At 58.9% G+C, this 51,305-nt stretch carries 46 protein-coding genes, 3 tRNA genes and 1 pseudogene; 25 read left to right on the top strand and 25 right to left on the bottom strand.

The annotated features are described in order from the left end of the window. Window positions 1-122: 122 nt before the first annotated feature. From CFN46_RS16570 to ffh, 10 genes are all read right to left on the bottom strand, one after another. Window positions 123-1,976 carry a DHH family phosphoesterase gene (locus tag CFN46_RS16570; protein ID WP_088744182.1) on the bottom strand — a complete coding sequence of 618 codons (1,854 nt, stop codon included), beginning with the start codon at window positions 1,974-1,976 and terminating at the stop codon, window positions 123-125. Between the two features lie 112 nt (window positions 1,977-2,088). Then, entirely contained in the window at window positions 2,089-3,480 is a 1,392-nt protein-coding gene (gene thrC / locus CFN46_RS16575; RefSeq protein WP_024953051.1) for a threonine synthase, read from the bottom strand. A gap of 111 nt (window positions 3,481-3,591) precedes the next feature. Beyond that, the gene (locus tag CFN46_RS16580; RefSeq protein ID WP_088744183.1) at window positions 3,592-4,908 is read right to left on the bottom strand and encodes a homoserine dehydrogenase; all 1,317 of its coding nucleotides are present in this window, start codon (window positions 4,906-4,908) and stop codon (window positions 3,592-3,594) included. A 180-nt stretch (window positions 4,909-5,088) separates the two neighbouring features. Continuing rightward, window positions 5,089-5,859 (bottom strand): DsbC family protein, encoded by a 771-nt coding sequence (locus CFN46_RS16585; RefSeq protein WP_024953049.1) that lies wholly within the window; start codon window positions 5,857-5,859, stop codon window positions 5,089-5,091. 39 nt (window positions 5,860-5,898) lie between these two features. Next, a complete protein-coding gene (gene xerD, locus CFN46_RS16590) occupies window positions 5,899-6,807 on the bottom strand; it encodes a site-specific tyrosine recombinase XerD (protein ID WP_088744184.1) in 909 nt (302 codons plus the stop codon). A gap of 236 nt (window positions 6,808-7,043) precedes the next feature. Then, window positions 7,044-7,400 (bottom strand): 50S ribosomal protein L19, encoded by a 357-nt coding sequence (gene rplS, locus CFN46_RS16595; RefSeq protein ID WP_024953047.1) that lies wholly within the window; start codon window positions 7,398-7,400, stop codon window positions 7,044-7,046. A 196-nt stretch (window positions 7,401-7,596) separates the two neighbouring features. Continuing rightward, window positions 7,597-8,349, bottom strand: a complete 753-nt coding sequence (gene trmD / locus CFN46_RS16600; protein WP_088744185.1) for a tRNA (guanosine(37)-N1)-methyltransferase TrmD — start codon at window positions 8,347-8,349, stop codon at window positions 7,597-7,599. Between the two features lie 25 nt (window positions 8,350-8,374). Further along, window positions 8,375-8,941 carry a ribosome maturation factor RimM gene (gene rimM, locus CFN46_RS16605; RefSeq protein WP_024953045.1) on the bottom strand — a complete coding sequence of 189 codons (567 nt, stop codon included), beginning with the start codon at window positions 8,939-8,941 and terminating at the stop codon, window positions 8,375-8,377. A gap of 8 nt (window positions 8,942-8,949) precedes the next feature. After that, window positions 8,950-9,201 carry a 30S ribosomal protein S16 gene (gene rpsP, locus CFN46_RS16610; protein ID WP_024953044.1) on the bottom strand — a complete coding sequence of 84 codons (252 nt, stop codon included), beginning with the start codon at window positions 9,199-9,201 and terminating at the stop codon, window positions 8,950-8,952. Between the two features lie 201 nt (window positions 9,202-9,402). Next, window positions 9,403-10,839, bottom strand: a complete 1,437-nt coding sequence (gene ffh / locus CFN46_RS16615; protein WP_024953043.1) for a signal recognition particle protein — start codon at window positions 10,837-10,839, stop codon at window positions 9,403-9,405. A gap of 330 nt (window positions 10,840-11,169) precedes the next feature. Between ffh and CFN46_RS16620 the strand changes: the two genes are divergently transcribed. Next, the gene (locus CFN46_RS16620; protein WP_024953042.1) at window positions 11,170-11,967 is read left to right on the top strand and encodes an inner membrane protein YpjD; all 798 of its coding nucleotides are present in this window, start codon (window positions 11,170-11,172) and stop codon (window positions 11,965-11,967) included. A 111-nt stretch (window positions 11,968-12,078) separates the two neighbouring features. Beyond that, entirely contained in the window at window positions 12,079-13,356 is a 1,278-nt protein-coding gene (locus CFN46_RS16625) for an HlyC/CorC family transporter (protein ID WP_024953041.1), read from the top strand. A gap of 260 nt (window positions 13,357-13,616) precedes the next feature. Here CFN46_RS16625 and CFN46_RS16630 read toward each other — a convergent pair whose 3' ends face one another. Both CFN46_RS16630 and CFN46_RS16635 read right to left on the bottom strand, forming a co-directional pair. Continuing rightward, window positions 13,617-15,509, bottom strand: coding sequence for an MFS transporter (locus CFN46_RS16630; protein ID WP_024953040.1), 1,893 nt, complete (start codon window positions 15,507-15,509; stop codon window positions 13,617-13,619). After that, complete coding sequence (locus CFN46_RS16635; RefSeq protein ID WP_024953039.1) at window positions 15,506-16,150, bottom strand: TetR/AcrR family transcriptional regulator; 645 nt, start codon at window positions 16,148-16,150, stop codon at window positions 15,506-15,508. Before CFN46_RS16635 ends, CFN46_RS16630 begins: the two co-directional genes overlap by 4 nt. A gap of 294 nt (window positions 16,151-16,444) precedes the next feature. Here CFN46_RS16635 and CFN46_RS16640 point away from each other — a divergent pair, with 294 nt between their 5' ends. Both CFN46_RS16640 and CFN46_RS16645 read left to right on the top strand, forming a co-directional pair. Next, window positions 16,445-17,155 (top strand): SOS response-associated peptidase, encoded by a 711-nt coding sequence (locus tag CFN46_RS16640; protein WP_024953038.1) that lies wholly within the window; start codon window positions 16,445-16,447, stop codon window positions 17,153-17,155. Window positions 17,156-17,255: 100 nt separating this feature from the next. Continuing rightward, entirely contained in the window at window positions 17,256-20,228 is a 2,973-nt protein-coding gene (locus tag CFN46_RS16645; RefSeq protein WP_176426515.1) for an insulinase family protein, read from the top strand. Window positions 20,229-20,342: 114 nt separating this feature from the next. On the opposite strand, the gene sbcB is transcribed toward CFN46_RS16645, so the two are convergent. From sbcB to minC, 4 genes are all read right to left on the bottom strand, one after another. Beyond that, window positions 20,343-21,818 (bottom strand): exodeoxyribonuclease I, encoded by a 1,476-nt coding sequence (sbcB, locus tag CFN46_RS16650; RefSeq protein WP_024953036.1) that lies wholly within the window; start codon window positions 21,816-21,818, stop codon window positions 20,343-20,345. A gap of 112 nt (window positions 21,819-21,930) precedes the next feature. Continuing rightward, window positions 21,931-22,194 carry a cell division topological specificity factor MinE gene (gene minE / locus CFN46_RS16655; RefSeq protein WP_024953035.1) on the bottom strand — a complete coding sequence of 88 codons (264 nt, stop codon included), beginning with the start codon at window positions 22,192-22,194 and terminating at the stop codon, window positions 21,931-21,933. Next, complete coding sequence (gene minD, locus CFN46_RS16660) at window positions 22,191-23,009, bottom strand: septum site-determining protein MinD (protein WP_024953034.1); 819 nt, start codon at window positions 23,007-23,009, stop codon at window positions 22,191-22,193. The genes minE and minD overlap by 4 nt, the downstream gene beginning before the upstream one ends. A 189-nt stretch (window positions 23,010-23,198) precedes the next feature. Next, window positions 23,199-23,948, bottom strand: a complete 750-nt coding sequence (gene minC / locus CFN46_RS16665) for a septum site-determining protein MinC (protein ID WP_024953033.1) — start codon at window positions 23,946-23,948, stop codon at window positions 23,199-23,201. 515 nt (window positions 23,949-24,463) lie between these two features. On the opposite strand from minC, the gene CFN46_RS16670 reads away from it, so the two are divergent. After that, window positions 24,464-27,277 (top strand): DUF349 domain-containing protein, encoded by a 2,814-nt coding sequence (locus tag CFN46_RS16670; protein WP_024953032.1) that lies wholly within the window; start codon window positions 24,464-24,466, stop codon window positions 27,275-27,277. Window positions 27,278-27,516: 239 nt separating this feature from the next. Here the strand turns inward: CFN46_RS16670 and phbB are convergent, their stop codons facing one another. Then, window positions 27,517-28,263, bottom strand: coding sequence for an acetoacetyl-CoA reductase (gene phbB, locus CFN46_RS16675; protein ID WP_024953031.1), 747 nt, complete (start codon window positions 28,261-28,263; stop codon window positions 27,517-27,519). Window positions 28,264-28,638: 375 nt separating this feature from the next. Here phbB and CFN46_RS16680 point away from each other — a divergent pair. The 5 genes from CFN46_RS16680 to CFN46_RS16700 all read left to right on the top strand — a co-directional run bounded on the left by CFN46_RS16680 (window position 28,639) and on the right by CFN46_RS16700 (window position 30,645). Continuing rightward, window positions 28,639-28,715 (top strand) — tRNA-Met (locus tag CFN46_RS16680). A gap of 43 nt (window positions 28,716-28,758) precedes the next feature. Further along, a tRNA-Met gene (locus CFN46_RS16685) sits at window positions 28,759-28,835 on the top strand. Window positions 28,836-28,880: 45 nt separating this feature from the next. Next, window positions 28,881-28,957 (top strand) — tRNA-Met (locus CFN46_RS16690). A gap of 120 nt (window positions 28,958-29,077) precedes the next feature. Next, a complete protein-coding gene (locus CFN46_RS16695) occupies window positions 29,078-29,557 on the top strand; it encodes an EVE domain-containing protein (RefSeq protein ID WP_088744187.1) in 480 nt (159 codons plus the stop codon). A gap of 122 nt (window positions 29,558-29,679) precedes the next feature. After that, window positions 29,680-30,645 (top strand): tetratricopeptide repeat protein, encoded by a 966-nt coding sequence (locus CFN46_RS16700; RefSeq protein ID WP_088744188.1) that lies wholly within the window; start codon window positions 29,680-29,682, stop codon window positions 30,643-30,645. 153 nt (window positions 30,646-30,798) lie between these two features. Here the strand turns inward: CFN46_RS16700 and CFN46_RS16705 are convergent, their stop codons facing one another. Together CFN46_RS16705 and CFN46_RS16710 are read right to left on the bottom strand one after the other, a co-directional pair. Continuing rightward, entirely contained in the window at window positions 30,799-31,032 is a 234-nt protein-coding gene (locus CFN46_RS16705; protein WP_024952861.1) for a hypothetical protein, read from the bottom strand. A gap of 128 nt (window positions 31,033-31,160) precedes the next feature. Continuing rightward, entirely contained in the window at window positions 31,161-32,321 is a 1,161-nt protein-coding gene (locus CFN46_RS16710) for a MalY/PatB family protein (RefSeq protein ID WP_088744189.1), read from the bottom strand. A 115-nt stretch (window positions 32,322-32,436) separates the two neighbouring features. Here CFN46_RS16710 and CFN46_RS16715 point away from each other — a divergent pair, with 115 nt between their 5' ends. Then, window positions 32,437-32,862, top strand: coding sequence for a hypothetical protein (locus CFN46_RS16715; protein WP_088744190.1), 426 nt, complete (start codon window positions 32,437-32,439; stop codon window positions 32,860-32,862). Window positions 32,863-33,388: 526 nt separating this feature from the next. Beyond that, window positions 33,389-33,826: a universal stress protein gene (locus CFN46_RS16720; protein WP_024952862.1), complete on the top strand. Its 438-nt coding sequence runs from the start codon at window positions 33,389-33,391 to the stop codon at window positions 33,824-33,826. Here CFN46_RS16720 and CFN46_RS17610 read toward each other — a convergent pair. Continuing rightward, window positions 33,823-33,963 carry a hypothetical protein gene (locus CFN46_RS17610; protein ID WP_176426516.1) on the bottom strand — a complete coding sequence of 47 codons (141 nt, stop codon included), beginning with the start codon at window positions 33,961-33,963 and terminating at the stop codon, window positions 33,823-33,825. The two genes, CFN46_RS16720 and CFN46_RS17610, sit on opposite strands and share 4 nt — an antisense overlap. Between CFN46_RS17610 and CFN46_RS16730 the strand changes: the two genes are divergently transcribed. From CFN46_RS16730 to CFN46_RS16760, 7 genes and pseudogenes are all read left to right on the top strand, one after another. Continuing rightward, complete coding sequence (locus CFN46_RS16730; RefSeq protein WP_024952863.1) at window positions 33,962-35,512, top strand: sodium:alanine symporter family protein; 1,551 nt, start codon at window positions 33,962-33,964, stop codon at window positions 35,510-35,512. The genes CFN46_RS17610 and CFN46_RS16730 overlap by 2 nt on opposite strands. Window positions 35,513-35,738: 226 nt before the next feature. Further along, window positions 35,739-36,758, top strand: coding sequence for a zinc-dependent alcohol dehydrogenase family protein (locus tag CFN46_RS16735; protein ID WP_211242469.1), 1,020 nt, complete (start codon window positions 35,739-35,741; stop codon window positions 36,756-36,758). A gap of 11 nt (window positions 36,759-36,769) precedes the next feature. After that, window positions 36,770-37,588, top strand: a complete 819-nt coding sequence (locus CFN46_RS16740) for a hypothetical protein (protein WP_024952865.1) — start codon at window positions 36,770-36,772, stop codon at window positions 37,586-37,588. Window positions 37,589-37,651: 63 nt separating this feature from the next. Next, a pseudogene (locus CFN46_RS16745) lies at window positions 37,652-38,053 on the top strand (acyl-CoA thioesterase); the annotation flags it as partial. An 83-nt stretch (window positions 38,054-38,136) separates the two neighbouring features. Continuing rightward, complete coding sequence (gene ybaK / locus CFN46_RS16750; RefSeq protein WP_088744194.1) at window positions 38,137-38,616, top strand: Cys-tRNA(Pro) deacylase; 480 nt, start codon at window positions 38,137-38,139, stop codon at window positions 38,614-38,616. A 63-nt stretch (window positions 38,617-38,679) separates the two neighbouring features. Next, on the top strand, window positions 38,680-39,009 hold the full coding sequence (locus CFN46_RS16755) for a hypothetical protein (RefSeq protein WP_024952868.1): 330 nt from the start codon (window positions 38,680-38,682) through the stop codon (window positions 39,007-39,009). Next, complete coding sequence (locus CFN46_RS16760) at window positions 38,987-39,514, top strand: DUF501 domain-containing protein (protein WP_024952869.1); 528 nt, start codon at window positions 38,987-38,989, stop codon at window positions 39,512-39,514. Before CFN46_RS16755 ends, CFN46_RS16760 begins: the two co-directional genes overlap by 23 nt. 84 nt (window positions 39,515-39,598) lie before the next feature. Here CFN46_RS16760 and CFN46_RS16765 read toward each other — a convergent pair whose 3' ends face one another. Further along, on the bottom strand, window positions 39,599-40,939 hold the full coding sequence (locus CFN46_RS16765) for a sodium-dependent transporter (RefSeq protein ID WP_024953313.1): 1,341 nt from the start codon (window positions 40,937-40,939) through the stop codon (window positions 39,599-39,601). A 282-nt stretch (window positions 40,940-41,221) separates the two neighbouring features. Between CFN46_RS16765 and CFN46_RS16770 the strand changes: the two genes are divergently transcribed. Next, the gene (locus CFN46_RS16770) at window positions 41,222-41,782 is read left to right on the top strand and encodes a TIGR00730 family Rossman fold protein (RefSeq protein ID WP_024953314.1); all 561 of its coding nucleotides are present in this window, start codon (window positions 41,222-41,224) and stop codon (window positions 41,780-41,782) included. Between the two features lie 16 nt (window positions 41,783-41,798). On the opposite strand, the gene CFN46_RS16775 is transcribed toward CFN46_RS16770, so the two are convergent. Beyond that, on the bottom strand, window positions 41,799-43,601 hold the full coding sequence (locus tag CFN46_RS16775) for a lysophospholipid acyltransferase family protein (protein ID WP_088744195.1): 1,803 nt from the start codon (window positions 43,599-43,601) through the stop codon (window positions 41,799-41,801). A 212-nt stretch (window positions 43,602-43,813) separates the two neighbouring features. On the opposite strand from CFN46_RS16775, the gene CFN46_RS16780 reads away from it, so the two are divergent. After that, window positions 43,814-44,782 (top strand): NAD(P)H-quinone oxidoreductase, encoded by a 969-nt coding sequence (locus CFN46_RS16780; protein WP_024953316.1) that lies wholly within the window; start codon window positions 43,814-43,816, stop codon window positions 44,780-44,782. Window positions 44,783-44,908: 126 nt separating this feature from the next. Here CFN46_RS16780 and CFN46_RS16785 read toward each other — a convergent pair whose 3' ends face one another. Together CFN46_RS16785 and CFN46_RS16790 are read right to left on the bottom strand one after the other, a co-directional pair. Next, the gene (locus tag CFN46_RS16785; RefSeq protein ID WP_088744196.1) at window positions 44,909-45,412 is read right to left on the bottom strand and encodes a hypothetical protein; all 504 of its coding nucleotides are present in this window, start codon (window positions 45,410-45,412) and stop codon (window positions 44,909-44,911) included. 202 nt (window positions 45,413-45,614) lie between these two features. Further along, a complete protein-coding gene (locus CFN46_RS16790; RefSeq protein ID WP_024953318.1) occupies window positions 45,615-46,100 on the bottom strand; it encodes a tetratricopeptide repeat protein in 486 nt (161 codons plus the stop codon). A 290-nt stretch (window positions 46,101-46,390) separates the two neighbouring features. On the opposite strand from CFN46_RS16790, the gene CFN46_RS16795 reads away from it, so the two are divergent. The 3 genes from CFN46_RS16795 to yaaA all read left to right on the top strand — a co-directional run bounded on the left by CFN46_RS16795 (window position 46,391) and on the right by yaaA (window position 48,890). Continuing rightward, entirely contained in the window at window positions 46,391-47,422 is a 1,032-nt protein-coding gene (locus CFN46_RS16795) for an NADP(H)-dependent aldo-keto reductase (RefSeq protein WP_024953319.1), read from the top strand. A gap of 98 nt (window positions 47,423-47,520) precedes the next feature. Continuing rightward, entirely contained in the window at window positions 47,521-47,973 is a 453-nt protein-coding gene (locus tag CFN46_RS16800) for a DMT family transporter (protein WP_024953320.1), read from the top strand. A gap of 128 nt (window positions 47,974-48,101) precedes the next feature. Continuing rightward, window positions 48,102-48,890 carry a peroxide stress protein YaaA gene (gene yaaA / locus CFN46_RS16805; protein WP_024953321.1) on the top strand — a complete coding sequence of 263 codons (789 nt, stop codon included), beginning with the start codon at window positions 48,102-48,104 and terminating at the stop codon, window positions 48,888-48,890. Between the two features lie 48 nt (window positions 48,891-48,938). Here the strand turns inward: yaaA and CFN46_RS16810 are convergent, their stop codons facing one another. Then, window positions 48,939-49,544, bottom strand: coding sequence for an isochorismatase family protein (locus CFN46_RS16810; RefSeq protein ID WP_246116627.1), 606 nt, complete (start codon window positions 49,542-49,544; stop codon window positions 48,939-48,941). A gap of 74 nt (window positions 49,545-49,618) precedes the next feature. Between CFN46_RS16810 and CFN46_RS16815 the strand changes: the two genes are divergently transcribed. Beyond that, a complete protein-coding gene (locus tag CFN46_RS16815; protein ID WP_024953323.1) occupies window positions 49,619-50,500 on the top strand; it encodes a Tim44 domain-containing protein in 882 nt (293 codons plus the stop codon). The last annotated feature ends 805 nt before the right edge of the window (window positions 50,501-51,305 follow it).

Here is a 51,305-nt window from a genome sequence, read left to right on the forward strand (position 1 = left end):
ACCTGCACACCTCTTTCACCGCTGGTAACGCCATGCGTCCCCGGCAGCGGATGCGTACTTTACGCACCGGACCGGTTCAGCGCAAGGCCTTTTGGGAAGAAATGTCATCTAGAGCTCATACATCACACCGGCAGAGCATATTCCAGCATAAGCTGGAGGGACTCTCGGCCCCGCCACCGGTTACGTGACAGCTTATAAGCACAGTGCAGGACATCCCCCAAACCAAAGGCAGGCGCCTCACCAGGTGTCAGCGCTCTGAACCAGATAGCTTTTATGCGCACTCGCCCCAGCGAAAGCTCCATAGAAAGGTGGGTACCGTCGGCCCCTACGGGACGCAAGCTTTCTATCATGAAGCGCCCCTCGAAAAGCGGTGCCTCAAACTCGCGGCCAAAGGGGGCGAGGCGCTCGATCTCATCCAGCGTCTCCAGGCTCAACTGCCCTTCATTGAGCCCACCATCGCTGAGTATCAGCGGATTGAGCGGAAGATCACCCAGTTGCTCGGCAGCCGCTTGCTGAATGGCATCAGTAAAGATACTCCTCTCGACCAGGGGCAGCCCTACCCCTGCAGCCCCCTTATGCCCACCGAAGCGCGGCAAGCCCTGGGGCGCGAGATCGTGTGCCCGCTGCAATGCATCACGCAGATGCAACCCTTCAATGGAGCGGCCCGATCCTGTCAGCATACCCGGCGTTGCAGCAGGTGTGAGTACGACAGCGGGCCGCCCAAATTGCTGAACCAGCCGCGAAGCCACGATCCCCTGTACACCGGGATGGCCGTCTTCCAGGTAGACCACAATGATCTGATGCCCGGCGCGCAAAGACTCCATGGCCAACGAGCGGGCCGACTCTACCATCTCCGCCTCGATGGCCTTGCGCGATTGATTATCTTGGTCAAGCACATCCAGAGCGCTGCGTGCCGCGGCATCTTCCCGTGCCAGCATGAAGTGAAGCGCAGCATAAGGATCATCCAGCCGTGAGCGCGCATTGATGCGCGGCCCCATCTGAAAGGCGAGCGTCTCGGCATTGAAAGGTACGCTATCAGCGCCCAAGCGCTCGGCCATCGCCCGCCAACAAGGCTCCTGCATACGATTAATCAGTGTCAGGCCGAGATTGACCACTGCACGATTGATGGCACTCCCACCAAGCGAGACACAATCAGCCACGGTCCCAAGAGCGACATACGATAGCCACGGTGACAACTTTGGCGTACTCGCTGGCAACCTGCCCTGCTCGATCAATACATTACGCGCCAGTGACATGGTCAACCAGGCCACCATACAGCCAGCGATGGTCGCATCCGGGTAGGCACAATCGGCCCGTGTCGGATTGACGGTTGCATAGGCAGAAGCCGGTGGCCCTTCCTGCGGCAATGCATGGTGATCCGTCACCACCACTTCTATTCCCGCTTCCTTCAACAGCGCCAGGCGCGCCTCATCGCTGGAGCCACAATCTGCGGTCACGATGAGAGTGGGACGCGGACTCAGTGTCATGATGCGCTCAACCAGCGGCAGACTGATGCCGTAGCCGTCATGAATGCGATGCCCGATCAAGCTATGCACGCGATCGTAAGGCACATCGAACAACTCGGTCAGGGTGCGCAGCATCACTACATGCGAGGTAATGCCGTCGACGTCGTAATCTGTGAGGATACCGATGTGCTCGCCGTCACTGACAGCGCGGGCGATGCGCTCTGCCGCACGTCGACCGTCTGCCAGCCGTTCGGGATGCTCAATATGCTTGAGCGCAGGCGTGATCAAGGCCTCCAGCGGCGCCTTGCAGCTTTCGAGCGTCAACCGCCCTGCCAACACTCGCGCCTGCAATTCACTGAGACCTGCCGCAAGGCCTTGTTGATAGAGGCGCTCGTCACGTGTACGCGGGCGAATGACGCGCGCAATGCTGGCCGTGAGCGTACGCTCATCCGGGCGCGCCAAGGTGCCTTGTGATAATGAAACGGGCGACGATGAGGGAGTGACTGACATGATGGCTCCTGACAAACGACATGGCCGTCATTTCGGCAGCGGACTGCAGAAATGACGGCCATGAAAAATGGCTACCGATCAGCCTAAAAGGCCCGACCGGTAGCTGATGCGATCACCCGCGGCGATTCTCACGCACGAAGTTCTGCACGGCAGTCAATTCAGCCGGCAGCACACTGTAACGCTCTTCGCGCTCAAGCAAGTCACTCAGATGCGGCGGCAGATCAACGCCCGCAAAGCCTGCACGCGCTACCGCTTCAGCAAACTTCGCAGGGTGCGCGGTCGCCAGCGTAATCATCGGTGTCGCAGTATCGGTACGGCAGACCTCTGCCGCACGATAGCCGGTAGCCGTATGCGGATCGAGGATCTCGCCGGTACGCTGATGCGCTTCACGGATAACCTCGAGAATCGTCTCGTCATCGACACTGTGGCTGGAGAACAGCTCACGCAGCTTCGCCAGCGGTGCATCCGCCAGTGCCGCAGGTTCACGTGAGAAGTGCTCGAGTAACTCACGGATCGCCTGACCATCGCGGCCGTAGGCCTCGAACAGCAGACGCTCGAAGTTGGAGGACACCACGATATCCATCGACGGCGCCAGCGTCGCCTTCAACTCCTGACGCGAGAAGTCGTTGGAGGAAATGGTGCGATGCAGGATGTCGTTGGCATTGGTGGCGATCACCAGCTGGCGCACCGGCAAGCCCATGCGCGAGGCCAGATAACCGGCAAAGATGTTGCCGAAGTTGGCCGACGGCACCGTGAAGCTGACCTGACGCGCCGGAGCGCCCAGCGCCACACCGGCAGCCACGTAGTAGACGGTCTGGGCCATGATGCGCGCCCAGTTGATCGAGTTGACCGCGACCAGACGCGTGCCATTCAGGAAGTCCTGATCGGCGAAGCTGGCCTTCACCATCGCCTGAGCATCATCGAAGTTGCCCTCGATAGCAATGTTGAAGACGTTGGGTGCCAGCACGGACGTCATCTGACGGCGCTGCACCTCAGACACCCGGTTATGCGGATGCAGGATGAAGATATCCACGTGGTCACAGGCACGGCATCCCTCAATGGCAGCAGAACCGGTATCACCCGAAGTCGCCCCCATGATGACAGCACGCTCACCGCGCTTGGCGAGGAAGTGCTCGAGCAGGCGCCCCAACAACTGCAGCGCAACGTCCTTGAAGGCCAGCGTCGGGCCGTGGAACAGCTCCAACAGATAATGGTTGCTGTCGAGCTGATTGAGCGGCACGACAGCATCATGACTGAAGGTGGCGTAGGTCTCGCGCACGATGGTGCGGAAGGTCTCGTCATCGATGGCGCCATCGACGAACGGCTTCATGACACGGAAGGCGATTTCCGCGTAGGACTCGCCCGCCATTGCCGTCAGTTCTTCCACACTGAACTGTGGCAGAGTTTCCGGCACGTACAGGCCGCCATCGCTGGCAAGCCCCGTGAGAACCACATCTTCAAAACCGAGCGCTGGCGCCAGGCCGCGCGTAGAGATATAACGCATATCGTGTCTTCCCGTGGCCTCTGCCACCTGAATGATTCTTACCCTTCCCGGCCCTCGCCGGCAGCCCAACGGGAGGGGGCTGACGTTCAGCCCCCTCCCGATTGCACACCGTCAGGCGTTGTCGTCGAGATCCTCGACACGAATACGCACCACGGAACCGGCAACATCCACCAACGCTTCCAGCTGGCGAATCGCTTCGTTCATGTGCAACTCACGAGCACGATGCGTCAGCAGGATGATCGGCACCAACTCACCTTCGGTGGCTTCCTTCTGGATGATCGCCTCGATGGAGATGCCCTGCTCGGCAAGAATCGTGGCGACACGCGCCAGAACACCCGGGCGATCGACAGCCTGAAGACGCAGATAGCAAGCGGTCTCGATGTCTTCCATCGGCATGATCGGCAAGGTATCACCGTGCTGATTGACTTCGGAGAAAGCCAGATACGGCACGCGGTAGCGGTGATCGGTGGAGATATCACGCGCTACGTCGAGCAAGTCCGCAACGACAGCAGAGGCTGTCGGCTCAGCACCGGCGCCAGCACCGTAGTAAAGAGTAGGGCCGACGGCATCACCCATTACCTCAATGGCGTTCTTGACGCCATGCACGTTCGCCAGCAGACGCTCTTTCGGGATCAACGTCGGATGCACGCGCAGCTCAAGACCTTTGCCAGTCGCACGCGTAATGCCCAGGTGCTTGATGACATAACCAAGATTATCGGCCTGCTCGATATCCTCAGCAGTAATGCGCGAGATACCTTCGGTGTAGGCTTTGTCGAACTGCAGCGGCACACCAAAGGCGATGGACGCCAGGATGGTCAGCTTGTGTGCGGCATCGATACCTTCGATATCGAAGGTCGGATCTGCCTCGGCGTAACCTAGTGCCTGCGCTTCAGCCAAGACGTCGTCAAAGCTACGGCCTTCATCACGCATCGCGCTGAGAATGAAGTTGCCAGTACCATTGATGATGCCAGCCAGCCACTGAATACGGTTGGCCCCCAAGCCTTCACGCAGTGACTTGATGACCGGGATACCGCCTGCAACAGCCGCCTCGAAAGCAACCATGACGCCTTTCTCGGCAGCAGCACGGAAGATCTCGTTACCGTGTACAGCGATCAGTGCCTTGTTGGCAGTGACGACATGCTTGCCATTGGCAATGGCTTCCATCACCAGCTCATAAGCGACGTCATAGCCACCAATCAGCTCGACCAACACATCAATCTCGGGATTACGTGCCACCTCGAAGATGTCATGGGTACGGCTGACGCCGGTGATATCGCAGTCGGGGTTATCACGCCGCGCACCGATTTGTTCGACAATAATAGGGCGCCCAGCACGACGCGCAATTTCATCGGCATTACGGGTCAACACGTTGAACGTGCCGCCGCCTACGGTACCCAGACCACAGATTCCTACTTTCACCGGTTTCAACGTCGCTTTCCTCTCTCGTTACGGTATCCAGCCTTGATGGCCGCGCCTATCGCGCTGACGCCCTGCCGACCTGTCGTCGGTCTCTTATCCAGACAGCATTTAACCTTACAGTCTGCCGTGACCACGGTAGCAAGGCAGAACGGCCTGTCAACGCGTGATCGTTATATCACTTGCAACTCATCAGCCATCGACGCCCAGCATCGTGGCAAGACGATCGACCGGCAGATAACCCGGCACCATCTGACCATCCGGCATCACGATGGCTGGCGTCCCCTGCACACCCATGCGCGTGCCGAGCTCATACTGGCTTGCGACCGGAGCATCACAGCTAGCGGTCTGCTTGGGCACTTCGCCTTCATTCTTGATGCGGTTCATGGCTTCGGTAGGATTCTCTGCACACCATACCTGCGCCAGCTCTCGCGCACCTTGAGAGCGCATGCCACCGCGCGGGAAGGCCAGATAGCGCACTTCAATACCGCGCGCATTCAGTTCCGGGACTTCCTTGTGCAGCTTGCGACAGTAAGGGCATGTCGTATCCGTGAAGACACTGATGACCGCTTTGATCTCGCCTGCCGGACGATAGATGACCATGTCTTTTTCACTGACATCGCCCAGCAGTTTGAGGCGCTCGCCATTGGCCTTCTGTTCGCTGAGGTTGACCAGCCCCTTGTCAGCATCGTTGCGGTACATCTCACCCACGATCAGGTGCTGACCATCGATGTCGGTATAGAAGCTTTCGCCGCTTGTCAGGCGCACCTCATAAAGCCCCTTGATCGGACTGGATGCCAATGACTCGACTGGCAACGGCTTCCCATTGACGACCAGTTTGTCACGCAGATCATCCAATGCATCGGCCTGCGCCAGCGGTGTCAGAAGCGTCAACAGTGTACCGGCACCAATCAGGCGAAGCACATGCCTCAGGCGCTGCGGGCGGCGGGTAAACTTGCTCATCAATCTCTCCTTGACGTCCGCGGGCGAGGCAATCGTTGATCAGCCGCGCGGATGGTGTTCGGCATGCAGACGTTCCAGGCGTGCCTGGGCCACATGAGTATAAATCTGGGTCGTGGACAGATCACGATGACCCAGCAACAACTGCACGACACGCAGATTGGCACCATGATTGAGCAGGTGCGTGGCAAAGGCATGTCTCAGCGTATGAGGCGACAGCGGCTTATCAATCGACGCCGTCACGGAATGATGACGAATGCGATGCCAGAAGGTCTGCCGCGTCATTGCCTTGTTCTGCCGCCCCGGAAACAGCGCCGGACGCGTCTGGTCGGTCATCATCGCAGGTCGGCCAGCGGACAGCCAGCGTGACAACCAGTCACAAGCCTCCTCGCCCAAAGGCACCAATCGCTCGCGATCTCCCTTGCCGACGACACGCACGACTCCCTGGCGAAGATTCAGTGCATCGACACTCAGGTTGACCAGCTCACTGATACGCAGGCCCGCGCCATATAGAACTTCCAACATGGTGCGGTCACGCAAACCAATGGCGGTGTCAAGGTCGGGGGCTTGAAGCAATCGTTCGACTTCGTCTTCATCCAGCGTGCCTGGCAGACTGGGGATCACGCGCGGCAGACGCACCTCATGCAAGGGATCTGACTCGATCATTCCTTCTGCCAGTGACCAGCGATAAAAGCGACGTAATGCCGATAACAAACGAGCAGTAGAACGCAAGGCATGTGACTCGCGCCGCGAATCACAAAAGGCCTGTATCTGCTGCGAGGAGGCCGACAACAAAGGCACTATCGCTGCGCCCTCCGACGTTTGAGCCGACAACCAATGGCGCCATGCCTGCAAGTCACTGCGATACGCATCAAGCGTATTGTCGCTGGCACCGCGCTCCAGCCAGAGCGTATCGAGGAAGCGCTCAACCAGCCCATTATCATCTGTCATCCCTGCGCCTCCTGAAGCCAGCGATACGAGAGCGCTTACTGCTCAAGTGACTATCGATTCTACTCTGACAGCCTGACGAGTGGATTAACCCCTTCTGCTCGTCATCGATTTTTCGATTTTCTAAAACAAGAACACCCCGCCATGCGATGCATGGCGGGGTGTTCTCTACGAGAGTGCAAGTGGCAATTCGCACCCTCGCATGGTGCCGAGTTCTGCATTCAGAAAATGCGGAGCGCTTAGCCCAGCTTTTCTTTGATACGTGCAGACTTGCCGCTACGCTCACGGAGGTAGTACAGCTTAGCCTGACGCACGTCACCACGACGTTTGACGTCGATACCGGCAACCTGCGGGCTGTAAGTCTGGAAAGTACGCTCGACGCCCACACCGTGGGAGATCTTGCGGACGGTGAAAGCGGAGTTCAGACCGCGGTTACGCTTGCCGATCACCACGCCTTCGAAGGCCTGCAGACGTTCGCGAGTTCCTTCCACAACCTTGACCTGGACGACGATGGTGTCACCCGGTGCAAAGGTCGTGATTTCCTTGCCCATCTGCTCGTTTTCGATCGCCTGGATCAGTTTATTCTTGCTGCTCATCGCTAGCTCCAAATTCGTTAGCATCAAACCCTGGGGCTGATGTTTGTCATGACCCCGGCACCGCAAACGGCCTTGAACACGGGGATCGACCTTGTGTGTGACGCGCCACGGGGCTCCCGCAAGATGACTCCGGGCCGTGCCGCACCTCCGCCACGATGGCGGCCTTCTCCTAGAACGAACGCAGTGTCCGCGAAGGTCAGACCTTGCCTTTCCGGGCGTGCTGCGCGATGAACTCGTCGAGCAACTTACGCTCCTCTCGAGTCAGCGTGCGGCTCTCAAGCAAATCTGGACGCCTTAGCCAGGTACGCCCCAGAGACTGCTGCAACCGCCAGCGCTTGATCAGGGCATGATTGCCACTGAGCAAGACATCCGGCACCCGCTTGCCGTCGATGACTTCGGGGCGGGTGTAGTGCGGACAATCGAGCAAGCCATCGGTGAAGGAATCTTCCTCCGCGCTGGATTCATGCCCAAGAACGCCCGGCACCAGGCGTGCCACCGTATCGATCAAGACCATGGCTGGCAGCTCACCGCCAGACAGGACGTAATCGCCGATCGACCACTCCTCATCGATCTCTTCCTCCACCACACGCTCATCAATGCCTTCATAGCGTCCAGCGACCACGATCAGGCGCTCTTGCGTCGCCAATTCACGGGCACCGGCCTGATCCAGCCTGCGGCCTTGCGGGGAGAGATAGATCACACGAGCATTGTCACCGCCAGCGGCGCGGGCGTCACGAATGGCGCCACGCAGAGTCTCGACCTTCATCAACATGCCGGGACCTCCGCCGTAGGGACGATCATCGACCGTACGGTGCCTGTCGGTGGCGTAGTCACGCGGATTCCAGAAATCGACCTCGAGCAGGCCTTTATCAACCGCTCGACCGGTCACTCCACTGGCGGTGATCGCCGTGAACATTTCCGGAAACAGACTTACTACACCAATCCACACAGGCGTCAGCTCTCTGTGCTTAACATCAGAATTCGGGATCCCAATCGACGCTTATGCGTCCAGTGGCGAGATCCACATCGCGAACCACCTGATTCGGAAGGTACGGTACGAGCCGTTCCTTCTCATCGATACTGTCGTCGTTCGGCTTTATCACCAGAACGTCGTTGGCACCGGTTTCCATCAGAGTGCTCACTTTCCCGAGGCGCTGGCCATCCAGCGTCACCACCTCGAGACCTTCCAGCTGATGCCAGTAGTACTCACCCACCTCCAACTGCGGCAGTTGCTGCTTGGGCAAGAGAATCTCCGCCCCGGCCAGCGCCTGCGCAGCCTCTCGACTATCGACACCTTCCAGCTGTGCCACCAGACCTTTGCCGTGGCGACGGGCCTGCGTGAGCCGTGCGGGAATCTGCTTCCCGTCCAGTTTCAGCATCCAGCCGGCATAGTCGAAGATGCCGTCGATCGGACTGGTGTAGGAATACACCTTGAGCCAGCCTTTCACGCCATAGGGGCTGGTAAGCTTCCCCATCACTACAACATCATCGCCATGCGGTGAGTGTGCAGTCGGCTGCGGGTTATTGGAGTGAGTAGGCATCCTGGATATCAAGCCTGCTGCTTGCCAGCTTCCTTGAGCAGCTGAGCGACACGGTCAGAGACCTGTGCGCCCTGCTGCTGCCAGTGAGCGACGCGCTCGAGATCGACGCGCAGACGCTCTTCCTGGCCGCGAGCGACCGGGTTGAAGAAGCCGACGCGCTCGATGAAGCGGCCATCACGGGCTGTGCGGGAATCAGCTACAGCGAGGTGGTAGAAGGGACGCTTCTTGGCGCCACCACGTGCCAGACGAATGGTAACCATTGCGTAATCTGTCCTTCGTGTTGAAGTGAAAAACGTGCCACAGAACTCGGCTTCGCGTGGAGGGTCCACACGAAGAGGCGACATTCTACGGAAATCGGCAAGCCTTGGAAACCTTTTTCCAAGGCCGTACAAGCGCTCCGCGACACCAACGATGTCGTGGAGCACAATTCTTGGCGATAAAGACCGTCAGGCGTCAGGGACTTAGCGACGCGGGAAGCGACCGCCACCCATGCCCCCCATACCACCGCCGGGGCCGCCCATGCCGCCCATACCTCCAGGGCCACCCGGGCCGCCGCCACCCATCATGCCGGACATACCGCGCATCATCTTCTGCATGCCACCTTTCTTGCCAGCCTTCTTCATCATCTTGGCCATCTGCTTGTGCTGCTTGAGCAGGCGATTAAGATCCGGCACCTGGGTACCGGAACCCATGCAGATACGACGCTTGCGCGAGCCGTTGATGAGATCAGGGTTACGGCGTTCCTTGGGCGTCATGGAATTGATCATCGCCTCAAGCTTGCCCAACTCTTTCTCACTGGCCTGGCCTTGGGCGGCCTCCGCCAATTGCCCCATCCCCGGCAGCTTGGACATCAGGCTACCCATGCCACCCATGTTCTTGAGCTGTTGGAGCTGATCACGGAAGTCTTCAAGATCGAAGCCCTCGCCCTTCTTGACCTTGCTGGCCAGCTGCTCGGCCTTGCTCTTGTCGACAGTGCGTTCTGCTTCCTCGATCAGCGACAACATATCGCCCATTCCGAGGATACGCGACGCAACACGATCCGGATGGAAGGGTTCGAGAGCATCAACCTTCTCGCCCATCCCCATGAACTTGATCGGCTTGCCAGTGATGTGACGTACGGACAATGCCGCCCCACCACGTGCATCACCATCAGCCTTGGTCAGCACAACACCCGTCAGCGGCAGGGCTTCATGGAAAGCCTTGGCGGTATTGGCGGCATCCTGACCCGTCATCGCATCAACGACGAACAGTGTCTCATCCGGCGAGAGGGTGCGATGGAGTGCGGCAATCTCGTCCATCATGTCGGCATCGACATGCAGGCGGCCCGCGGTATCGACCAGCACCACATCGTGGAACTGGATACGCGCATGCTTCATCGCGGCTTCAGCGATCGCGACTGGCTGCTGGGATGAATCAGAAGGGAAGAAGTCGACATCCACTTCCTTGGCCAGCGTTTCCAGCTGATCAATGGCCGCAGGACGATAGACGTCAACCGAGACCACCAATACCTTTTTCTTCTCACGCTCACGCAGATAGCGCGCCAACTTGGCCACGGTCGTCGTTTTACCAGCACCCTGTAGGCCTGCCATCAAAATGACGGCGGGGTTGCTCTTGAGCACCAGCCCTTCATTGGCTTCGCCCATGATCGCTTCCAGCTCCTGCTGGACGATCTTGACGAACTGCTGGCCCGGCGACAGGCTCTTGGATACTTCCTGACCGACAGCACGCTCGCGCACACGGTCGATGAAGGCCTTGACCACTGGTAGAGCAACATCCGCCTCAAGCAACGCCTTACGCACTTCGCGTAGAGTGTCCTTGATATTGTCTTCCGTCAGCTTGGCCTGGCCGGTAATCGACTTCAGCGTATGCGACAGGCGATCACTCAAACTTTGAAACATGGGCCTCTCCGGCTAGGGACGTCTGGGGGCCGCGCAGCGGGACGAGAATGTGAAACTTGCTCGACTCCGGCGTCACGGCATGACGCCCCAGCGCGTGAATGGTTATCCTGCCACGCATTATACGCACAGGGCGGGTCTGTCTCCATGATAGGCGCACTGATGATCAGGGCAATATGTGCGCCGATGTGCCTCATTCCTCGGTATAAGCCATGACAGAAGCCCCAGGGTGGATGCAATCCCGCCAGTGCTTTCGGTATAGTCTCTGCATATAGACAGCGCCTCAGATGAGGGCTGCTCTCCCAACACCCTCCGGCACCTGGACAACAGCACATGCAGGCTCTGCCCTTTGCCATTCTGGCCATCATTTTCTATCTCGGCGCTGGCCTCTGGCAGGGCCTGACGTTGACACGTCGCGTTCCGGCACGCGCGCGACTGGTGCGCAGCCTTGCACTGATCGCAGTTGCCTGCCATGCGGTGATTGTATGGATGACACTCAATCATGGCGGTCAGCTCCACCTGGGGCTCTTCGAGAGCGCCTCGTTGGTCAGCTGGGCGATCAGCTTACTGCTCGTCGTCGCGAGCCTTTTCAAGCCGGTTCTTGCCGGCGGCGCGGCGCTGTTCCCGGTCGCGGCCGTCTGCGTACTCGGCGTGATGAATCTGCCGAGCGCCAATACCGAAAACCCACTCTCGCCCGGGCTTATCGCCCATATCTTCACCTCCGTGGCAGCACTCGCCTTTCTGAGCATCGCTGCCATGCAGGCGGGCTTGCTATCCCTGCAACAGCATGCGCTCAAGACACGCCATACTCGCGGTATCGTGCAGGTGCTGCCGGCACTCACCAGCATGGAGCGCGCGCTGTTTGAGCTGATCTGGGCTGGCATGATTCTACTGAGCGTCTCGATCATCAGCGGCATGATCTATCTCGACAACATGTTCGCTCAACACATGGCCCACAAGACGGTACTCAGTCTCGGCGCCTGGGTGATCTTCGCCATCCTTCTATTTGGCCACCACGTATTGGGGTGGCGCGGACAGCGTGCAGCACGCTGGACACTCGGCGGCTGCCTGGTGCTGGCACTGGCATTCTTCGGCACCAAATTCGCGCTGCAGATAGTATTCGCCCCCTGATGCACGCCCCGGCTCATTAGTCCCGCAGCAACGCCGACAGCATCGCCTGATGCAATGCCGTCGGCGTGACAGTATCATGCGCTTAAATCCGCCACCGAGGACCCTTCACTCTTGAGCGACGACACCCCGCTGGGGCTGCTGTTCGGCCTATTGGTCGTTCTGATCATCCTCTCTGCCTTCTTCTCGAGTTCCGAGACCGGCATGATGTCGATCAACCGCTACCGCCTGAGCCATCGCGAAAAAAGCGGTGAGCGCGGCGCCAAGCGCGTCACCCGCCTACTTTCCCGCCCAGACCGCTTGATCGGCGTTATTCTGATCGGCAATAACTTCGTCAACAATCTGGCCGCGTCACTGGCTACCATCATCGCCATTCACTATTTCGGTGATGTGTCCGGTCCAGCCATTTCCACCGCCGCGCTCACCATCGTAGTGCTGATCTTTGCTGAGGTGACGCCGAAGACCATGGCCGCCTTGAATCCCGAGCGCATTGCCTATCCGGCCTCACTGGTTCTCGAGCCGATGCTCAAGGTGCTCTATCCACTAGTATGGCTAGTCAATGGCATTTCCAATGGATTGCTGCGTCTATTCGGTGTGCGCGATGTCAGTGGCAATGCCGATAGCCTGACCCGCGACGAGCTACGCACTGTGGTGCACGAGGCAGGCAGCATGATTCCTCGCCGTCACCAAGGCATGCTGCTATCGATTCTCGACCTCGAGAATGTGACTGTCGATGACATCATGGTGCCGCGTCAGGAAATCTTCGGTATCGACCTCGATGACGATCTCGACATCATCCTTAGCCATGTCCGCGCGAGTCAGCACACCCGCGTGCCGGTCTACAAAGGTGACATCAACAACATCATCGGCATCCTGCACCTGCGCAATGCCGCACGCTTCCTGTCACTGGATGAGATCACCAAGGCTTCCATCATCCAGGAGGCTCGCGAGCCCTATTTCATTCCAGAATCCACCCCGCTGCACACACAGCTGCTCAACTTCCAAAAGCAGAAACGTCGCATCGGTATCGTGGTCGACGAGTATGGTGACGTGCAGGGTCTGGCGACGCTGGAAGATATCCTGGAAGAGATCGTCGGCGAGTTCACCACTGACGTAGCCGGCACTCATCAGGAGATTCACCCGCAGGACAACGGCAGCTACGTGATCGAAGGGACGGCCAACATCCGTGAGATCAACAAGGCGATCGGCTGGCAACTGCCCACCGACGGACCCAAGACACTCAATGGCTTGATCCTTGAGCATCTTGAATCGTTTCCGGATGCGCCCGCCAGCCTGGCGATAGGTACCACGCGCATCGAGATCCAACAGGTGAAGGACAATCAGATCACCTCGGCTCGCTGCTGGCAGGCAGCTCGCGTGAGCCGCCCCTGATATAAGGCGTCATCCCGCGCCATCAGCAGACACAGGCCCGCCATTTGGTGGGCCTGTGTCATTCTAGCCTTGTGCAAGAGGGCATCATGTTCATCACCACTACCAATAGCTCCTCGGCCCCTGCTGATCCTCAGCGCCAGCGTGCTAGCCATGCGAATCGCTATCGCCTGGCTGTTGAGCCTATGGTGATAAACGCAAAACGCCGCTCATGAAGCCATGAGCGGCGTTTTCGCATGCAGTATCAATAGAGCTGTCTGCCACTACCGGCCTTTACTCAAGCGAGTCGCCTTGCGATGTAGGTCACGCACCGCGCTTTCGAGTTCTGCCGCCTTCACACCTTCAGCTTCGAAGGTACGTCCGGCACACAGCTCAACCCGCCCACGGATACGACGCGGCCACTTGGCAAAGGCCGGCCCCCCTCCGTGGGAGAACCAGGAGCCCCACAGCCCGCCCAGGGCCATCGGGATAACCGGCGCCGGGTTACGCGCCAGGATCAACTCCAGTCCACGCCGGAACCGCCCGACTTCACCATCACGCGTGAGCTGGCCTTCAGGGAAGATCATCACGACCTCCCCAGCCCGCAGCGCCTTGCCGACCTCTTCCAGTGAACGCCGCACACCCGCAGGGTCCTTGCGTGACGAATCGACCGGGATGGCCCCGGCAATACGGAAGAACCATTTTAGCCACGGCGAGTGATAGATTTCGGCGTCCATCAGAAAGCGTAGCGGTCGCGGGCTCGCTCCTCCCAGAATCAGAGCGTCCATGAAACTGACGTGATTGCAGACCACCAGTGCCGCTCCCTCCGCCGGAATCCGCCAGCGGCCCTTGAGGTGCAGGCGATACATCAGGTGAATGAGGATGAAGATATTCAGACGCAGGAAGGGCCGCGGGTCACGCAACATGCAGACCACGGCAATCAGCGCGCTGATGACGGCCAGCACCAACAGGAAATCAGACAAGCTGCGCCCCAGCGTGCTGAGCATCAGGATGCCGAATCCGGCCGACAGCACCATCAGCAAGGCATTGAGCACGTTGTTGGCGGCGATGACACGCGCACGATGATCTTCGGGGCTGCGCACCTGCAGCAGGGTATACAGCGGGACGATATAAAGCCCGCCGCCGAAACCGATCACGCCGAGATCCAGACACATGCGCCAAAATCCCGACACCTGCAGCAGCTCCAACAATGGCGTTGCCTGTTCAGCACTACCTAGCATCGGGCGCAGGGCCAGATCCAGCCCACCAACGAAGATGATCAGTGCGCCAAAAGGCACCAGCCCGGTTTCGAGTCGACCGCGCGAGACACGCTCACAGGCCAACGACCCCATCCCGATACCGATCGCGAAGGCGGCCAGCAGCGCGGAAGTTGCCCCTTCTGCACCATGCACGATGTCACGTGCATAGGCGGGCAACTGAGTGAGGTAGCTGGCCCCGAGGAACCAGAACGCGCTGATACCGAGCAGTGCCCATTTCAGACGACGATTACCCAGCCCTTCGCGCATCACGGCAATGCTGCCGGAGAGCGGCCGCCACGGCACAGGGCCTGGTGAAAGCGACGGTGCCGGCGGAATTCTGCGCGCCACGAAGACTCCGAGCAGCGACAGCGTGACCAGCGATGCCGACAGTGCCCAGCGCGCCAGATCACCGCCCAGCGCCATCAATGCAGCAGCGGCCAGCGTACCGACCAGAATCGCGAGGAATGTTCCCAGCTCGACCCAGGCGTTGCCACTGACCAGTTCATCCGCCTTGAGGTGCTGCGGCAGGATGGCATATTTGACGGGGCCGAACAGCGCCGATTGAGTGCCCATCATGAATAACAGCGCCAGCAGCAGCTCCCAGGCTTCAAAGATCAAGGCCCCTGCCGCGACACTCATGGTCGCGAGCTCAAGCCACTTGAGATTGACGATCAGGCGCTGTTTGTCGAGACGATCTGCCAGCAGACCGCCCCAAGCAGAAAACAATAGAAAGGGAAGGATGAACAAACCGGCGGCCAGATTATTGACGATGCCAGTGTCCCAGCCCCGCTGCTCGATCACCACGAAGGTCATCAACAGCAACAAGGCGTTCTTGAACAGGTTGTCATTGAAGGCCCCAAGGGCCTGGGTCCAGAAGAAGGGCGCGAACCGTGGACGACGGAGCAATTCTCGACTCATTGCCCCTCTTCCGTAGCATCCCCCGCAATCGCAGCCTCGCTGCGTACCCTGAGCCCTGCCAGCATGGTATCGAGCAACTGATCCAGTAGCTCAGTCACTTCCAATGGCTGCCCCTGCCACAGGCCAAGACGTTCGTTCATGCCCAGCTGGACCAAGCCATGCACGCTACCCCACAGGGTGCGCGCCATGCGCTTGGCCTCGACAGACTCCACACGAGGTGCGTACTCGACCAGCGCTCCCTCGACGCGCTCGAACAGCCCTTCGATCATCGTGTTCTGACGCTGATCCAGCTCACCTTCCTGTGCCAACGGGAAATCGAACAGCAGCTGCCAGCGGTAAGGGTCACGCTGAGCAAACCCCCAATAAGCACGCGCAAGCGACTTGAGGCGCTCCGAAGGACTCGGTGTCTCCTGGCCGGCAATCGCAGCATGCAGACGGTCCAGCGTCGCCAGATTGACGTGCTGGAGCAGGTTACCAAAACTGCCATAAAGCTTGAGCAGGGTACTGGGCGCGCAACCCACTTCACGAGCGAGGTTGCGCAGAGACAGGGCGTGAACAGGCTGTGCTTTGAGCCATTCATCGCAGGTCTCCATTACCCGCGCATGCAGCGCTTCCGGTGCATGCTGACGTGGACGGGCCATCGAATTCCTCTGATGCTTGAGATGCGTTACCGCGTAGCAAATCTGACGCGGTGTGTGTCCGTACTGCACGGGTGAGCAAAGGCATACGATGTCATTGCGACATCTTTTGAAGCGGCCCGTACCAGCCATTGAATCGAACACTGTTTCCGTCCAGCATATCGAGACTGAGCGCAAACGCAAGCACCACCAAGGTGTGGCATGCTGGCGTACGCCGCATGCAGCGAGGTCGTCACACCCCATTGGGCAGCGCGACACCCTGCATGTTCCTTTCGCCTTCCGCCTTCAAGGATTTCTGTGGCCGGACGCCTGTACACCCCTCCCTTTCCCGACGATCTGCCGCCTCGTGAGCTGTTCGGCAAGCTCGCGACCGCTGCACTCGCTCGTCAGTTGCGCGAAGAGATGTTGATCAGTGCCAATCGCGCACCACGCATGCCGGCCTCAATGTTACGGCTTGAAGGTTCAAAATTGCGCCTGGTACCAGCATTGTGGGGACTGACGCCTAGCTGGCTGGACATCATGGACCACGCACCGCACATAGCCCGTGCGGAAACTCTGGAAACGCGACGCATGTTTCGTGAGTCCTTCATCAGCCAACGGGCACTGATTCCGGTCGGTGGTGTCTATGTCTGGAAGGAACAGCCCAACATGAAACAACCGTTTCTGGTCACACATGCTGATCGCGCCCCCTTACTGCTGGCAGCTATCTGGACGCGTCACTTCAGCCCGCCATTGATAGAAGGTATGCCACCGGAAGGACGTGACAGCTTTGCCTTGATCAGCGTGGCGTGTGCCGGTGTCAGCGCTCGCCTTACCGATCGCATGCCGGCCGTCATTGCGCCGCATCAGGTACGTGAGTGGCTAACGGCCGATACACCACTGGAAACAGTCCGCGCCATGTTGGCGCCCGATGCCAGCCTTGCAGCCTTCCCGGTGGCACGCCGTGTCAATGACCCTGCACATCAGGAATGGAGTGTGGCGCACCCTACTGGCCCAATGCTGGTCTGACGTCACCATGCGTCTAGTGACGCACTGGCCTCGTAGCTCGCATATGCCTGTTCTTTCACTCACGCTCTGCCGCCACCGGTCTTTCGTATCAGGAGAGAAGATGCCACTGCTACCCAGGTTTCGCCCACTCGGCCTAAGTGCCGCCATCGCCGCCATCGTTCTGGCTGGCCTCTCCCCTGGTGCTGTACTGGCAGATGCCAACAGCACGCCAGGCAGTGCCCAGAATGTCAGCGTCAACGCGCAAACGGGGCCGGTCATCAAGAGCGAGAATGACAAGCGCAGCTATCGTAGCCTGACTCTCAACAACGGCCTCAGGGTGCTACTGGTCAGCGATCCAGACGCCGACAAGGCAGCCGCAGCCATGGACGTGGAAGTCGGCAGTGCCCAAGACCCCAAGGATGTATTGGGGCTGGCACACTTCCTTGAGCACATGCTGTTCCTCGGCACTGATCGCTATCCTGATCCGGATGCCTATCAGGATTTCATCACCAAGCATGGTGGCAATCACAACGCCTTTACCGCCAGCCAGGACACCAACTACTTCTTCGATATCGAGCCAGAGGCCTTTGGTGAGGCATTGCCGCGCTTTGCACGCTTCTTTGTCGCCCCTCAGTTCAATGCCGAGTACGTGGATCGCGAACGTCACGCAGTGAACTCCGAATACCAGGCGCGCATGCAAGATGATGGGCGTCGCGTCTATGAGGCTGTCGAGAAGGCACTGAATCCTGAGCACCCCTTCAACCGCTTCAGCGTCGGTAGCCTCGATACCCTGCAAGATACTGACGCCGGCAGCCTCCGCCAGCGCCTGGTGGACTTCTACACCGCTCACTACGGTGCAGGCGTCATGCGCCTGTCACTGGTAGGACCACAATCTCTCGACGCGCTGGAAAAACTCACGCGCAGCAATTTCAGCGATGTGCCCAATCGTGATCTGAAACGCCCCGAGATTGATATTCCCCTCGTCACACAAGGCGAGCTCCCGGCACGTCTCGAGGTCAAAGCGCTCAAGCAGGAACGTGAGCTTGCGTTCATGTTCCCCATCGACGATCCCATCGAGCACTATCGCACTCAGCCCGTCAGCTATCTCGCCAACTTGATAGGTCACGAAGGAGAAGGCAGCTTGCTCGCCGCCCTCAAAGCCAAGGGCTGGGCGGACGCCCTTTCCGCCGGTGGTGGCCTCAGCGATGGCCACAACGCGATGCTCAGTATCGACATCACACTGACGCCGGAAGGTGCCAAGCATCAACCGGAAATTCGCGCGGCGCTGTTCGACTATCTGGCCTTGGTCCGCAAGCAGGGCATCAACGACTGGCGCTACGCCGAGCAGGCCAAGCTGGGCGAGCAGAAATTCCGCTTCCAGCAGCGTAGCTCACCGGTCGATCTCGCCAGCAGTCTGGCGATGATGATGACGCGCTATCCAGTCAAGGAAGTCCTGGCTGCGCCCTATCTGATGCAGAACTTTGACGCAGCGTTGCTCGACAAGACGCTGGCACGTCTTACACAGGACAACCTGCTGGAGGTCTACTCCGGCCCCAATGTGACAGGCGATGAGCAGGGCCAATGGTTCAAGGCGCCCTACACACTGACGCGCCTGAGCGATGACGATGCCACTTCAAGCGCTGCGACTGATGGCGCTTCCGCCAGTACTGCCGATTCACTGGCCAATCAACTGGCACTGCCAGCCCCAAATCCGTATCTGGCCAGCGATTTCCGCGTGCTCGAGCTGCCAAATGCAGCACCGACACAGCTGCTGGATGAGCCAGGCGCAGAACTTTGGTATCAAGGCAACGATAGCTTTGGCGTACCACAGGCCGAGTGGCGCTTCGGCTTGCTGAATCCGGAGATCAGCTCCTCAGTAGAAGAGCAGGTCATGAGCCGTGTATTGGCCGCCTGGCTGAATGAGAGCCTCAATGCGCGCCTGTATCCTGCACGCTTGGCGGGACAGGATGCGCTGGCCTACGCTCATGGCCGCGGCATCACTTTGCAGTTCAGTGGCTGGCGTGACGGCCAGCAGCCGGAAATGCGCGAAGTACTCGATCAACTGGTCAATGGCGAGATAGTGCCAGCCACGCTTGAGCGCATTACTCAACGGCTGCGTCGCAACCTGCAAAATCGGGCGCAGGCTCCTCTCTACTCACAGCTGGGCCGCAGCCTCAGTGAAACGCTGATCGGTCCGCTGGCAACAACGCCTCAGATGATGGCAGCGCTGGACACGGTGAATAGCCAAACGTTGGACGCCTTCCGCAAGCACTTCCTGGCCCGTCTGCATGTGCAGGCAATGGTGACCGGAAACCTCACTGCCAAACAGGCGAGCGACACCGGTCAGCTGGTCGTCAATGGCCTCGCACCACGTGTCACGCGAGAGGCGATTCCGACACTGGAAGTGCGTCAGATCAGTCAGCAGACAGCACTGCGTCCGAACAGTACGCGCAGTGATGCCGGCGCGCTGCGCTATCTGCAAGGCGAGGACCGCACACTGCAAAGTCAGGCACGCCTCGCCGTCCTCGGGCAGTTGATAGAAGCCCCCTTCTACAGTCGCCTGCGTACTGATGAGCAGCTGGGGTACATCGTCTCGGCGAGTTACTCCCCGATGCTCGACGCACCGGGGCTGAGCATGCTGGTTCAGTCGCCGTCCAAAGACAGCAAGACGCTATTCTCGCGTATGGATGCCTTCATGACCGAGTTCGACACTCGCGTTCAGGCACTCGATGAGTCAGCGCTGACAAGCTATCGCCAAGCCGTCATCGATAGCCTGACCCAAAAACCGCGTCGTCTCTCTGAATTGGCTGCCCGAAACTGGAACGAATTGAGCTTCGGTTGGACCGGTTTTGATCGGCGCCAGCAGCTGGTCGCTGCCGTAAAACAGGTCAATCCGGAAGACATCCGCGCAACCTGGCAGCGCCTGCGCAACGCCGACTCACTGGAACTGGCCTTTGATCCGGGCACGCCCAGCGACTTCGACCAGCGTATCCCCAAGCTCGCGCTGCCAGCACTGCCGGAGGCGCCACGCGCGCAGGCTGAGGCGACCACTTCAGCACCCTCAGCGCAGCCAACGAGTAATGCACAGCATTGACAGTTCGCCGTGGCATTCAAAGGACTTGCCTGAACGTCTGATCTAAACGACACGACCCCAGCGAAATCGCTGGGGTCGTGTCGTTTAAGCTACTGAGATATTTTCAGCCACTGCCTAACCAAATGCTTGAGGCGGCATGATGCCTTCTACATACATGGCCAGCTCCTCTAGAATCTGCACCCGATCAGGGTCTTGCTCGGCATGCCCCAGTTGCTGAATGTCCGCCACGAAGCCCTTCACGGTCAGACTAGCCACTGTCTCATCGTTCATGCGCTCCCAACGCCACTGTTCCCAGCGCTCACGCTCGGCAGAATTGAGTGTGTAGCCGTAACTGCGCGCGCGATAACGGAATAGCATCTCCTCAAGGCGCCCATCCTGGAAAGCGAACGGCGTATCGTCCAGCGCCTCCGGATGCGTGGCACGCACCCGCTCCATCTCCTTGCGATCTGCTGGCGAAAAGAAGCCGCCAGAGTAAAGCATCAGATCCGGATCAGCGGGAGGTTCCGGCGGCGCTTCGGCAAATACCTGCGCCACTTTCACGCCGATACCAGCATTGTCCTTGAGCCACTTCCAGTGCACACGACACTGGGCAGGATCGATCTGGAAGCGCGCGACGATCTCGCCGTACTCCCCCTTGCTCGGCCCCTCAACATCCTTGAGCGCATTGGCAGGCAACAGTACCGGGCTCTTGTTGAGATGGATGACCTTGAGCGGGATGCGCTCCTCACCTTCGGCCAGATCATCAGCGCGAGCAAACACACGGGCACGAATTTCCTCGGCCGTAAGCTCCATCAACGGCGCAGGGTCCACCGAGAGGTCATAGACGATCACACCATTGGCGTTGGACGGATGCTCCGCGAGCGGCACGACCAGCGCACCACACGCCCGTGAGGCTGGATAGCGTCGTGAGATGTGCAGCATCGGTTTACGTGCGCCGATATCGAGCAGGCTGGCGACGTGGCGCTTGTTGCGCAGCTTGAGCAGGTAGTCGAACAGGCGCGGATTGCGCTCCTTGAGCAGACGCGCCAAGGCGATGGTCGCGCGCACGTCGACCAGCGCATCGTGAGCCCCAGCATGCTCGATACCATTGGCTGCGGTCAGGTGCTCCAACCGGAAGCTGGGCGCACCATCTTCACGCTTGGGCCACTCGATGCCTTCAGGGCGTAGCGCATGGAAGGCGCGCACGATATCGATCAGATCCCAGCGCGAATTGCCGTTCTGCCACTCACGCCCGTAAGGATCAAGAAAGTTGCGATAGAAAAGATGGCGACTGACCTCATCATCAAAACGCAGGCTGTTATAGCCCAACGTGCAGGTGCCCGGCACGCTCATTTCATCGTTGATACGCCCAGCAAACTCAGCCTCCGGAATACCGCGCCGCTCAGCCTGCTGCGGCGTGATCCGCGTAATCAGACAGGCCATCGGATGGGGCAGAAAATCATCGGCTGGCTTGCAGTAGAGCGTCAGCGGCTCCCCGATCTCGTTGAAGTCGGCGTCGGTACGGATGGCCGCGAACTGCGAAGGACGGTCACGACGCGGGTCAGCGCCGAAGGTCTCGTAGTCGTGCCACAGGAAGGTGGGCTCTGCCACAGGAAATCTCCACGCGGGCGGTCGGAAAATGAACCTGCCAGAGCACCGTACTCAGCAAGGCTGGCACAGCACTCTGGCAGATGGGGTCAGACGTGATACAAGGCGTCGCCGATCAGTTTTTCTCACCGGGGCGCGGCAGCGTGACATTCAGCTCCAGTACCGAGCAGTCGTCTTCTCGGTCAAGGGAGATGTTGATGGCATCTTGATCGACCTGAACATACTTGCGGATCACTTCTAGCAGCTCACGTTCCAGCATCGGCATGTAATCCGGCTGGTCACGCTGACTACGTTGATGCGCAACGATGATCTGGAGCCGCTCCTTGGCGACATTGGCGGTCTTCTTGCGCTCTCGCTTCAGAAAATCCAGTAATTTCACTTGCGGCCCCCTCCGAACATTCTGGCCAGTAGGCTGCGCTTCTCTATCTCATGGAAGCGCAGTGGCACTTCCTCGCCCAATAGACGAGAGACGCAATCCACATACGCCTGACCGGCATCGCTTTTCTGGTCGTGTGTTACCGGCACCCCCTGGTTGGAAGCACGCAGCACGGCGTCAGATTCTGGAATCAAGCCAATCAGAGGAATCGACAGGATTTCCTGGATGTCCGTCAAATTCAGCATATCGCCACCGGTCACACGCGCCGGATGATAACGAGTGATCAACAGGTGCTCGACGACCGGTGACTCGCCGATCTCTGCCCTGCGGGTCTTGGACGACAGCAGACCGATGATCCGATCGGAGTCACGTACTGAGCTGACTTCCGGATTGGTAACCACGACAGCTTCATCAGCGAAGTACATCGCCAACTGAGCACCGCGCTCGATACCTGCGGGGGAGTCACAGATGACGTAATCGAAGTCTTCGCGCAGAGCGATCAGTATCTTCTCGACGCCCTCCTGAGTCAGCGCATCCTTGTCGCGGGTCTGAGAGGCCGGCAGGATGTGCAGATTGTCGATGCGCTTGTCGCGAATCAGGGCCTGCTTAAGGTTGGCTTCGCCCTGGATGACGTTCACCAGGTCGTAGACCACGCGACGCTCGCAACCCATGATCAGGTCCAAATTACGCAGACCCACATCGAAATCTATCACGACCGTCTTGTTGCCGCGCAGAGCCAGTCCAGTGGCAATAGCGGCGGCGCTAGTCGTCTTGCCAACCCCGCCCTTGCCTGACGTCACTACGATAATCTTGGCCAAAGGTATCTTCCTTGCTGAGAGTCCCCCGCAGCGCGGGGATCGCCTGTAAATATGAGGATTCGTTTCACGCGTGATCGCGTATGAATCAAAGATCTTATGAACAACGATCGTGCGCGAAACGATTGTGCTAGCACCAATGCCAAAAGATGCTCGACGGGCCGCGAACTACCATCAGCGGCCATCGCTCTATCAGTTGAGCCGTGCGATGCAGAGCTGATCGTGTTCAAGCACTACTTCGACGCTGGCGCCCAGTAAGCGGTTATCAATGTCATCGAGGCGCTTGTAGGTACCGGCGACCGAGAGCAGCTCGGCATGCAGTTCTTTGCAATAAATGCTGGCATTGCGATCGCCGTGGATACCGGCTAACGCGCGGCCACGCAATGCCCCATAAATATGCACACTGCCTGCCGCCAGAATCTCGGCCCCAGCATTCACCGCACCGATAATGACCAGATCACCATCAGAGGCACTGATCTGCTGGCCAGAGCGCACCGTGCCGCGGAACACTTTACTGGCATGAACAGGTTCTGCCTCGGGCTCAGGTTCGATGGCGCTAGCAGCTTCAGCCACGGGTTCAGCAACCGGCGGCACGGATTCTAGTGTGCGACCGCGGCTTTCCTGTGGCGGGAACCAGCCCAACCCCAATGCCCAAGCCGACTGACGCACCGGGTCACCGCCGCCACGGACAGCCACCGGCAGTAGCTTATGGCCACGACACACGGCGCAAATACGCTCCAATGCCAGATGCGGCTCGTCGAGTTTTTCGACGCTCAGCACCACCGGCGTATGTTGAAAAAATGCCGGCGACTGACTGAGCTTGCTGGCCAGCTGGGCTCGGATCTGCTCCGGGTCGCCACTGACCAGCTCCATAACCGTCATCGGCAGCATCCCGCCCTTGAAGATGAAGGCCTGAGGGGCCCTGTCCGTACTGAGACTCATGACCTGACTCCGGGTTGCGTAATGAGTATCGAAGCCCTTCGACACTCTTGATGATGCACGTGAAGCCCGATGCATCCTCCGGATGGCATCCCGAAGAAGAAGGCCACTTGGATAACATAGCTCTCACCCGCACATGACACAGCGCTGTATCACATACTCTGAATAACAAAGCTCTGGGTAACAAAGCTATGTGAGCTGACACAGTGCTGCAACTGATGATACGGCCAGCAAGCGACCCTGTCAGGTGTCGCGAGGCCACGACGTTCATCACTATTGTCGTGACCATGATGCGTCACGTGGCCCGTGATGTCGCGTATGGCGCCTTGTCGAGCCAATCAGGCACATTCATCCACACTCAGGAGCACACAATAGGGGTCTGCGACTGGTAAGATAGTGAGGTGACGAAATTCATGCGCCGTCACCCCGGAATCAATATCGGCCTTACCTTTCCATGCCTGTATTCGTGACCGGCTGTTGTTGCGCCCCTCTATTTTTGCCTGGATAACCGCTCTCTCATGACCGGACTGCTTTCCCGCCTCACTGGCCGCCTGTTCACGCCTCGCTGGCAACATGCAAACCCCACCATTCGCGCTGCTGCCACTGATCAACTTGATCCTGATATCCCGGAACAGCGCAAGATTCTGGAAACGTTGATACTCAACGATTCCGCTCTCGAAGTGCGCCATGCCGCTCTAACACGCATGCAGACGCCCGAGCGCCTGTTACCGCTGCTGGATCGTGCTGATGGCTTGGTTCGCGAGCGCTTGGTCGAGCTACTGAGTGGCGGGCAGGATGCCCCCTCGCTGCTGAGCCGCGAGCAACTGGTGGAACGCCTGGAAGACAGCGAATTGCTGTCGGCTGTCGCCGCGCGTGGCGACAACCAGCAATTGCGTCTGACAGCACTGGCACGCATCGACGATGAAGAAGTGCTGATCCAGCAGGCGTGCCACAACACCATTGCGGCCGTACGCCATGCAGCAGCGGCACGCATCACAAGCCAGGCCGGCCTTGAGCGCCTTGTACGTGATGCCAAGCGTGATCGTCATGTACAGCGCCAGGCACGTGACACCCTGGCGCGCCGCCGCGCTGATGCGCAGGAAGCTGATGCCCTCGCCGTCAGCCGTGACAATCTGCTGCGCCAGATGGAAAAGCTACCCCGCCAAGCGTGGGAAGATAGCGTGCCATCCCGCTATCGCTCACTGCTGCGCGAGTGGGAACGCCTACCTGCTGCCGAGCACACTCCTCAGCAGCGCTTCGAAGAGGCCCGCCAGCAGGCTTACAAGGTCATCAGCGATCATGAAGCACGTGAGCAAGCCATCCGTGAACATGAACGCCTGAGTGCCAATCTGAGCACGCATCTGACGGAAATTCTGACCGCCCTGACGCATGCGAGAGATGACCTGAATAGTCGCGAACGCATCAATGACCATGATTTCGCCAGCCTGCAGGCCCAACGCCGCCTGCAGGGCGAGCGTTGGCGCGAGCTAACCGACCAGTTCTCGGCCCCTACCGAATTGCTCGAGCAACATCAGCGCCTGCAGCAACAGCTGCAGAGCCCGCTGGATGCCTGGCATCGCCATCAGTTGTGTCAAGTCGAACTTGACGCCGCACTGATCGATAACGATCTCGAGCAGATGATGCGGCTTGAGCGCGAAGTCGCCTGGCCATCAGATCTAACGATGACGGCAAGTCTCTTTGCTCTGCAAGAGGCACTGGCCAATGCCGCTCCCATAGAATCGGAAGCAGTCCAGGGTGATGGTGACGAAGCACAGCCATCAGCAGCCGACAAAGCAGCGAACTCAGCACTCGATGCCGCTGCGCTCGACGCTGAGATTGATACGCTGGAAGCCCAGCTCGACGCAGGCAAGCTCAAGCCAGCCAGCCGACTGCATCGTTCTCTGCGCGATCGTACCGAGGGCAAACTGGATGCCCCTCGCCAAGCACGCCTGCGCCAGCTCGGGGCACGTGTCGCAGAGCTACGTGACTGGCAGAACTTCGTCGCGGCGCCGAAGCGTGAACAGCTGCTGGATGCCATCACCACATTGGCCGAGCGCGACGACGTCAGCGATGAGCAGCGTGACCGTCAGCACCAATTGCTGATCCAGCAATGGCGCGAGCTGGGCGATGCCGCTGCGACACGCGACGCAAGCCAAGCCTTCCGCACCGCGTCCGATGCGATAAAGCAGCGCCTCAGCGACTACCGCGAGACTCGCAAACAGGCACGTGAGCATAATCTGGCCATGCGCCAGTCACTCTGCGAGCAGCTGGAATCCCTGAATGGCCACGCCATGGAGGATGCTGACCCAGACTCTCTGCGCCAGATTCGTGATCGCGCGCGTGAGGAATGGCGCCGCCACACACCGGTACCAGCAGGCCCTGGACGCCAGCTGTCGCATCGTTTCGGTGAAGCACTCACCGCTCTACAGGGCTTGATCGATAGCCGCGCCGGGCAGATTGCCGCCGCCAAGCAAGCACTGGTAGAAGCGGCAGAGGCACTGGCTGATGAAGATTCGCCCGCCCGCCCGCGGGCCGAGCAGGCCAAGACACTGCAAACCCAGTGGCGTGAGCTGGGCCGTGCCCCCAAAGGCGAGGAGCAACGCCTGTGGACAGCCTTCCGTGCAGCCTGTGATCGTATTTTCGCTGCCCGCGATCAAGACCGCGAAGATCGTGACAGCCGCGAGCAAGTCCGCCTCGAGCAGTGGCAGGCACTGATCGAACGCCTCGACAGCTGGGAGCCCGAGACGCTCGAAGACGCTGCGCAGCTCGACGATGCGCTGAAAGAAGCCGATAGCCTTGGCGCGCTACCGCGCGGTAAGCGTGGTGACGGTATGCGTCGCCGCTGGAACGGCATCCTCAAGCGCCGCGAACAACGTCTGGACGAGCTGCATGCCGTGCAGCTGCTCGAAGAATGGCAGCAATGGCGTGATCTGCTGGAGCAGCACGCTGTCGCCGATGCCAGCGCCAAGCGTGGTGACATCAGCGATGTTGAGCTGCCGAACACTTCAGCATTCGACGACAACAGCCGTCAGGCCAACGCAGCACGTAATCAGATGCGTCGGGCTGAACCAAGCAACTGTAGCGCTGCCAACGAGCGCCTGGCTGAGCTACGAGTGCATCTGGCCATCCTGTTCGAGGCATCACTGGGAACGGAAGATGAATCGCGCCGCCTGACCGTCCAGGTCGCACGCATCAACCAGCAGCTGGGTGAACGCATGGAGCGTGAAGAAGAGCTGGACGAAGTGCTTGATGCCCTGCTCGCCAATGGCCCTCTGGATTGGGATGCCTGGCAAACCGAGCTACCGCGCTTCGATGCGCTGTTCAACCACTGACGGCTCCGCTGCCTGGTCGCTGGGGTAAATGACTGTCTTGACTGCTAGCTTGACTACTAAGTAGCGCGATACAAAAGAAGCCCCCCGCCTCGTAAGAGGTAGGGGCTTCTTTCAATGTGGAGGAAACCTCCTCCATTGGAAATCAATCAACATACCCTGGCAAGTGTACTCTCCAGCCTCATGAACGTGAGCCGAATGAGTACGAGACGCACCAGCGCGAAAATAGCGCGAGCTTCGTCTCAGCCCATGAACTGGCCACCATTGATATCCAGGTTGGCGCCAGTGATGAACCCTGATTTTTCGTCAGCCAGGAAGACGACGGCACGAGCGATCTCTTCCGGGGTACCGTAACGCTTGACCGGGATAGCTTCGCGGATGGACTCGCGAATCTCTTCTGGAATTTTCATGATCATGTCGGTGGCGATATAGCCCGGCGACAGCGTGTTGACGGTGATGTTCTTGGTTGCGGTTTCCTGCGCCAATGCCATCGTCAAGCCGTGCATGCCAGCTTTGGCAGCCGAGTAGTTCACCTGACCAAACTGTCCCTTGCGGCCATTGATGGAAGAAATGTTCACGATGCGGCCATACTTGTGCTCCAGCATGTCATTGATGACAGCACGGCAAGTATTGAAGACGCTATCGAGATTGCAGTTGATGACTTCACGCCACTGCTCATAGCTCATCTTGCGCAATGTGGTGTCACGCGTGATACCTGCGCAATTGACTAGCACAGAGATCGACCCGAAACGCTCACGGATTTCATTGACGCCAGCCTGGCAGGCCTCGAAGTTGTCCAGCTCGATGCCAGAGAGCGCGATGTTCTCGAACCCGGCAGCATGCTGCTCAGCTAGCCAGCCCTCTGCCTTTTCCTTGTTCCTATACCCGGCGATGACCTGATACCCCTGACTCGCCAGCTCACGACAGATAGCGGAACCAATACCTCCAGTACCGCCGGTAACCCATGCAACGGGTGCTGTTTGCGTCATGGTGTTGTAACTCCCTGTTCCTGGAACGTCCTGTATCCGTTGCCGGACACAGCATGGCATGTTCCCGGACAGCAACCCGCCCCCCAGGCAGTCTGCTGTCTCGGTAATAACGACAATAACGACCCTCCCCCGACAGCGTGATGACAACCGTGCGCTCAACGCATTCGGCTACCACCTTGTCCGAGGCGCGTCACAATCCAGTATGGACAAGATCTGGCCGGAAAGTATGTAGCAGATCTCTCACATCCAACGACGACTATCTCCTGTTTCTCGATGGCACGTTTGCCCTCACTCACTCAGAGGAAAGTCTTTCCGCCAATTACGGGATAACGGTTGACCTATCACTGTATATCCTTATAATACGCCACACGTTGATGCGGGGTGGAGCAGTCTGGTAGCTCGTCGGGCTCATAACCCGAAGGTCATCGGTTCAAATCCGGTCCCCGCTACCATTGAAGAGTCAGTATTTTCAGGCTCTTGGGAACAACGTGATGTTGCGGGATGGAGCAGTCTGGTAGCTCGTCGGGCTCATAACCCGAAGGTCATCGGTTCAAATCCGGTTCCCGCTACCAACTTCTGATGCGTCAGAGAGTTGGAGCAAAAGCAGTATCTAGTGTTGCGGGGTGGAGCAGTCTGGTAGCTCGTCGGGCTCATAACCCGAAGGTCATCGGTTCAAATCCGGTCCCCGCTACCAAGAATTCGAAAGGCCTGATGCTTATGCATCAGGCCTTTTTCGTATGCGCACAAAAAAACATGTCCAGCGCGGTAGCATGCGAGAATCTTCAGACACCATTTTCCTTGCAGGGAGTCTCGCATGCGCCATTGGCTAGTCAAGACGGAGCCCGACACCTTCTCTCTGGAAGATCTACGTCGTGAGTCTCCCGCGCTATGGGATGGGGTTCGCAACTATCAAGCACGCAACTTTCTACGTGAAATGCGCTGCGGCGACGTAGTGCTTATCCAGCATTCCAGCTGCAAGGTGCCCGCAATAGTGGGGCTAGCCGTCGTCAGTGAGATTGCACTGCCTGACCCGACTGCCAGCCATCCTGATCACGCAGGCTTTGACCCTCGCCACGTCGCTGATCTAGAGGCGGGAAAGCCACCCCGCTGGCTGGCACCGCGCCTTGCTTATCTGCGCCCGCTCTCTACCACCCTTCCCCTTTCTCGTATCAAGGCCGCCCCATCAATGGCCGAGAGTCACCTGGTGAGGCGCGCACGCCTTTCCGTGATGCCACTAAACGAGAATGAGATCGCCTGTATCGCCTCATTGGCAGGCGAAAGCCTGATGCCCTGAGAGGCCAATGCCTGCCTCTTGTGGGCGAGCACCTTGAACTCCGCTGCGACGGCCCGCATCATCAGGCCAACCGGCTCGCTTGCGAGCCTTGAATCGCATACAGAATCTTCGGGGCATGTCTCATGATCATTGATCCCAATACCGGCAAGCCATTGACCGGAAATGACACCACTGCGGCCCAGCCAGAAGGCATTGTAGGTGCTGGCGACACAGCAGCTCCCCGACAGGCGGAGGATGCCAACACCTATATCATTGATGTCGACATGAGCAATCTGCAGCAGGTACTGGAAGCCTCCATGCAGGTACCGGTGCTGCTTGACTGCTGGTCACCGTCGAGCGAGTCCTGCCTGGCACTGACACCGGTACTGGAGAAGCTGGCACGGGAATATGCCGGTGGCTTTATCCTCGCCAAGCTGAATGTCGAGGACAACCGTGACATCGCCGCTCAGCTGGGCGTGCAATCGGTACCGGACGTCAAGCTGGTGATGCAAGGTTCCCTGTCTGGCAACTTCACCCAGGCGCTGTCGGAAGCAGAAATCACCACATTCCTCGCTCAGCATCAGGTATTGCCTGCGGCGGGTGGCGGCCCGAACCAGTCAGATCAAGCGGCCCAAGCACTGGAGAACGGTGATCTCGACACTGCCAAGGCGCTGTATCAGCAACTTGCACAGGATGCGCCGGACGTACCGGAATATCGTATCAATCTCGCCTCTGTTCTCGTGGCCGAAGGCAACGGAGAAGAAGCCCGTCAGCTGCTCGACTCCCTGAAGCCGGAAGATCGTGATGGCGCAAAAGCACGCGGTGTGCGCGCTCGTATCGACTTCATCTCCGAAGCACCGACGCCCGAAGCCGTTCAGTCGATGATCGAACGAAATGACAGTGAAGCTCGCTATCAGCGCGCGATGCGCGATCTGGCTGATGGTCATTACGAGCTGGCGCTGGATGCCCTGATTAGTCTGGTCAAAACTGATCGTCAGTACGGTGAAGACCTAGCGCGCAAGACACTGTTACGCGTCTTCGATGCTCTCGGTGCGACGCATGAGCTGACAGTGCGCTTCCGCCGCCAGTTGTTCGCCCTGATGTATTGAGGGCCCCATTGGTAGATCAATATTGATACCAGGGTGCTGATATTGCGGCGCTAGCGGCTATCAAACACGCAAAAGCCCCATAGACATGTACTGTCCATGGGGCTTTTCGATATGCCGACCCTATTGCCTTGAGACCTACTGGCCGCTCTCTGGCTATGTGCGATGGCGAGACCAGCCCTTGAGCAGCGATGGTCGCGCCCGCGCCTGCTGTATCGTCAGAGGAAAGTGGATTCCCGGCTCCACAGGTGAATCCTCAAGAGCAGCGCTGGCTTGGTGAGCCAGTCGCAGACAGCCGCCCTGATAGCACCACTGACGGCAGGCAGCACGCTCGACAACCTCTCGCCAGACAGATCCTTGCCCGCTCTCTGCTGAAATCTCGCGCATCATCGCTCTATCTCCTGAATGACAGCCGCTCGTTTCGAGCAGCCTCACAACAGACTTAACGATAATGATTATCAATTCAAGCAAGAGATGCGCAATACCTCAAAGACGTGACCCAGATCATATCCTCGACATCACCGCTCTTGAGTCGCTAGCCGCTCATCCATCTGCAGTAACGCTTGCTCCAGTTGCCGTCGCGTAGTGCCGTAGTTCAAGCGCACAAACCCCGGCCAGCCAAAGTCAGCACCATCTGACAAGGCGACATCACACTCATCAATCAGCGCCTGTTGCGGTGAGTCTCCCAGCCCTGCCTGACGTACATCCAACCATGCAAGATAGGTTGCCTCTGGGCGCGACATGCTCACCCCCTCCCAACGTGCGACATAGGATTCCAGCAGATCAAGGTTATCGCGCAGCACTTCCAGCAGCTGTTGCCGCCAAGGTTCACCTTCGCGCCATGCTGCTTCAGTGGCGACCATCCCCAACACATTGGTGTCCGGCATCAGGCCTCGTGCAGCGCTGGTAAAGCGCTCCCGCACAGCAGGGTCAGTAATCACCGCGCAAGCAAAGGTCAAACCGGCGGTATTGAAGGTCTTGGACGGTGCCCACAGCGTTACACAGCGCGCTGCCAGGCGCGCATTCAAGCTGGCCAAGGGGATATGGCGAGCCGTAGGATCAACCACTAGGTCTGCATGCAGCTCATCGGAGATCACCAGCAGATCATGGCGTTCGATCAGCTCCGCCAGCGCGAGCAGCTCTTCCTCCCCCCAGACACGGCCGGTAGGATTATGTGGATGACACCACAATAAAAGCTGTGTCTCGGGAGTGATCGCAGCCTCCAATGCCTCGAAATCCAGTCGCCACGGGCCACCAGGCTCCAGGGGCTCTGCCAACGGTGCCATCTGAGCGAGACGACCCGTCTTGTTTGCCACTTGCAGGAAAGGAGGATAAATCGGCGTCGTCGTGACCACGCCAGCCCCCGGCGAGGTCAGCGCCAGGCTGGCAATATGTAGCGCCGGTACGACACCAGGCAGCCAGACGATGGCATCACGCGGCACCTCCCAGCCATAATGTTCGCGACTCCAGTCACATAGGCTATCGTCGAGGCTGCTTGAGGGTTTGGCGTAGCCATACACCGGATGGGCGACCCGTTCGGCCAAGGCTCTCGTCACTGCTGGTGGAGCACTGAAGTCCATGTCAGCGATCCAGAGTGGCAGCACGTCTGCGGCGTAACGATCCCATTTCTGAGAAGGGTACTGGCGTCGATCAATCGGGGTGAGAAAATCAAATTCCAAGACGGGTTCTCCCTTTATCAACAGGTAGCGTGAGATAGCGCTCGCCTTGCCGTCGACAGACAAGCGGCGAGCAGAACGATTTCTTGTGGATTTACTACAGCATAAGGCTTTGTGCATGTCCGAAGACACTTTTTACCAGCAAGCTCAACGGGGACTCCCCAGCCTCCTGCTCGCGTGGTTGACCCATGGCCGAGGAGATAGCGAGCGTCTTGCCGTGCTACTAGCCGATACGGCACGCGTGGCCAGCCTCGGACAACCCTCGACCAACCCCGAAGGTGCAATGCTGGAAAGCTGGGCCAACGAGGGTGGTGCGCCACTGTGGGCGCCCAAGGCGGCGTTGTTTCTGTTGATGCAAATGCCCGCACACCCTCTGCCCAATGATAGCGATGCAGCCTGTGCCTGGGCCTATTGCTGGATACGCATGCGTGAACACGCAAGCCCCGATGCCGCACTGATCGCGCTGCCGGAACACCTGCGTCAACCATTGGCATGGCCCATTGAAGCCGCTTGGCAAGATCTGACTCACCAGCGCCTGGTGTAAGCCCGGTAGCGAAAGACCACCTGGTCAGCTATCCCAACCACTCGGCTGCCCACTCCCCCTTCCTGCGATCGCTCCTCTGCTCTACTTGTCAGTGATCGCCCATTGACGACCGTTGCGAGTGATTGATGCGGTCGCCGAGCAAGATAGTCTTGCGCTTTTACTTTGCCTTCTCTCCCTTATCCCTCCTCTCCCCTTCATGGCCCTCCCCGCGATTGCACTTCTCTATCGCACATTCATTGCAATGTTCCGATGTACTGGCCTGCCGAATAACGGCCCGCTCGCACTCTAACTTGTGCACCATCACACCCCGTTCACAGTGGCTCAAGAATGATCAGGCGCAGTAAATGTCTGAGCAGCGATGGCTTCTCAACACCCTTTCGTTTAATCATCGTTTCATGAAGTGTTATTAACGTAGGGATTTCTGCCGGTGACGAGGAGTAAAGTTCATTCAACCGTCTACGAACGGTATTTCAACAAGAATCCGCTAGCCGCGTCACGATGGCTGGCAAGCTCCTGGAGAGCCTTCATGACCACCTCCCTGATTGTCGGACTGGATGGCACACCGGGTGGCGATAGCGCCATAGCCCATGCCAAGCGGGTCGCCACCCTCATCGGGCCAGAGACCAACATCATTCTGTGTTACGTCGTCGAGTGGTCGCCCTATAGCTTCAACACGCCGGAAGAGAATGCCCAGCGTGCTGGGCGCCGTGAAAGCGAGATCAAACTCGCACGCGAGCGCGTACTAGCACCCGCCATCACTGAACTGGAGAAAGAGGGTTATCAGGTCGAAGGGCGCGTTCGTCACGGCGATGCTGCCGAAATTCTGAGCCTGCTGGCACGTGAAGTGAATGCCGAACTGATCATCGTTGGCCGCAAAGGCGAGAGTGTCCGCTCGCGCATCTTCGGCAGCGTCACCGCTCACCTGATCCAAGAAGCATCGGTTCCCGTCACTGTCGTGCCCTAGCCCTTGGTAAAGCTGTCCTTGGTGAAGCTGTCATTGATGAAATCACCAACGGTAAAACAGCCACTGGCGAGATAACGCTGATAGCACACGTGCCGACACCCCATAACGACAACACGCTTCTCGAGGCCTCCTCTCATGAGTCGAATTCGTTCTCTGGTCCCCTGGGCCACCTCCATGGCAGCCTTCATGGCTGCTCTCATCGCTGGCCCTGCACGTGCTGAAGGCATGGATCAGGCCATCAGCGACATCATTGGCCCAATCGTCAACCCGATCGTCTCCTTCATCTTCTATTCCGTGCCGGTTGCCGGCGTTCAGTTCCCGCTCATCGTGGGCTGGCTGATCATTGCTGCCGTCGTGTTCACCCTGTACTTCGGGTTCGTGCAGTTCCGCCTGTTCAGCCATGCCATTCGCCTGGTCAAGGGTGACTACACCGATCCGAAAGACGAAGGTGAGGTATCACACTTCCAGGCACTCGCCACGGCATTATCCGGTACGGTTGGTCTGGGTAACATTGCCGGTGTCGCAGTAGCTGTCTCGCTCGGCGGCCCGGGTGCCACCTTCTGGATGATTCTGGCCGGTCTGCTCGGTATGGCGTCCAAGTTCTGCGAATGTACCCTTGGCGTGAAGTACCGCAACGTCAATGCAGATGGCTCTATCTCCGGTGGCCCGATGTACTACCTCTCCAAAGGTTTCGCCGAAAATGGCAAGGTGGGGCTGGGCAAGGTGCTCGCAGTCTTCTTCGCCATCTGTGCCATCGGCGGCTCCATCGGTGGCGGCAACATGTTCCAGGCCAACCAGTCCTATCAGCAGGCCGTCAACGTCACTGGCGGTGATGCCAGCTTCCTGATCGGCTATGGCTGGTTGTTCGGTCTCGTGATGGCTGCCATCGTCGGCATGGTCATCATCGGCGGTATCAAGTCCATCGCTCGCGTCACCGAAAAGTTGGTGCCCATGATGGCGATCATCTATGTCATTGCGGCGCTCGTCATCCTTGGCTTCAACTTCAGTGCAATTCCGGATGCTTTCGGCGCCATCATTGAAGGTGCCTTCGCACCGGTCGCAGTCGGCGGCGGTATCGTCGGCGTGCTGATCCAGGGCTTCAAGCGTGCTGCCTTCTCCAACGAAGCCGGTATCGGCTCTGCTGCCATTGCTCACTCTGCGGTCAAGACATCTCAGCCGGTCACCGAAGGGATCGTTGCCCTGCTCGAGCCGTTCATCGACACTGTCGTCATCTGCACCATGACTGCACTGGTTATCGTCATCACCGGCGCCTATCAGGTCGAAGGCCTCGGGGGGGTTCAGTTGACCTCCTACGCCTTCGAGACTGCCTTCCCGTGGTTCCCGTATGTGCTGGCCCTCGCGGTATTGATGTTCGCCTTCTCTACCATGCTGTCCTGGTCCTACTACGGACTGAAGGCCTGGACCTACCTGTTCGGTGAAGGCAAGGGCTCCGAGATCGTCTACAAGCTGATCTTCCTCTCCTTCGTGGTCATCGGGTCTTCCATGAGCCTGGGTCCGGTCATCGATTTCTCCGATGCCATGATCTTCGCCATGTCCATCGCCAACGTCATCGGCCTCTACTATCTGATGCCAGTCGTGAAGCGCGAGCTGAGCCAGTACCTGGCCAAGATCAAGTCCGGCGAGATCGCTCCGGTCGACAAGAAGGCCAAGCGTCATAACGCCTGATAGCAACATGTTCTACGCTGTGGATCAGGCACTGAAATAGCTCTTCTGGCCACAACATGCTCCGAGCCCTTGCCTTATGGCAGGGGCTTTTGCGTTTCTGAACGCTCAATTCAGCAAATCGCCCTGCGCAACCCGCCTTGGTCGCATTGCCGAGTCTTGGTGCAATGGGTAGGGTGTGCCGTTCACTGGCCGATATGGCTGGAATTTGTTTCAACGAGGACGTCACATGCTCGCTTCCATGCACGCCATGGTGCTGCGCAACCCCGGCCCGGATGCCGAATTTGTTGCTACTGAATGTCCGCTACCCGCACCCGGCCCCGGTCAGGTGCGTATCCGCGTAGCGGCTTCCAGCGTCAATCCGCTTGACCTGAAGCTTGCCAGCGGTCAGGTCGCTCTTCTTCCTCCCGCTCCCAGCGTCCTGAACGGTGACGTCGCTGGTGTGATCGATGCCGTCGGTGAGAACGTGCTGACCTTCTCACCCGGCGATGAGGTCCTCGGCTTTGCCGGTGGTGTCGGTGCATATCAAGGCGCATTGGCCGACTACATGCTGGCGGATGAGCGCCTGATTACTCGCAAGCCACGCCGTCTTAGTTTCATGGAAGCAGGTGCCCTACCCGTCGTATTCATCACGGCTTGGCAGGCGTTGACCGAGCGCGGGCAACTGGAAGCTGGGCAGCGAGTATTGATCCACGGTGGCGCGGGCGGTGTTGGCCATATCGCACTGCAGATCGCACGCTGGCTGGGCGCAGAAGTGACGGCCACTGTCTCGAGTGATGCCAAGGCTCGCATGGCTCGCGCATGTGGCGCAGAGCACGTCGTGCTTTATCGTGAGGAAGCAGTACCGGAATATGTCGCACGCCTGACGGAGGGCCAGGGCTTTGATCTGGTCTTCGATTGCGTCGGTGGCGACAATCTGGCCGCCAGCTTCGCTGCCAGCAAGCTGGGCGGTCGCATCGTGACAATCAATGCTCGCACCCTGGTTGATCTCTCGCCGCTACATGCGGGTAGTCGCAGCCTCGAAGTCCTCTCCATTCTGCTGCCGCTCATTGCCGACATCGGTCACGAACAACAGCGCCAGGCACTGGGCAAGCTGGTGGAGTTGGTCGAGGAAGGGGAATTCAAGGTCCATATCGACGACCGCCAGTTTGACTTCAGTGAGGTGGCTGCAGCTCATCAGCATCAAGCTTCTGGACTCGCGCTTGGCAAGATCTCACTTTGCCATCAACGCTTTTGGGACTCGCATTGATGGAAAGCGTCATGACGCCAGAGTTTGGTCTGCAATTGCTGAAACTGCTGATTTCCATTGCGGTAGTACTGGGGCTATCGCTGGTCGCAGAGCGACTCTCGACCCGCACCGCAGGAATGTTGTCCGGCTATCCTCTGGGCACGGCCATCACCTTGGGTTTTATCGGCATCGAGATCTCGCCTGATTTCGCCGGCCAGAGCGCCGTCTATACACTGGCGGGCTTTTCCTCGACGCTCGCGCTAGGAATGGGATACTGGCTATGCGGTCGCGCGACGGGTATCCGTGGCGTAATCAATGGCACACTGGGCGGCATGCTGGCATGGCTAGTGGCGAGCCTGGTGCTGGCACAATTCTCCTTCACTCGCGTGACAGGTGTACTGGTCACGCTGGTCGCCATCGCTCTCTGCATGCGTCTGTATCGCCGCGTCCCCGAGACTTCCGCCAGCAAGACTCCCTTCTCGTGGATCACGCTGATGGCGCGTGCGGCACTGGCCGCCGGTATCGTGTTCGGTATTACTGCACTCGCGCATGTGTTGCCTCCTTCATGGGCGGGTCTAGTCGCGGCATTTCCGGTCACCATGTATCCCCTGCTGGTCATCTTGCATCTGACTCAGGGGCCCGCGCCGGTCGCGACTGTCATCAAGCATTATCCGGCCGGGCTGGGCTCACTGCTGTGCTATTCGCTGGTGGTCTCGCTCAGCTACCCCAACGTTGGTGTGCTGCTCGGCACCTTGCTCGGTTTTGGGGTGGCAACGGCCTGGATCGGATTATTCACGCTACTTCAGCGGCGACTGTCTCTGCATCGCAGGTCACCGCCACAACCGTCGTGATCTACCGGGATCCCCCTCAACCTCTTTCCTTCAGCCAGCGCGGACGTCCACAGGAGTGATGGCATGTATTTCAAGACACTGGAACCGGCCTTCTTCGATACCGATGCCCTTGGGCACGTCAACAATACCCGCCTTCCGGCATGGTTCGAATGGGCACGCAATGATCTGTTTCGTGTCTTCGTACCCGATCTCGACCCGCGCAAGTGGCCGCTGATCATGGCGCGTATTGAGGTCGATTTCCTCGCCGAGCTGCAATACGGTCACGAGGTAGAAATTCGCACCTGGCTGTCACGCCTTGGCGGCAGCTCCTTCACTGTCACCCAGGAAGCCTGGCAGCATGGGATGTGTGGCGCGCGCGGCCAATGCGTACTGGTGCAGTTCGATCATCAGAACAAGCAATCGCTGCGCATCGAAGGCGAGCTGCGCACGACCCTGCTCTCCCACCTGCACGAACACACTGACAGCGCCGAGCTGGATCTCCCTGCCCTGCGCGAAAAGGCCCGCGCGCTCGGCACGCACAGCACGGCGCCCGTCGGGAGCATACCGGCATGACACCCGCGCTCAAGCTGCTCAAGGGCAAGCCTCACCGTACCCTGGAATATGCCCATGACCCTCGGGCGCCTGCTTATGGCGAAGAGGCTGCCCAGGCGCTGGGGCTTGAGCCGGCACGGGTCTTCAAGACACTCGTCTGTCAGCTGGAAGGCAGCAGTGCCCGCCAGCCTCTGGTGGTCGCCGTGGTGCCCGTCACTGGCACACTGAATCTCAAGGCACTGGCGCGAGCAGCGGGCGCACGCAAGGCGGCATTGGCCGCACATGATGCTGCTGAGCGCGCGACGGGGTATGTCGTGGGCGGCATCAGTCCACTGGGCCAGAAGAAGCGTCTGCCGCTGTGGGTGGATGACAGCGCGGTGACCCTTGAGGAAATATTCATCAGCGGTGGTCGGCGCGGATTGGAAATTGGCCTATCCCCCGCGCTACTGTGCCAGTTGGCCAATGGCCAGTTCGCCCCCTTGGCGCGTGAGGACTGAGACTGCTTCGCTCTCCTCTGCACCCTCCTCCCATGCCAGCCACGCCAGCGAGGAACTCCACCGATGGGCATTCGCTACAGCAAGTGGATTTACCCGGAGATGACAGCACTGCATGTGCAGGTCGAGACGGCACTGGAGGAGTGGTTCATCGAACGCTTCGCCGACTACCCACACATCAGCTTGCCGGGCCTTGACCCCTACGATTATGATGGCTGGTTCAATCGCTTGGCCCCTGAACTGATGGCACGCGGCAGTGACTACTGCGAGCGTGAGTGGCATGGCTACGTACCTAGCCCTCAACAACTCAACCAAGCTTTCTTCCGGGCCGTTTCCCGGTCCAACAAGTGTGTGCTGGAGCCTGACCGCAAGCATGGTGATCCTGACAAATCATAGTCCCGACGCGCGGGAGCTCGAGATCATCGAGCGCCAGCTCGGGCGCAAGCCACGCGGCATCCAGGCCGTGGCTGCCACCGATGGCGAGGGCACACCACTGGTGCTGCGCATGCATTCGCTGGTGGATGGCAAGCCCTTCCCGACTCTTTACTGGCTGTGCGATGAGCGCCTCAAGATCTCGCTATCACGCATCGAGGCCGAGGGGGTTATCAAGGGGCTGGAAGAAAGCCTCAAGACAGATGACGAGCTGCTGGCCCGCTATCGCGCGAGCCATGAAGCCTATGTCGCCGAACGCTGGAGCTTCATGAGCGAGGCTGAGCGCACTGCCATCGAAGCCCTGGGCTTTGCTGACCTGATGCGCGAACGCGGCGTCGGTGGTATTCGTGACTGGAATCAGGTGCGCTGCCTGCATACCCAGTACGCCCAGCATCTCGCCTATGCCGATGGCAATGCCATCGGTCATTGGGTCGATGCCAACTACGACGTGCTGTCCGAGCTACCCTGATCGAATGTAAATACCAGTCGCCCAGCATGAAAAAGCCCGCCAATTGGCGGGCTTTTTACGTTGTGGAAAATATCTTCCACAAGCTTACAGTGAGTGCGCGAACACCAACGCGATACACAGCGGGCAGACCAAGCGCACGTACCATGGCCAAATTTTCCAGAACAGGCTGGACTCGATGTCCGGCGCCCCACTCTGGATTTCCTTGAGCAGCGCATGACGTGACAACGCCCAGCCAACCAACAGACACATCACCAGCGCGACCAGCGGCTGGCTGTACTGGGTAGTCAGCATGATCACCAGCCCGAACAGCGCACCGAAGTTGGCGGCAATGGTCAGGCTGACTGCCATCACGGCGGCGCCGACGGCCAGCGTCGCGGCACGACGGCCCAGCCAGCCACGCTCGACCACGAAGGACACCGGCACTTCCAGCATCGAGATGGACGACGTGATACCGGCAACGCTCATCAAGGCAAAGAAGGCCACCATAAGCACGTCACCTGCACCGCCCATCTGGGCAAACAGCGCCGGTAGCGTATCAAACAGCAGCGTATCGGAGCTCTTGAGCAGACCTTCAGCATCGAAGATCTCAACGCCCAGATGGCGTGCGGCGTACATCGCCGGAATCACCAGCAGGCCCGCGAGAAAGGCGATACCAACATCGATCAGCGTCACCAGCACGCCAAGACGCGGCAGGTTCTGCTCCGGCCCGAGATAGGAGCCATAGATCAACATGGCGCCCACGCCCAGCGACAGAGAGAAGAAAGCCTGCCCCATCGCGCTCAGCATCAGGTCGGCATCGAAGATGCGGTCCCACTGCGGCGTCAGATAGACACGCAACCCCTCATCTGCTCCCGGCAGTGTCAGTACATAACCGATCAACCCGACCAGCAGCACCAGCAGCACCGGCATCAGACGCGTCGACCACTTCTCGATACCGCCGCGCACGCCGCCGACCACGATCGCCATCGTCAAGCCGAGGAAGACCGCCGTCAGCGTGACGTTACGCGTAAAGTCGAACGTGGTCAGCCAGCTGGCGGCGGACGACATGCCCAGCGCCTCGCTGACCGGCGCGGCGGTATAGCCCAGCAACCAGCCCGCGACGATGGCGTAGAAGGCCAGAATCAGACTCGCCGTCAGCATGCCCGCCCAGCCCGCCAGCGCACCGAAGCGCTTGGTAAGGCCACGCCCGAGGCTCATGCTGGAAACAATGTTGGCCTGGCCGTGACGACCGATGACCAGCTCCGCCATCAACGCTGGCCAGGCCAGCAGAAAGGCCAATACCAGATACATCACCACGAAGGCACCGCCTCCGTTGTTGGCCGTCTGGGACGGGAAGCCCCATACGTTGCCAAGTCCTACTGCCGAACCAGCGGCGGCCATCAAGAAGCCTAGCCGGCTGGCAAAGCGTCCGCGCACCTGCGCCATCTGCCTCTCCTGCCTTGTCGTCATTGCGCGTTCTCGATCGAGAGCCGCCTTGCGTGTTGTGCGCCGACCTCATGACGAGGTTCAAGTGCGCCAGCGCCCGCCATCCGTCGCCTGCGGGGCCGGCAAGGGTAGCAGAGCAGGCTTGCGAATGCAGGCAGCAGTCATCTGAATGACGCGACGGGGAAATCACCGCACCGCGTCACACCGCAGGCGCTCAACTCAGGTAGGATAAAAGACAGGTTGCCAGCACAGACATTCACGACAGATCTTCAGGAGAGAAGTATGCATCGCATCTGTGTCTATCTGGGCTCCCGCGAGGGGAACTCACCGCATCACCGCCAGCTGGCCGAAGCGCTGGGAGAAGCGATTGCACAACGCGGTTGGGGACTGGTCTATGGCGGGGCACGCGCCGGACTAATGGGGGCACTCGCCGATGCTGCACTCGCCGCTGGCGGGGAAGTGATTGGTATCATCCCCCAAGCGTTGGTACGTAACGAAAAGGCACATGACAGTCTCACTCGCCTGATCGAAGTCGAAGACATGCATGAACGCAAAGCCCAGATGGCTGCGCTGGCAGATGCCTTCATTACCCTGCCGGGGGGAATCGGCACGCTGGAAGAGCTATTCGAGACATGGACCTGGCAATACCTAGGTTTTCACGCCAAGCCCATTGCCGTACTCGACAGCGATGGCTTCTACACTCCACTGCTCGAGTTCCTGGATCGTACCGTCGAGGCGGGCTTTCTCAATGCCGACACCCGCACCCGCCTGATCAGCGAGCGCGAGATTTCGCCATTGCTTGACCGTCTGACACCTGACGCTGGCATGCCTGCCTTGCGTTAGCGCCATCAACGACACATCAGCCGCAGACTGATTCAACTGCCTTACCCAAGGGCAGTGCGCTGATGGTGCGCGTGCTGCTCTCCGTCACGGCATGATCAGCGGGAGCGCCAATATAGCGTGCACGCTTGCTGGCGGTGATCTTTTCCACATCGACCATCACCAGCCCGTCGATGCAGTAGCCGAAGTCGGCATCGACGCTAAAATCCAGAAAGCGCGTACCGCCCGGTTCGGTAACCTCTGCGTACTGCTTATAGAGCGTCGGAACCGTCACTCCCATCGCCTCCAGCTGAGCACGCAGACGCCGGAAGTCACCGCCAGCATCCTGCCCCTCAAACAGGTGTGACGCCTCATCCGCGGCTCTGTCAGGCGCCAGCGTCGTGACCGGCGCACGTGCACGCGCCAAGCCTTCGTCATCTCCGTAATAGTGGCGGTAGTAGCTGACAATCAAGGCACGCGCTGCCTCGGGATAGCTGCTGGAAAGCGTGACCGGCCCAAATAGCCAGCGAATTTCGGGGTGACAGCGCAGATAAGCGCCCAATCCCTGCCATAGATAATCGAGACTGCGGCGTCCCCAATAACGTGGCTGCACGAAGCTGCGCCCTAGCTCCAGGCCTTCCTCCATACGCTCCATCAGCTCTGGCGTGAAGCGAAACAGACTCGGACTATAGAGGCCCTTCTCGCCCTGCACGGCCAGAATTTTCTTCACCTCGCCAATGCGATAAGCGCCGGCGATCTCGAGATCGGCGTCATCCCACAGCACTAGATGGCGATAGTGTGCATCGTAGCGATCGATATCACGCCGCTGCCCCGTCCCTTCTCCCACACGGCGGAAGCTGATCTCGCGCAGCCGACCGATCTCACGCATGACACTGGAGCCGGGAAAGGCATCGAACAGATAGATCTTCTTGCCATCGCGCGTCTCGCCCAGTAGCTCACAGGGTGTGAGTTCCTCACGCAATGCCTGGCGCTCCTCTGGATGACCGATCGCCTTCTCGGTCGTGAATAACCCACGCTTGCCGCGCCCGATGCGATACAGATGCTTGCGCAGCAGGCGCGTCTTGGCATTCGTGCTCAGAATCTCGCTATCCAGGCGTGCCAGTGGAATCAACTCGCCGATACGTAACGTGAGCTGCCGCGCGCGCTGACGAAACATCTCATGCGCCAATAGCGGCGTGCCAAGACTGCGATTCAAGGACGAGAGCGCATAGAACAGCGTCGAGTTACGGCCACTGACATGAATCGGCAGTACCGGTGCGTTGGTCTTGCGCGCAAAGTGTAGAAAGCCCGACAGCCACTTGCCATCGCGAGGCCCCGTCGGGCCCGCACGCGAGACTTCACCCGCAGGGAAGATGATCACGGCCTCCTCGTTCATCAGTGCGTCGCAGATCAATCCACTGCTCTTGCGATAGCCGCGGCGGCTGAGGTTATCCAACGGCAGTAACAAGGGTGCCAGTGGCTCGACCTTCATCAGCACATCGTTGGCAACGATCTTCACGTCACGCCGCACCTCTCCCACCAGCTTGAGCAGCGCCAGCCCATCGAGTGAGCCCAGCGGGTGATTGGCGACAATCACCACCCGCCCATACGCCGGAATGTTCTCGTGCTCCCGCGAGGACACGGAGTAGCCGAAGGAGAAGTGATCCAGCACACGATCAATGAAGTCAAAACCACGCAGGTCGGAATGCTCGGCAAGGAAGGCATTGATCTCACTCTCGTGCACCAGGCGACGCAGTAGCGCCAATGCTGGTCGACGGATCAATGGGTGCCGTTGGGCAAAGGTCGGATATTTGGCGGTGATGACACGGGCGGTATCGATCATGCTCACTCCTCAGGCCGTAGCACAATGCGGAATTCTCTGTCTGGATCAGAGGGGCTTGATATCACGACAGGTTCACGCCATCTCATGACAGATACGTCACAGTCCGCGTACAGTCGGATGACAGTCGGCACGTGGGAGAGTGCGTTGCCAGCACACTGAATGATCACGCCTGACAAGACGGCAGCAACCCTGCCCAGCCAAGGAGAGAGCAAATGTTTGCGATAGCTGTCGAGAATGAGGCACTGGTCTGGCAGGAATGCGAGGCACCCCAGGGTATAGCGTCAGATGAAGTGCGCATCGAGGTGGCGTGGGCAGGAGTCAATCGCGCAGACCTGATGCAGCGCGCAGGTCAATATCCGCCCCCCGAAGGCGCGAGCCAGATTCTGGGGCTGGAAGTCAGTGGCACCATTCGTGAAGTCGGTCGACACGTAGAGCGCTTCAAGGTCGGTGATCCGGTCTGCGCCCTGCTGTCCGGCGGCGGCTATGCCGAGGAAGTGGTGGTCAATGAGCTGCAGGTATTGCCAGTACCGGAAGGCTATGGCTTGCGTGAGGCAGCGGCTCTACCGGAGATGTTCGCGACCGCTTGGCTGAATCTGTTCATTGAGGGCAATCTCAAGCGTCAGGAGCGCGTGCTGCTGCACGCCGGTGCCAGCGGTATCGGCACGACCGCCATTCAGTTATGCGGCCTGTTCGGGCATCCGTGCTTCGTGACTGTTGGCAGTCAGGAAAAGTTGGAGACGTGTCTACGTCTAGGTGCAGATGCCGGCTGGAACCGTCATGACGGCAGCTTTGTCGAAGCGGTCAATGCCTGGGGCGGTGCCGACATGATTCTCGATCCAGTGGGCGGCGGCTATCTGGCCGACAACCAGCAGGTACTGAATCAGGATGGCCGTATGGTGTTGATCGGCCTGATGGGCGGGCGCATGGATGAGCTGGATCTGGGCCGTATGCTGATGAAGCGCCAGCGCCTGATCGGCTCGACCCTGCGTACCCGCTCGCCCAAGGGCAAGGGCATGGTGCTGGACGCACTCTATGTGCATGTATGGCCGCGTCTCGCGCGGGGCGAACTACGGCCGCATATCGATCGCAGCTGGCCGATTCAGGAGGCAGATGCTGCCCACGCCTATGTGCAGGACAATGCCAGCACTGGCAAGGTATTACTGGCCGTCACCGGCGCCTGACACTGCGTACATGACGGCGAGCGACTGCCGAGATAACATCAAATAAAAAGGGCTGCCCCTCTCTCGAAAGAGAACAGGGGCAGCCCTTTTCAGGAGCTAGCACTCAACTCACATGTCATGGGCCCGTCACTCGCGATCGATATGCTGAGCTCTCTGCCATGTCAGTTGCAGTAGGCGAGCATCGTCACCCGCTCGATGGCGCTGAATACCACCTTCCGCAATCACGGACTCCTTGAGCGCTGCCCAGTCATTGAGCTGATCTTCGTCAAGCAAGCGCCGTAGCGCCTCCAGACGAAAACGCGGCAGCATGCCGGCATGATGGAACAGTAACGATAGCCAGGTGTTGTCATAGCCCCAGCTATCGCTATAGGCGAGACGCGCTTCACTCAACTCATCATTGACCCACTGCGCCACCTCCCTCACTGGGCGCCCTTCTCGTGCCAGTCGCGCGCGAGAAATTCCGTGCAATAGCTCCGCCTTGGGGTCCCAGTGGACCCACTCATCCAACGGCTGGATAAGAAAGGCACAACTACTCCCGTCAGCACGCGCCAAACCGATCTCGATCGGATAGCTGCCGCGGCCAAAGCCGGAGGCTTCAATGTCGAGCAGGATAGGCAGCGTCACACGGATCTCCCAAGGTGTCTCAGGCAGGCAAGGCCGGGCGAGAAGAGGTTGAATGACTTCAGGTTACGGGAATTGCCCCCCGCTTGGCGAGTCCCACGCGTCTAACGACTACCACCAGTGCTCACATGATGACAGAGACAACAACGCCCTCACGAGGAGGGCGTTGTTGGGAGAAACTATGAATGTCGCCGAATCAGGCGAATCAATTTCAATGCAGGCCAGCGTCGCTGCCAGTGCGTGCATGGGCTTCCCACTGCTCAGCCTTGTGCGGGCAGACTGCCAGTCCCAGCGAACCTTCACGATAGGCATGCGCCAGACGTTGAGCGGCGAGTGCGTGATGGCACTCCGCGGCACGCGCATACCAGGTCACGGCCTTGGCCGGATCACTCTGGTACTGGGCACAACCATGCTCGTAGATACATGCAGCCTGATATTGAGCATGCACATCACCAGCTTGCGCCGCCTTGATGACGAAGCGCGCGCCCTTAGCCTTTTCCTGCGCGGAGTTACCTCGCTGGAACAGCATGTGCCCGTACAATGACAACGCACCGGTGTGACCGGCATTCGCGCAGTGATTGAACAGACGCATGGTCAGACGATGCTTCTGCTGAGAGCCGGAAAGCCAGGAGGCGTGGAACAGACGCTCCGCCAGGCGATATTTCAGTCCGGTCATCAGGGTTTGGGCCTGCGGCATGACGAGTAACCTTGAAACTGATAAGAGGGGTGACGCCGTATGTAGCTCGATCCTGAGCCTGCGACGCTGTTCTCCTTGCCACCGCGGTCAGTTTACCCTTGCGGGCGGCCTCGAAAGACTGCTCCCCTGACGGCGGGGCGCCAAGCATACGCGCGCAATCGGGGGGACTCAAGCTTGCTTTGTGGGTTTTTGTTACGCTGCTAATATATGTGTCATCACTTACGCGCATCTTCATGCGATACGTGCCTCGACACCTATTACTCGACACTCATCCGACAAGAGAATCCAGCATGCAACGAAGAGCTCTCGGCCGTACCGGTATTGACGTCAGTCTGCTATGCCTTGGCACCATGACCTTTGGCGAGCAGAACAGTGAAGCCGATGCCCATCAACAACTGGATCGCGCGCTTGAGGCTGGTATCGATTTCATCGACACCGCCGAGATGTATCCGGTACCGCCCAACGGAGAAACCCAAGGCCGTACCGAGCAGTACATTGGCAGCTGGCTGGCCGCACGCGGTAATCGTGACAAGATCACCCTCGCCACCAAGGTGACGGGGCCGGGTATGGACTACCTGCGTGGCGGCTCTCGCCTGACACGTGCCCAGATCATTGAAGCCTGTGATGACAATCTACGTCGCCTCGGCACTGACTATATCGATCTCTATCAGCTGCACTGGCCGGATAGAAAGGCCAACTTCTTCGGCAAGCTGGGCTATCAGGCAGTAGAAGACGAAGACATGACACCGCTGGAGGAAAGTCTTTCAGCACTCGGCGAACTGGTCACTGCAGGCAAGATTCGCGCCGTGGGTCTCTCCAACGAGACACCCTGGGGCGTGATGCAGTGTCTGAATCTGGCAGAACGTCTGAATCTGCCTCGCGTCGCCAGCGTTCAGAACCCCTACAATCTGGTCAACCGCAGCTTTGAAGTAGGTTTAGCTGAATTTGCACATCGTGAAGATGTCGGTCTGCTTGCCTATTCACCGCTGGCGTTCGGTACGCTGTCTGGCAAGTATCTGGATGGTGCACGTCCAGAAGGCGCTCGCCTGACCTTGTTCGAACGCTTCCAGCGCTACAACGCCGAGCCAGCTCAGCACGTCATCGCTTGCTACGTGGATATCGCCCGTCGCCATGGTCTGAACCCGGCGCAGATGGCGCTCGCCTTCGTGAATACGCGTCCGTTCCTGACCAGCAATATCATCGGTGCGACGACCCTCGGGCAGCTCAATAGCAATATCGCCAGTCTCGAGGTAGAGCTGAGTGACGAGGTGCTGGCCGAGATCGAGATGATCCACAACACTGCGCCCAACCCCTGCCCCTAAGCTTTTGCAGGGCCATCGTTGATATATCGATGGCCCTGCGCGCATCTCCACGACTGGCCCATGAATCGCAACAGCCAGCCCGCTCACAAGGAATACACATGAACCCCGCAGAACTGGGCATGATCCTCATGGCCATTGCCGCTGGCGCGATGATGCCTATTCAGGCCGGCGTCAATTCCACACTCGCCCTGCAAACCCACAGTTCGACCATGGCGGCGATGATCAGCTTTGTGGTGGGCTCTATCGCATTGGCAGGCGTGGTAATGGCCATGCGTCTACCCATCCCCGCCATGGGGGCCTTGAAGGCGGCGCCATGGTGGAGTTGGACCGGCGGACTACTGGGTGCATTCTTCGTCGCGGCAAGTGTCATCCTGGTCCCCAAGCTGGGCGCCGCGACCATGATGGCGACCTTCCTGGCCGGCCAGCTGACCGCCTCGGTCATCTTGGACCACTTCGGCTGGGCGACCTTCCCTCAGCATGACCTGTCACCAGGCCGTGTGGCGGGAGTCTTGCTGCTGTTTGCTGGCGTCTATTTGATACGCCGCTACTGAATCAGCCGCACAAATGCTGTCTCAGTACAGTCTCTCGATAGCTGCTCTATGGCCCCGATAGTCTTCATGAACTCGGGGCCTTCTTGTGGCCCTGATATACTGAATGCTTTCCCTGTCAGGAGGTCTTCATGCTGAGTGTGATTTCGCCCGCCAAGTCGCTGGATTTCGATAGCGCTCCCGCTACATCACGCCACACCCAACCGGATTTCCTGAATCAGGCACAGCCACTTATCGATATCCTTCGCGAGCAATCGCCTCAAGATATCGCCAGCCTGATGAAGCTGTCCGATAAGCTGGCCGGTCTCAATGCGGCTCGCTTTCAGGAATGGCAGACACCCTTCACACCCGATAATGCCAAACAGGCGGTACTCGCCTTCCAAGGTGATGTTTATCAAGGCATGGCAGCCGACACCTTCAACGAAGCAGAATTCGATCGCGCGCAACACAAATTGCGGATTCTGTCTGGCCTGTATGGCTTACTTCGCCCACTCGATCTAATTCAGCCCTATCGGCTAGAAATGGGCACGCGACTGAGCAACCCGGCGGGCAAGGACTTGTATGCTTACTGGCGTAAGACACTGACGCCTGCCCTGGAGCACGCGGTGGAAGACAGTGGCACGCCAGTACTCGTCAACCTGGCTTCCAACGAGTACTTCAAGGCCATTGATAGCAAGGCCTTCCGCCATCGTATCGTCACCCCCGTTTTCAAGGACGAGAAGAATGGTCAATCCAAGATCATCAGCTTCTATGCCAAGAAAGCCCGCGGCATGATGAGTGCTTGGCTGCTCAAGGAAGACATCGACAGCGCCGATGATCTCAAGCACTTCGATATAGCTGGCTATCGCTTCTCTTCTGCCGCCTCCGACAGCGATACACTCGTCTTCACACGTACCGAGGCTGAGGCTGCACGCGCCTGATAATCTCAAATATTTGTCTAATTTCAACAGCCTATGCAACTTTCATCGCTAACCGCCGAGCCCCGGAAACGTCAGGGGCTCGCCGGCTCGCGGTTTGAGGTAATGACGATGAATTTCGCCGAACATGGCGTGATCGGCACGCCCCAACCACTCATAAGCTACCATCTCGGCACTGACAATGCTGGCGCCCGCAGCCTCGCAACGCGCTACTCCCAGCGCCGCCTCTCGCGGACGGCGACTGGCAACACCATCGGCGACCAACGCCACACGATAGCCCGCCTCACATAACGACAGCACTGTTTGCATCACGCAGATATGTGCTTCAGCACCGCATATCACTAACTGATCACAGCCACTTGCAACAAGTGCCTCCCTGAAATCAGATGCCTCAAAAGCACTAAAACTACGTTTAGTGAAGCAACGACTGCGCTTACTCAACATGTGCGTCAGAGGGGCGCCTTCGCCCAACTTGTCAGGACAGTGCTCGGTCAGCCACACGGGAATCTCCAGCGTCTCGGCTATCCGACCCAGCCAGACTGCTGAATTGATAGCCTCTGTCCCTCCACTTAATACCGGCATCAAGCGTGTCTGAAAATCTATCAACAGCAGTAGCGAACGTCGTGCCATCAGATGTTGAGACTTTTCGTCGTCCATTGATCCTCCCGCGGCGGTTCCAAGGCTAGAATGGGACTCTTACTTACACGCTAGCGCATCCAAGGAGATACTACATGCGCCATCTGTTCATCATGCTGATGGTCGGCCTACTCGGTTTCGGACTGAGTGTCGAACACGCAGAAGCCAAGCGCCTCGGCGGCGGCAAGAGTTTTGGAAGTTACTCGCGTTCTGCCGATAGCGGAAAGTCGTCAAGCTCGCTGTTTGGCAGCAACAAGACCACCAGCGGCACGACGGCTAAATCCAAGCCTTCCAACAGTCTGTCCAAGTTTGCAGGCCCCATGGCAGGACTACTCGCAGGCGGTCTATTGGCCTCTCTTTTCTTCGGTGGCGCCTTTGATGGTCTGCGTATGACAGACTTTCTGATCATCGCGCTGATTGCCTTCGTGGCCTTCAAATTCCTCAGTGCGCGCAGGAAAGCGACGATGGCGAGTGGCGGGCCAGCAGGTCGTACTACACGCCACGATGATCAACCACGCAATGCGCAGGCTCGTGAGCAACATGGCCAAGGTGAGTCGTTGGCGTCCGCTAGCGGCACCGGAGCAGGACTTGCTGGCACACCATCGATCGGCGAGCCTGCCTGGTTCGACAAAGAGCAGTTCCTCGGCGGTGCCAAAGAGCACTTCATGACCCTGCAGCGCGCTTGGGATAACAATGATCTGCCCCGTATCCAGGAATACGTGACACCAACACTTTATAACTTGCTGCGTGAAGAACGCGCCAAGCAACCGGCCAATAACCAGACAGAGATCATACGTTTATTCGCAGAGCTGAGCAGCGTGCAGGAAATCGGCCAACAAGCTGAAGCTACAGTGCTATTCCATGGCGTACTCAATGAAAACGGTGAGCAGAACGAGTTCAGCGAGACCTGGCATCTGATCCGTGAGTTGCGCGATGGTGCCGACTGGTACATCCAGGGCATTGAGCAGAATAGTTAAGCAGCATGCAGGCCGATAGACCGTAAGCAGACGGCTGGATGAGCAATCATTCAGCCGTTTTTTTCATGCCTAACGCAGACCGCCGATGATCTCCACAAAAGCACAAATGCCTCTCATATGCTGATAACGTGGCGCCTTCTTCTTCCATAATCGGAAAATTTCATCATTCAGGCATAAAAAAACCGGCCACTGGGGAAGTGACCGGCGGATAGGCTGCTCGACTGCAAGGCAGGAGCGCCGCATCTCAAAAGTCTGCTGATGGGATAGCACAGACAAGTTTCTAAGCAAGGGAACGTCGAAACTCACATACTCTGACGCCCCTGCATGTCATTAGTTCATTCTGATCCTCATAAACTTGAGCAACTCTGCAGTGAAGAATGGTGAACGCTAAAAACCTGCACAGCACCCCGGCCTTCATTCATCGCTACCTTCTCTTGAGGAGTCCCTCGGAAATCCTCTCTCAGCCAGCAGCTACTGGCAGCATCGTTTTTATCAGGCCACTAAGGCAAGTCTCATCCGTCTATCACCCCAAACCAATATGTCTAAACGATGAGTACTGAAAGAGGGTTATCCACACCCCTGTCATCAGGCCTTCTGCCATCGTCTAGCATCATCTGAGGCCATTCCACTCGATACTGTCGACCTCACATGAACGCTCATCTACTTGAGAAAATCCTCGACAACGCCCTGCTCCACACACACGAACGCCCCTATCGCAGTGGCGACAGGGGCGGTGTATCACGAAAGCATTCAGGTGCACTCGCGTTCAGTACTCTTGCTCGGTCTGGCGTGTTCCTGCGCACTG

Source organism: Cobetia sp. QF-1 (genome assembly GCF_002213105.1).
Classification (GTDB): Bacteria; Pseudomonadota; Gammaproteobacteria; order Pseudomonadales; family Halomonadaceae; genus Cobetia; species Cobetia crustatorum.

What these genes read in the sequence shown, in the direction of transcription:
- CFN46_RS16570 (WP_088744182.1), bottom strand. Translation starts at nt 1,976, where the DNA reads ATGTCAGTCACTCCCTCATCGTCGCCCGTTTCATTATCACAAGGCACC.
- thrC (WP_024953051.1), bottom strand. Translation starts at nt 3,480, where the DNA reads ATGCGTTATATCTCTACGCGCGGCCTGGCGCCAGCGCTCGGTTTTGAA.
- CFN46_RS16585 (WP_024953049.1), bottom strand. Translation starts at nt 5,859, where the DNA reads ATGAGCAAGTTTACCCGCCGCCCGCAGCGCCTGAGGCATGTGCTTCGC.
- xerD (WP_088744184.1), bottom strand. Translation starts at nt 6,807, where the DNA reads ATGACAGATGATAATGGGCTGGTTGAGCGCTTCCTCGATACGCTCTGG.
- rplS (WP_024953047.1), bottom strand. Translation starts at nt 7,400, where the DNA reads ATGAGCAGCAAGAATAAACTGATCCAGGCGATCGAAAACGAGCAGATG.
- rimM (WP_024953045.1), bottom strand. Translation starts at nt 8,941, where the DNA reads ATGCCTACTCACTCCAATAACCCGCAGCCGACTGCACACTCACCGCAT.
- rpsP (WP_024953044.1), bottom strand. Translation starts at nt 9,201, where the DNA reads ATGGTTACCATTCGTCTGGCACGTGGTGGCGCCAAGAAGCGTCCCTTC.
- ffh (WP_024953043.1), bottom strand. Translation starts at nt 10,839, where the DNA reads ATGTTTCAAAGTTTGAGTGATCGCCTGTCGCATACGCTGAAGTCGATT.
- CFN46_RS16620 (WP_024953042.1), top strand. Translation starts at nt 11,170, where the DNA reads ATGCAGGCTCTGCCCTTTGCCATTCTGGCCATCATTTTCTATCTCGGC.
- CFN46_RS16630 (WP_024953040.1), bottom strand. Translation starts at nt 15,509, where the DNA reads ATGAGTCGAGAATTGCTCCGTCGTCCACGGTTCGCGCCCTTCTTCTGG.
- CFN46_RS16635 (WP_024953039.1), bottom strand. Translation starts at nt 16,150, where the DNA reads ATGGCCCGTCCACGTCAGCATGCACCGGAAGCGCTGCATGCGCGGGTA.
- CFN46_RS16645 (WP_176426515.1), top strand. Translation starts at nt 17,256, where the DNA reads ATGCCACTGCTACCCAGGTTTCGCCCACTCGGCCTAAGTGCCGCCATC.
- minC (WP_024953033.1), bottom strand. Translation starts at nt 23,948, where the DNA reads ATGAGTCTCAGTACGGACAGGGCCCCTCAGGCCTTCATCTTCAAGGGC.
- CFN46_RS16670 (WP_024953032.1), top strand. Translation starts at nt 24,464, where the DNA reads ATGACCGGACTGCTTTCCCGCCTCACTGGCCGCCTGTTCACGCCTCGC.
- phbB (WP_024953031.1), bottom strand. Translation starts at nt 28,263, where the DNA reads ATGACGCAAACAGCACCCGTTGCATGGGTTACCGGCGGTACTGGAGGT.
- CFN46_RS16695 (WP_088744187.1), top strand. Translation starts at nt 29,078, where the DNA reads ATGCGCCATTGGCTAGTCAAGACGGAGCCCGACACCTTCTCTCTGGAA.
- CFN46_RS16700 (WP_088744188.1), top strand. Translation starts at nt 29,680, where the DNA reads ATGATCATTGATCCCAATACCGGCAAGCCATTGACCGGAAATGACACC.
- CFN46_RS16705 (WP_024952861.1), bottom strand. Translation starts at nt 31,032, where the DNA reads ATGATGCGCGAGATTTCAGCAGAGAGCGGGCAAGGATCTGTCTGGCGA.
- CFN46_RS16715 (WP_088744190.1), top strand. Translation starts at nt 32,437, where the DNA reads ATGTCCGAAGACACTTTTTACCAGCAAGCTCAACGGGGACTCCCCAGC.
- CFN46_RS16720 (WP_024952862.1), top strand. Translation starts at nt 33,389, where the DNA reads ATGACCACCTCCCTGATTGTCGGACTGGATGGCACACCGGGTGGCGAT.
- CFN46_RS16730 (WP_024952863.1), top strand. Translation starts at nt 33,962, where the DNA reads ATGAGTCGAATTCGTTCTCTGGTCCCCTGGGCCACCTCCATGGCAGCC.
- CFN46_RS17610 (WP_176426516.1), bottom strand. Translation starts at nt 33,963, where the DNA reads ATGAGAGGAGGCCTCGAGAAGCGTGTTGTCGTTATGGGGTGTCGGCAC.
- CFN46_RS16735 (WP_211242469.1), top strand. Translation starts at nt 35,739, where the DNA reads ATGCTCGCTTCCATGCACGCCATGGTGCTGCGCAACCCCGGCCCGGAT.
- CFN46_RS16740 (WP_024952865.1), top strand. Translation starts at nt 36,770, where the DNA reads ATGACGCCAGAGTTTGGTCTGCAATTGCTGAAACTGCTGATTTCCATT.
- ybaK (WP_088744194.1), top strand. Translation starts at nt 38,137, where the DNA reads ATGACACCCGCGCTCAAGCTGCTCAAGGGCAAGCCTCACCGTACCCTG.
- CFN46_RS16755 (WP_024952868.1), top strand. Translation starts at nt 38,680, where the DNA reads ATGGGCATTCGCTACAGCAAGTGGATTTACCCGGAGATGACAGCACTG.
- CFN46_RS16760 (WP_024952869.1), top strand. Translation starts at nt 38,987, where the DNA reads ATGGTGATCCTGACAAATCATAGTCCCGACGCGCGGGAGCTCGAGATC.
- CFN46_RS16765 (WP_024953313.1), bottom strand. Translation starts at nt 40,939, where the DNA reads ATGGCGCAGGTGCGCGGACGCTTTGCCAGCCGGCTAGGCTTCTTGATG.
- CFN46_RS16770 (WP_024953314.1), top strand. Translation starts at nt 41,222, where the DNA reads ATGCATCGCATCTGTGTCTATCTGGGCTCCCGCGAGGGGAACTCACCG.
- CFN46_RS16775 (WP_088744195.1), bottom strand. Translation starts at nt 43,601, where the DNA reads ATGATCGATACCGCCCGTGTCATCACCGCCAAATATCCGACCTTTGCC.
- CFN46_RS16780 (WP_024953316.1), top strand. Translation starts at nt 43,814, where the DNA reads ATGTTTGCGATAGCTGTCGAGAATGAGGCACTGGTCTGGCAGGAATGC.
- CFN46_RS16790 (WP_024953318.1), bottom strand. Translation starts at nt 46,100, where the DNA reads ATGCCGCAGGCCCAAACCCTGATGACCGGACTGAAATATCGCCTGGCG.
- CFN46_RS16795 (WP_024953319.1), top strand. Translation starts at nt 46,391, where the DNA reads ATGCAACGAAGAGCTCTCGGCCGTACCGGTATTGACGTCAGTCTGCTA.
- CFN46_RS16800 (WP_024953320.1), top strand. Translation starts at nt 47,521, where the DNA reads ATGAACCCCGCAGAACTGGGCATGATCCTCATGGCCATTGCCGCTGGC.
- yaaA (WP_024953321.1), top strand. Translation starts at nt 48,102, where the DNA reads ATGCTGAGTGTGATTTCGCCCGCCAAGTCGCTGGATTTCGATAGCGCT.
- CFN46_RS16810 (WP_246116627.1), bottom strand. Translation starts at nt 49,544, where the DNA reads ATGGACGACGAAAAGTCTCAACATCTGATGGCACGACGTTCGCTACTG.
- CFN46_RS16815 (WP_024953323.1), top strand. Translation starts at nt 49,619, where the DNA reads ATGCGCCATCTGTTCATCATGCTGATGGTCGGCCTACTCGGTTTCGGA.